At 67.7% G+C, this 56,489-nt stretch carries 51 protein-coding genes and 1 tRNA gene (2 of these 52 running past the window's edge); 33 read left to right on the top strand and 19 right to left on the bottom strand.

Going from position 1 to position 56,489, the window contains the following annotated elements:
* Both P0M04_RS28190 and P0M04_RS32825 read left to right on the top strand, forming a co-directional pair.
* On the top strand, positions 1-1,548 hold the 3' portion of the coding sequence (locus P0M04_RS28190; RefSeq protein WP_307734312.1) for a serine/threonine-protein kinase. Its footprint begins 54 nt before the window's first position; 1,548 of the gene's 1,602 nt are visible here — the last part of the coding sequence; the start codon falls outside the window, past its left edge; it ends in the stop codon at positions 1,546-1,548.
* Positions 1,446-2,150, top strand: coding sequence for a formylglycine-generating enzyme family protein (locus P0M04_RS32825; protein WP_307734428.1), 705 nt, complete (start codon positions 1,446-1,448; stop codon positions 2,148-2,150). Before P0M04_RS28190 ends, P0M04_RS32825 begins: the two co-directional genes overlap by 103 nt.
* A gap of 188 nt (positions 2,151-2,338) precedes the next feature.
* Here the strand turns inward: P0M04_RS32825 and P0M04_RS28185 are convergent, their stop codons facing one another.
* The 3 genes from P0M04_RS28185 to P0M04_RS28175 form a co-directional block, all read right to left on the bottom strand.
* The gene (locus tag P0M04_RS28185; protein ID WP_259451037.1) at positions 2,339-3,817 is read right to left on the bottom strand and encodes an FHA domain-containing protein; all 1,479 of its coding nucleotides are present in this window, start codon (positions 3,815-3,817) and stop codon (positions 2,339-2,341) included.
* Between the two features lie 115 nt (positions 3,818-3,932).
* Positions 3,933-4,892, bottom strand: a complete 960-nt coding sequence (locus tag P0M04_RS28180; protein WP_259451038.1) for a PP2C family protein-serine/threonine phosphatase — start codon at positions 4,890-4,892, stop codon at positions 3,933-3,935.
* Positions 4,893-4,933: 41 nt separating this feature from the next.
* Positions 4,934-6,187, bottom strand: coding sequence for an MFS transporter (locus P0M04_RS28175; RefSeq protein WP_259451039.1), 1,254 nt, complete (start codon positions 6,185-6,187; stop codon positions 4,934-4,936).
* 135 nt (positions 6,188-6,322) lie between these two features.
* On the opposite strand from P0M04_RS28175, the gene P0M04_RS28170 reads away from it, so the two are divergent.
* Positions 6,323-6,778 carry a GNAT family N-acetyltransferase gene (locus P0M04_RS28170; RefSeq protein WP_259451040.1) on the top strand — a complete coding sequence of 152 codons (456 nt, stop codon included), beginning with the start codon at positions 6,323-6,325 and terminating at the stop codon, positions 6,776-6,778.
* Here P0M04_RS28170 and P0M04_RS28165 read toward each other — a convergent pair.
* Genes P0M04_RS28165 through P0M04_RS28150 form a run of 4 tightly spaced genes read right to left on the bottom strand, consistent with a single transcriptional unit; the run spans position 6,752 to position 11,934 of the window.
* Positions 6,752-7,174 carry an SH3 domain-containing protein gene (locus tag P0M04_RS28165; protein WP_259451041.1) on the bottom strand — a complete coding sequence of 141 codons (423 nt, stop codon included), beginning with the start codon at positions 7,172-7,174 and terminating at the stop codon, positions 6,752-6,754. The genes P0M04_RS28170 and P0M04_RS28165 overlap by 27 nt on opposite strands.
* A 1-nt stretch (position 7,175) precedes the next feature.
* Complete coding sequence (locus P0M04_RS28160; RefSeq protein ID WP_259451042.1) at positions 7,176-8,708, bottom strand: hypothetical protein; 1,533 nt, start codon at positions 8,706-8,708, stop codon at positions 7,176-7,178.
* A complete protein-coding gene (locus tag P0M04_RS28155; RefSeq protein WP_259451043.1) occupies positions 8,678-10,996 on the bottom strand; it encodes an FtsW/RodA/SpoVE family cell cycle protein in 2,319 nt (772 codons plus the stop codon). The genes P0M04_RS28160 and P0M04_RS28155 overlap by 31 nt, the downstream gene beginning before the upstream one ends.
* Entirely contained in the window at positions 10,993-11,934 is a 942-nt protein-coding gene (locus P0M04_RS28150) for a serine/threonine-protein kinase (protein WP_259451044.1), read from the bottom strand. The genes P0M04_RS28155 and P0M04_RS28150 overlap by 4 nt, the downstream gene beginning before the upstream one ends.
* A 112-nt stretch (positions 11,935-12,046) precedes the next feature.
* On the opposite strand from P0M04_RS28150, the gene P0M04_RS28145 reads away from it, so the two are divergent.
* Complete coding sequence (locus P0M04_RS28145; protein WP_259451045.1) at positions 12,047-12,442, top strand: hypothetical protein; 396 nt, start codon at positions 12,047-12,049, stop codon at positions 12,440-12,442.
* 41 nt (positions 12,443-12,483) lie between these two features.
* Here the strand turns inward: P0M04_RS28145 and P0M04_RS28140 are convergent, their stop codons facing one another.
* The gene (locus P0M04_RS28140) at positions 12,484-12,972 is read right to left on the bottom strand and encodes a glycine zipper domain-containing protein (RefSeq protein ID WP_259451046.1); all 489 of its coding nucleotides are present in this window, start codon (positions 12,970-12,972) and stop codon (positions 12,484-12,486) included.
* Between the two features lie 206 nt (positions 12,973-13,178).
* On the opposite strand from P0M04_RS28140, the gene P0M04_RS28135 reads away from it, so the two are divergent.
* Entirely contained in the window at positions 13,179-14,321 is a 1,143-nt protein-coding gene (locus P0M04_RS28135) for a metallophosphoesterase (RefSeq protein ID WP_259451047.1), read from the top strand.
* Positions 14,322-14,402: 81 nt separating this feature from the next.
* Positions 14,403-15,848 (top strand): M28 family peptidase, encoded by a 1,446-nt coding sequence (locus P0M04_RS28130; RefSeq protein WP_259451048.1) that lies wholly within the window; start codon positions 14,403-14,405, stop codon positions 15,846-15,848.
* A 578-nt stretch (positions 15,849-16,426) separates the two neighbouring features.
* Here the strand turns inward: P0M04_RS28130 and P0M04_RS28125 are convergent.
* The 3 genes from P0M04_RS28125 to P0M04_RS28115 are packed head-to-tail and all read right to left on the bottom strand — an operon-like array spanning position 16,427 to position 18,524.
* Positions 16,427-17,098: an SOS response-associated peptidase gene (locus tag P0M04_RS28125; protein WP_259451050.1), complete on the bottom strand. Its 672-nt coding sequence runs from the start codon at positions 17,096-17,098 to the stop codon at positions 16,427-16,429.
* A gap of 58 nt (positions 17,099-17,156) precedes the next feature.
* Positions 17,157-17,468 carry a putative quinol monooxygenase gene (locus tag P0M04_RS28120; RefSeq protein ID WP_259451051.1) on the bottom strand — a complete coding sequence of 104 codons (312 nt, stop codon included), beginning with the start codon at positions 17,466-17,468 and terminating at the stop codon, positions 17,157-17,159.
* Between the two features lie 15 nt (positions 17,469-17,483).
* Positions 17,484-18,524 carry an acyltransferase gene (locus P0M04_RS28115; RefSeq protein ID WP_259451052.1) on the bottom strand — a complete coding sequence of 347 codons (1,041 nt, stop codon included), beginning with the start codon at positions 18,522-18,524 and terminating at the stop codon, positions 17,484-17,486.
* A gap of 232 nt (positions 18,525-18,756) precedes the next feature.
* Here P0M04_RS28115 and P0M04_RS28110 point away from each other — a divergent pair, with 232 nt between their 5' ends.
* Positions 18,757-19,884, top strand: a complete 1,128-nt coding sequence (locus tag P0M04_RS28110; protein WP_259451053.1) for a GGDEF domain-containing protein — start codon at positions 18,757-18,759, stop codon at positions 19,882-19,884.
* 36 nt (positions 19,885-19,920) lie between these two features.
* Here the strand turns inward: P0M04_RS28110 and P0M04_RS28105 are convergent.
* Positions 19,921-20,007 (bottom strand) — tRNA-Leu (locus tag P0M04_RS28105).
* A 38-nt stretch (positions 20,008-20,045) separates the two neighbouring features.
* Positions 20,046-20,315, bottom strand: a complete 270-nt coding sequence (locus P0M04_RS28100; RefSeq protein ID WP_259451054.1) for a hypothetical protein — start codon at positions 20,313-20,315, stop codon at positions 20,046-20,048.
* A gap of 163 nt (positions 20,316-20,478) precedes the next feature.
* Between P0M04_RS28100 and P0M04_RS28095 the strand changes: the two genes are divergently transcribed.
* The 10 genes from P0M04_RS28095 (at position 20,479) to P0M04_RS28050 (ending at position 31,590) form a co-directional block, all read left to right on the top strand.
* A complete protein-coding gene (locus P0M04_RS28095; RefSeq protein WP_259451055.1) occupies positions 20,479-21,273 on the top strand; it encodes a hypothetical protein in 795 nt (264 codons plus the stop codon).
* 13 nt (positions 21,274-21,286) lie between these two features.
* On the top strand, positions 21,287-23,527 hold the full coding sequence (locus P0M04_RS28090; RefSeq protein WP_259451056.1) for a penicillin acylase family protein: 2,241 nt from the start codon (positions 21,287-21,289) through the stop codon (positions 23,525-23,527).
* An 86-nt stretch (positions 23,528-23,613) separates the two neighbouring features.
* Positions 23,614-24,165, top strand: coding sequence for a thymidine kinase (locus P0M04_RS28085; protein ID WP_259451057.1), 552 nt, complete (start codon positions 23,614-23,616; stop codon positions 24,163-24,165).
* Between the two features lie 12 nt (positions 24,166-24,177).
* On the top strand, positions 24,178-24,744 hold the full coding sequence (locus P0M04_RS28080; protein WP_259451058.1) for a hypothetical protein: 567 nt from the start codon (positions 24,178-24,180) through the stop codon (positions 24,742-24,744).
* Positions 24,745-24,903: 159 nt separating this feature from the next.
* Positions 24,904-27,168: a carboxy terminal-processing peptidase gene (locus P0M04_RS28075; protein ID WP_259451059.1), complete on the top strand. Its 2,265-nt coding sequence runs from the start codon at positions 24,904-24,906 to the stop codon at positions 27,166-27,168.
* A gap of 190 nt (positions 27,169-27,358) precedes the next feature.
* Positions 27,359-28,153 (top strand): PEP-CTERM sorting domain-containing protein, encoded by a 795-nt coding sequence (locus tag P0M04_RS28070; protein ID WP_259451060.1) that lies wholly within the window; start codon positions 27,359-27,361, stop codon positions 28,151-28,153.
* A 141-nt stretch (positions 28,154-28,294) separates the two neighbouring features.
* Positions 28,295-29,485 (top strand): acyl-CoA dehydrogenase family protein, encoded by a 1,191-nt coding sequence (locus P0M04_RS28065; RefSeq protein ID WP_259451061.1) that lies wholly within the window; start codon positions 28,295-28,297, stop codon positions 29,483-29,485.
* 8 nt (positions 29,486-29,493) lie between these two features.
* Positions 29,494-30,663, top strand: a complete 1,170-nt coding sequence (locus tag P0M04_RS28060) for an acyl-CoA dehydrogenase family protein (RefSeq protein ID WP_259451062.1) — start codon at positions 29,494-29,496, stop codon at positions 30,661-30,663.
* Positions 30,660-31,130: a MaoC family dehydratase gene (locus P0M04_RS28055; protein WP_259451063.1), complete on the top strand. Its 471-nt coding sequence runs from the start codon at positions 30,660-30,662 to the stop codon at positions 31,128-31,130. The genes P0M04_RS28060 and P0M04_RS28055 overlap by 4 nt, the downstream gene beginning before the upstream one ends.
* Positions 31,123-31,590 carry a MaoC family dehydratase gene (locus P0M04_RS28050; RefSeq protein ID WP_259451064.1) on the top strand — a complete coding sequence of 156 codons (468 nt, stop codon included), beginning with the start codon at positions 31,123-31,125 and terminating at the stop codon, positions 31,588-31,590. Before P0M04_RS28055 ends, P0M04_RS28050 begins: the two co-directional genes overlap by 8 nt.
* A gap of 10 nt (positions 31,591-31,600) precedes the next feature.
* On the opposite strand, the gene P0M04_RS28045 is transcribed toward P0M04_RS28050, so the two are convergent.
* Positions 31,601-32,533: a diguanylate cyclase domain-containing protein gene (locus P0M04_RS28045; protein ID WP_259451065.1), complete on the bottom strand. Its 933-nt coding sequence runs from the start codon at positions 32,531-32,533 to the stop codon at positions 31,601-31,603.
* The gene (locus P0M04_RS28040) at positions 32,530-37,029 is read right to left on the bottom strand and encodes a PAS domain-containing protein (protein WP_259451066.1); all 4,500 of its coding nucleotides are present in this window, start codon (positions 37,027-37,029) and stop codon (positions 32,530-32,532) included. Before P0M04_RS28040 ends, P0M04_RS28045 begins: the two co-directional genes overlap by 4 nt.
* 329 nt (positions 37,030-37,358) lie before the next feature.
* On the opposite strand from P0M04_RS28040, the gene P0M04_RS28035 reads away from it, so the two are divergent.
* From P0M04_RS28035 to P0M04_RS27985, 11 genes are all read left to right on the top strand, one after another.
* On the top strand, positions 37,359-39,065 hold the full coding sequence (locus tag P0M04_RS28035; protein ID WP_259451067.1) for a GspE/PulE family protein: 1,707 nt from the start codon (positions 37,359-37,361) through the stop codon (positions 39,063-39,065).
* A 9-nt stretch (positions 39,066-39,074) separates the two neighbouring features.
* Positions 39,075-40,322: a type II secretion system F family protein gene (locus tag P0M04_RS28030; protein ID WP_259451068.1), complete on the top strand. Its 1,248-nt coding sequence runs from the start codon at positions 39,075-39,077 to the stop codon at positions 40,320-40,322.
* Between the two features lie 11 nt (positions 40,323-40,333).
* On the top strand, positions 40,334-40,819 hold the full coding sequence (locus tag P0M04_RS28025) for a hypothetical protein (RefSeq protein WP_259451069.1): 486 nt from the start codon (positions 40,334-40,336) through the stop codon (positions 40,817-40,819).
* A 46-nt stretch (positions 40,820-40,865) separates the two neighbouring features.
* Positions 40,866-41,384 (top strand): type II secretion system protein, encoded by a 519-nt coding sequence (locus P0M04_RS28020; RefSeq protein ID WP_281042119.1) that lies wholly within the window; start codon positions 40,866-40,868, stop codon positions 41,382-41,384.
* Between the two features lie 218 nt (positions 41,385-41,602).
* Entirely contained in the window at positions 41,603-42,550 is a 948-nt protein-coding gene (pilM, locus tag P0M04_RS28015; RefSeq protein ID WP_259451070.1) for a pilus assembly protein PilM, read from the top strand.
* A complete protein-coding gene (locus tag P0M04_RS28010) occupies positions 42,547-43,218 on the top strand; it encodes a PilN domain-containing protein (protein ID WP_259451071.1) in 672 nt (223 codons plus the stop codon). Before pilM ends, P0M04_RS28010 begins: the two co-directional genes overlap by 4 nt.
* A complete protein-coding gene (locus P0M04_RS28005; RefSeq protein WP_259451072.1) occupies positions 43,215-43,940 on the top strand; it encodes a hypothetical protein in 726 nt (241 codons plus the stop codon). Before P0M04_RS28010 ends, P0M04_RS28005 begins: the two co-directional genes overlap by 4 nt.
* Positions 43,925-44,323 (top strand): hypothetical protein, encoded by a 399-nt coding sequence (locus P0M04_RS28000; RefSeq protein ID WP_259451073.1) that lies wholly within the window; start codon positions 43,925-43,927, stop codon positions 44,321-44,323. The genes P0M04_RS28005 and P0M04_RS28000 overlap by 16 nt, the downstream gene beginning before the upstream one ends.
* 12 nt (positions 44,324-44,335) lie before the next feature.
* Entirely contained in the window at positions 44,336-46,174 is a 1,839-nt protein-coding gene (mshL, locus tag P0M04_RS27995; protein WP_259451074.1) for a pilus (MSHA type) biogenesis protein MshL, read from the top strand.
* Positions 46,175-47,068 carry an ExeA family protein gene (locus P0M04_RS27990; protein ID WP_259451075.1) on the top strand — a complete coding sequence of 298 codons (894 nt, stop codon included), beginning with the start codon at positions 46,175-46,177 and terminating at the stop codon, positions 47,066-47,068.
* 12 nt (positions 47,069-47,080) lie between these two features.
* Positions 47,081-48,325, top strand: a complete 1,245-nt coding sequence (locus P0M04_RS27985; protein ID WP_259451076.1) for a tetratricopeptide repeat protein — start codon at positions 47,081-47,083, stop codon at positions 48,323-48,325.
* Positions 48,326-48,332: 7 nt separating this feature from the next.
* Here P0M04_RS27985 and P0M04_RS27980 read toward each other — a convergent pair whose 3' ends face one another.
* On the bottom strand, positions 48,333-49,490 hold the full coding sequence (locus tag P0M04_RS27980) for a pyridoxal phosphate-dependent aminotransferase (protein ID WP_259451077.1): 1,158 nt from the start codon (positions 49,488-49,490) through the stop codon (positions 48,333-48,335).
* Positions 49,491-49,518: 28 nt separating this feature from the next.
* A complete protein-coding gene (locus tag P0M04_RS27975; protein ID WP_259451078.1) occupies positions 49,519-49,974 on the bottom strand; it encodes a putative toxin-antitoxin system toxin component, PIN family in 456 nt (151 codons plus the stop codon).
* A 38-nt stretch (positions 49,975-50,012) separates the two neighbouring features.
* Between P0M04_RS27975 and yaaA the strand changes: the two genes are divergently transcribed.
* Positions 50,013-50,783, top strand: a complete 771-nt coding sequence (gene yaaA / locus P0M04_RS27970) for a peroxide stress protein YaaA (RefSeq protein WP_259451079.1) — start codon at positions 50,013-50,015, stop codon at positions 50,781-50,783.
* A 216-nt stretch (positions 50,784-50,999) separates the two neighbouring features.
* Here yaaA and P0M04_RS27965 read toward each other — a convergent pair whose 3' ends face one another.
* Positions 51,000-51,839 carry an outer membrane protein assembly factor BamD gene (locus P0M04_RS27965; protein ID WP_259451080.1) on the bottom strand — a complete coding sequence of 280 codons (840 nt, stop codon included), beginning with the start codon at positions 51,837-51,839 and terminating at the stop codon, positions 51,000-51,002.
* A gap of 67 nt (positions 51,840-51,906) precedes the next feature.
* Here P0M04_RS27965 and P0M04_RS27960 point away from each other — a divergent pair, with 67 nt between their 5' ends.
* Both P0M04_RS27960 and pgeF read left to right on the top strand, forming a co-directional pair.
* Positions 51,907-52,944, top strand: a complete 1,038-nt coding sequence (locus P0M04_RS27960; protein ID WP_259451081.1) for an RluA family pseudouridine synthase — start codon at positions 51,907-51,909, stop codon at positions 52,942-52,944.
* Entirely contained in the window at positions 52,944-53,738 is a 795-nt protein-coding gene (gene pgeF / locus P0M04_RS27955; RefSeq protein WP_259451082.1) for a peptidoglycan editing factor PgeF, read from the top strand. Before P0M04_RS27960 ends, pgeF begins: the two co-directional genes overlap by 1 nt.
* Positions 53,739-53,747: 9 nt before the next feature.
* Here pgeF and P0M04_RS27950 read toward each other — a convergent pair whose 3' ends face one another.
* On the bottom strand, positions 53,748-54,029 hold the full coding sequence (locus P0M04_RS27950; RefSeq protein ID WP_259451083.1) for a hypothetical protein: 282 nt from the start codon (positions 54,027-54,029) through the stop codon (positions 53,748-53,750).
* Positions 54,030-54,079: 50 nt separating this feature from the next.
* Here P0M04_RS27950 and phaC point away from each other — a divergent pair, with 50 nt between their 5' ends.
* Both phaC and phaR read left to right on the top strand, forming a co-directional pair.
* Positions 54,080-55,834 (top strand): class I poly(R)-hydroxyalkanoic acid synthase, encoded by a 1,755-nt coding sequence (gene phaC, locus P0M04_RS27945; protein WP_259451084.1) that lies wholly within the window; start codon positions 54,080-54,082, stop codon positions 55,832-55,834.
* Positions 55,835-56,030: 196 nt separating this feature from the next.
* Positions 56,031-56,489, top strand: the 5' portion of a protein-coding gene (gene phaR, locus P0M04_RS27940) for a polyhydroxyalkanoate synthesis repressor PhaR (protein WP_056131689.1). Its footprint extends 96 nt past the window's final position; the window shows 459 of its 555 coding nt (coding positions 1-459); the start codon lies at positions 56,031-56,033; its stop codon lies beyond the right edge, outside the window.

Raw genomic sequence — 56,489 nt, 5'->3', positions numbered from 1 at the left:
GGCCTGTTGAGCCGCCAGGAATTCGACAGCCGCAAGAACGCGATTCTCGACGCTGCCTATCCCGCCGACGTCCCGGCGGACGTGCCGGTGCGCGCCGGCACCGAGATCGGCCTGATGGCCACGCAGGAAGTGGGGCCGGCGCACCGCCGCTACCGGCTGGAGCGCCTGATCGCGCAGGGCGGCATGGGCGAGGTGTGGCAGGTGACGGACCTCGCCACGCATGCGGAACTGGGCCACAGCGCGCAGGTCGCGCTGAAGATCCTGCCGCCCCGGCTCACGGAGAATTCCCTGCATGCGAAGCTGCTGATCGAGGAAGCGGCACGCGCGCGCCAGCTCGCGCACCAGCACATCGTGCGCGTGTACGACTGGGCGCAGGACCCGGCCACGGGCAGCTATTTCATCATCATGGAGTGCCTGGACGGCGAGGATCTCGACACGCTGCTGGCGCGCGTCGGCCGGCTCGGTCCCGAGCGCGCGCTGGATGTGCTGGCGCCCGTGGCCGCCGCACTCGATTACGCGTGGGAGCGGCATCACCTCGTCCACCGCGACATCAAGCCCGCCAATGTGTTCCTCGCGCGCGGCGGCGACGTCAAGCTGCTCGACTTCGGCATCGCGGCGCGCGCACGTGCCAGTGGCCTCGCGCTCGAAGCCCCGGCCAGCTCGGGCACGGCGGGCTATCGCGCACCGGAAGCCAGCGGTGCCGGTGGCGTGCCGGAGCGTGGGCTGGACGTGTATGCCGTCGCCGTCATGCTGTACCAGATGCTGACCGGTGCCTTGCCGGCTGGCGCCGATCCGTTCAGGCCGGAGGCGCTGAACGACGCGCAGTGGGCCGTGCTGCGTGCCGGCTTCGCGCAGGATCCGGCCCAGCGTCCGGCCAGCGTGAGCGAACTGCTGGCACGTCTGCGCGCGGCGCCGGACATCGACGAGGCGCGCCGCGCCGAGACCGAGGCGATCGAAAAGGAGCGCGCAGGACAGGCCGCACGCGAGGCCGCACGCGAACTGGCCGCGCGCAAGCTGGCGCAAGCGCAGGCGGAAGCGGCCGCGAAAGCGCAGCTGGACCGCCAGCGGCGTGAACAGGAACGGGCCGCGAAAGTCGCCGCCGAAGCCGCCCGCGCGGCGCGCAAGGAAGCGCTGCGCCAGCAGTTGCTGGAACGGCGCGCGGCGGAAGCGGAAAAGGCGAGACTGGAGCGCGAGGAAGCGCAGCGCAAGCTGGCGCAGGCCAGGGCCGCCGCCGCATACATCGCGGAACAGAAGCGCGCCCGGCTCGAGGAAGCGGCACGCGCGCAGGCCGTGCTGACGCAGCTGATGCCCACGCCGGCCAGCCCTGTCGCCGACACGGAAGGCGTGCTGCGCGACCGCTTCGTCGGCGGCGATGCGAAAGGGCCGGAACTCGTGCTGTTGCCGACGGGCCGGTTCCAGATGGGTTCCCCGAGCACGAACGGAAGATCGCGATCGAGGCCGGCTCGCAACCGGGCTGGCTGGCGCGCGAGCTGCCGCAGCACTGGGTCGGCATCGAGAAACCGATCGCGATGGGCCGCTATCCGGTGACGGTGGGCGAATGGCGCGTGTTCGTGGCCAGCACCGGCTGGCGGCCGAGCGGGGAAACCGATTGGGACGCGCCCGGGTTCGCGCAGACGGACCGCCATCCCGTCGTCGGCGTGAACTGGTTCGACGCCATCCGCTACGTCCGCTGGCTCTCCGAAGCGACGGGTAAATCGTACCGGCTGCCGAGCGAGGCGGAATGGGAATACGCGTGCCGCGCCGGATCGAAGACCGCGTTCTCGTTCGGCGACACGATCACGACGGACCTGGCCAATTACGACGGCAATTTCACGTACAACGGCGGCCCGCGCGGCGAGTACCGGCGCGGCACGACGCCGGTTGGCGCATTCCCCGCCAATCCCTGGGGCCTGTTCGACATGCACGGCAACGTGTGGGAATGGGTGCAGGACGTCGTGCACGACAACTACGACGGCGCGCCGCTGGACGGCAGCGCGTGGGAAGAGGGCGGCGACCAGGCCCGCCGCATCCTGCGCGGCGGCTCCTGGCTGTACAACCCGCGCTACCTGCGCTCGGCGCTGCGCAACGGCTTCTCGGCCGCGTTGTCGAACGATATCGTGGGATTTCGTATCGTACGCGACCTGATGTAGGCAACACGATACGCAGCGGAAATCCGCAGTGTCTTCACCTTGAGCGCATAATCAATCGCACTCTGCAAACGAGGAGGCGATCATGCGAATTCCCAAGGATATCCAGATCCCGTTCATCGTGCTGTCGCTGGAAGCCGTGCTGTTGACCGGCGCCGCGCTGATCTTCCTGATCCTGCGGCCGGGTTAACTCAAGCGTCCAACAGGCGGGCGTGCGCCCGCCGCCGGTCGCCCGTGCGTTCGGCATGGTCTTCCGGACGCGGGCTTGCCGCGAACCGTACGCGGCCCGTGAAGCGGGCAAGGCGGTCCAGCACCGTGGCCGGGCCGATCGGGGTTTCCTGGCCGCTGGACGGGTCGAGGTGCCAGAAACCGCCGTCGCGGTGGAACAGGATCGGCATGCCGGCCGCGCGCGGCAGCGCACCCGTGCTGGCTGCTGCCGGTTCGGGCACGACGCCAGGTGCCAGCAGCACGAAGCATTCCGCCGCGCCGCCCGCATCGACGCGGTGCAGGGTCAGCGCATGCGCGTGCAGCGCCGTCACGACGAACGTCACGACGCCGCGTATGCTGGCCGTCAATTCGATGCGCATCCCGAGGCGCAGGGGGACGGGTACGTGCTTGCCGGGCCAGACGCCGTCCAGCAGCAGGCCGTAGCGCGACACGTCTTCGATCTCGAAGCCGCCGCGCGCAGGCCGGATGACGGCGTGGCGCGCGGACAGCCGGCGCGTAAGGCCGTCCGGTTCGGGCCCATGTTCGCCAACATGTTGCAGCAGCAGGTCGGCCTCGGCGCCGGCGGATTCATGGCGGCCCAGCACGCATTCGTCCAGCGCGAACAGGCGCACGTGGCGCTGGGCGCCGGCGTCCGGTTCCGCGTACACGAGGCAGGCGGTGCTCGCCGGGCACGGATGCGCGGCGCGCTCGGCCGGCAGGTCGATTTCGATCAGGTCCTCGTCCCACGCGATGGTCGGCAGGCCGACGGCCACCTTGCCGCCGGCGCCGGCATCCAGGTTCAGCTGGGCGATGGACGCGTTGCGGGCCTGGATGTCGATGTCCATCGCGCCGCCGCCGGCCAGGCCCTGCACCCGGGCGATGGCGGCATCGTCGGCGCTGATGCGGACGTTTTTATGCGTGGACAGGTAGGTCTGGTGGATCTCGCCCAGCGACGCGTCCGGGCGCGGCACGAGCAGCACGAGCGTCGCGACCCACGTGCGTGCCGGGTGACGGGCGTGGATTTCCAGGTCGACGCGGTACTGGCCGTGTTCCCGCCCGCGCGACGAGAATTCCACGAACACGGGCCGCCAGTCGCCGCGCAGGGTGCGCACGAACTGCAGCTGGCCGGCGCCCATAGGCAGCAGCTTCGATTCGAGCAGCAGCGTCAGTTGCGCCGGCGCGTCGTCCGGCATGCCCCGCAATTCCAGCTTGATCGCCTGGCGGCCGCCGGCCGCGCGCGGATCGAAGCCGCTCACGTGCAGGTGGGGGCGGGGCGGTTGTGCATGAATTGGCGCCGGGCCGCGTACTGGACTTTCCGCACGGACCCGTTTCAGCATCTCGAAGCTGGAGCCGAGCACATCGACCGCCCCGGGCGCCTGGCGGTGGCCGTGCGCGCACTGTGCCTCGCCGGGGGCGACCCAGACGGTGCAATGCGGGTGATCGGGACTGCTGCAACGCTTCATGGGCGGTTTAAATGGTTCGGAGCATGGGTTTCAGCTTACGCGATTGTAGCGTAGCGCGGCGCGCGGATTTCATAGTTGAGCAAGACTTTTTTCCAACATGCATTATTTACCACAGTCAAACACCCGGCAACGCCGTCTCGTCGCGCGCCGCGCCGGGGACGCGCACGAGGATCGCGCTGACGTTGTCCGGATAAAAGAACGCGGCCGGATGCGCGTCGTACGCGGCCAGCAAGGCGTGCAGCATCGTGGCGGCGTCCGTCGTCCCGGCCAGCAGCTGCGGCCATTGCGCGACCCAGCCGTGCGGGTCCGAGCACGACCAGAGGCCGTCCGTCGCCAGCAGGTAGGTGCTGCCTGCGCGCAGCTCGAGCGGACGGCGGTCGGCCAGGTGGGACAGCCAGGACGGCAGGTTCAGCGGCGATAGTTCGAACAGCGGGTCGTTCAGCCGCGCAGGATCGGCGAACGCATTCCCGAGCAGGAAAGCCTGGGCGATCTGAGGCCGGTGTTCGCCATGCACCTGCCGCCACCAGTCGGCGTCGCCCAGCAGGCCGGCCATCGCGTAGGCGGTGGCGGGGACATGGTCGACCGTCAGCGGCGCCGCGCGCGCCGGCGTGATCTCGTACAGCCGCGAATCGCCCACGTGGTACAGCAGCGGGGTGTCGTCCGCGCGCACTTCCAGCAGGGTGAGCGTCGTGCCGGGGCGGGGGCCGGGCGTGTCGGCGAAATGGCGCTGCAGGTCCGCATGCAGCGCGTCGAGGCGGCGCGCCAGTTCGGCGCCGGTCGTGCAGGGCGGCAGCGCGAGCAGGCCGGCGACGACGGCTTCCGCGGCTTCGCGGCCGTGGCCATGGCCGCCCATTCCGTCCAGCACGGCGAGGCGCGCGTGACCGGGGCGCCAGCCGGGCAGCAGCCGGCGCTGCACGGCCTGGTCCTGCAGCCAGGCGGCGTTGCCGTCCACGTCGATCAGGAGCAGGTTATCCTGGTTTTCCGCGCGCAGGCGCGGGCCGGCGCCCAGGCGCGAGCATGCGGCGACGTCCAGGGCGCCGAAGCGCAGCCCGGCAATGAAGGGAGAAATCGGCATCCCGCTACTCTAACCGCAAATGCCATTTCGCCAAGCTTCGATTAGATGGGGTTTTTCCGCCTACCCGTCAGCAACACGGCCGCGTTGACGAGCACGCACGCGCCGGCCGCCGCCATCGCGAACCGCACGCCCCAGGCGTCCGCGACGCGGCCCCAGAACAGGCTGCCGAGCGTGTAGCCGCCCGCCATCACGACGAGATAGATCGCCAGGGTGCGCGCCCGCACGTCCGCGGGGAACGACAGCTGGGCGGCCGCGTTCAGGGTCGAGACGACGGCGGACCAGGCCATGCCGCCGCACACGATCAGCGGGATGAGCAGCGCCAGCGTATGCAGGAAGGGCATGATGGCCAGCATGCAACCATACACGGCCAGCGCGCCGGCCAGGATGTTGGTCTTGTCGACGCGCGCGCGCAGCGCCGGCAGGCAGAACGCCGCCACCACGGCGCCGGCGCCCAGGCTGCCCATCAGGGTGCCGAACACGCTGGCATCCATGCGCAGCACGTCGCGCACGAACACGGGCAACAGGCCTGCGAAGGCGATGGTGGCAAAGAACACGGTGGCCACGTTGCGCAGGATGCGGCGGTAGCGCGGGCACCCGAACGCCGTATGGACGCCTTCGCGCAGGCGCGCGCCATAGCCCGCGCAGGGCTTCACGTGCGAGCGGTCGGCGCGCCACCAGGCGCGGTAGATCGCGAGCAGGCCCACGAACGAGATCGCGTTGAGGAGGAACAGCGGGCCGGGACCGATCCACTTGAACAGGACGCCGCCCAGCGCCGGCCCGATGATCGCCGCCGTGTTGTACGACAGGTTGTTGAGGGTCGCCGCGGCTTCCACTTCGTCCGGCTCGACGAGCCCCGACATCGCGGCCTGCCACGCGGGCCACATGAACGCGGAACCGCAGCCGAGGCAGAACAGCACCATCAGCACGACGACGTGCGGCGCGTGCCCGGACGCGACGAGCGCCGCCAGCGTGCACGCGCAGCCGGCCATGAACAGGTTGCAGAAGAACAGGAACTTGGGACGGTGCACGGCGTCCGCGACGACGCCCGCGAACAGCGCGAACAGGAAGATCGGGATGTACGTGCAGGTCTGCACGAGCGTGGTCGTGGACGCCGAGTGCGAGCTGGACGCGATCAGCCAGGCCGACGCGAACGTCTGGATCCACGTGCCGAGGTTCGAGACCAGGTTGGCGCACCACAAGTGCCGGTAGCGCGCATGGCGCAGCGGTTGCGTCAGCGGGACCTTGCGCCGGGCCGGTGCCGCCGCCTTCGCCGGGGTGAAGCTGGATATCGTCATCAGGCCAGTCTACGGGCACCACCCGGCCGGGTCAACGCGGCAGTCGGGATGACCCCGCCAGTGCGGGTTTTTACCAACGTGACGCTTCGACAAGCAGGCGACCGTGTTATCTTGTCGCTCATGCAGATACGCTTATTGGAACCGACCGACATCCCGGCCGCCGCCGCTGTGCTGCGCCGCGCCGCCGAATCCTTCTTTCTCCATGAATCCGCGCCGGAGGACGCCGCGAACTTCCTCGCCCAGCACGACGCGGCCGGCCTGCAACGCAACCTGGACGCCGGCTACGTCTACCACGTGGCCATCGTCGATGGCGTGCTGGCCGGATTCATCGGCGTGCGCGACGGCACGCACGTCTTCCACCTGTTCGTCGATGCCGCATACCAGCGGCGCGGCATCGCGCGGGCGCTGTGGGAGGCGGGGCGCGCGGCGGCGCTCGTGCCGGCGCATCCCGGATTCTTCACCGTGAACTCGTCGAATTTTGCCGTGCCGTTCTACGAGTCGCTCGGCTTCGAGCGCACGGCGCCCATGCAGGTCGACAAGGTGCGCTACAACCCCATGCGCCTGTCAACGCCGCTCGTCGGTGCGGCGTAGCCACAGGCTGCTCGCCCAGCCTTCGACGCCGCTGCCCTCGACGCGCACGCGCCACCAGTCGCCATCCGTCGCCCCCGTCGTGCTGACGACCGTCCCCGCGCGCAGCACGCGCATCCGGGCGGCGCGCACGCCGCGGTCTTCGCGCAGGTTCAGGTCGTCCACGACGCGGTAGTGCGCGCCGGCCGCGGGACCGATCGCAGCCAGCGTCGCCGGCACGGGCGCGGACGGCAGCAGGGACGTGAACAGCAGGCCGAATCCGAGCGTGCCGCCGGCCACCACCGCGAGCGCACGCAGATTGGGCCGGCGCCACCACGCGCGCGGCGTGTACCACGCGGCCAGCACGAGCGTCGCCGCCAGCGCACCGGCCCACACGAACCACGGCACCATGGTCGCCATCTCACGCATCGAAGCGCAGCACGTAATGACCCGCGACGAGGTGGTGGCCGGCTGGAAGGCGATAAGGCTGCTCCGGCGTGGCCGCATCGATGGCGGCGACGAATGCCAGCTTGTCGTCCAGGTGGTACAAGGCCTGCGTGGGCGACAGGCGCGCGATCAGCCAGCCGTCCGGTCCCGCTTCGAAGCTGAACGCATCACGCGACAGCCCGAGGCGGTCGGCGCTCGACGGCGGCGTGCCGGCCGCATTCCTGATAAAGGCCGGCGAATCGAGCACGCGCAGCGCCGCGAGCATCGGTGCGCCCCGGCCGAACGTGAAGCGGGCGCCCGGCGCCACCGGCAGGGCCGGCGGCTGCGGCAGCATCAGCAGGGCGCAGTAACGGTCGGCCAGCGCGGGCGCGCACGCGGCCAGCTCCACGCGCGTGCCGTCGACGGGACTGAATGTGGCCGGCACGGCGATCCGTTCGCGGCCGGCCTGGGTGATCGCCTGCAGCTGGTCCTGGTCGTCGACGGCGAACCCGATGACAGTCTCCGAACCTTGCGCCGCGGGGACGAACGCGCGGTTCAAGCCGATTTCCAGCGCCTGCGCACCCGTCTCGCGGTAGCGCGACAGCCGCGGCAGCGCCAGCGCGGCGAGCGTCACGCGCTGGCGCGCAACGGGGGCGTACGTCGCGTCGACCGTGAGTGGTGCCGGGGTGCGGGCCACCGGGACGGCCGTGAGCTCGGGATCGGGCACGGCGCGCGGCTTCCAGACCGCCGGGCGCGCGGATGCGGGCTTCGCCGGGGCTGGCGCGCGTGTCGTCCCGGCCGGCGTCACGCGCAGCAGCAGGCGCAGCGCGGCACCGGTGCCATCGACGGCGCCGCGGCGCGACCTGATCGTCCAGTAGCCGGCGGCCGCGTCGTAGCTGCAATCGAAAGCGTCCTTCGGGCGCACCTGCACTTCCAGCGGCGACTCCGGCCCGTCGTTGATCAGAAGGACGGCGCCTTCCGCGCCGAACGGCCAGCCCGGCGCGGCGTAGGTGGCCTCGTGGGCATCGTGGCCGATCAGGGTCAGGCGCTGGTTCGGGTAGATGGGGCAGACGGTTTTCCACACGGCGCTGTCGCGCGACACGCTGACCGTGTACTGCACGGCTTCGTTCGGCGCGGGCAGGTAGACGGCGTGGCCGAATTTCACTTCGACTTCGCCCGGTTCCAGGCGGTCGGCGCCGACGACGTGGTAACGGACGTCGTCGCCCTGCAGCAGGTCGCCGAAATCCTTTTGGTGCAGAGCGGCCAGGCTTTGCGCGAGGTCGCGCACGCGTGCGCCCCGCGTGAGGTGGCGGTCGTCGTCGACCTCTTCCTGCGGCAGCATCAGCGTGATGTGGGAAAAGCAGCGGGTGGCGGCGCGTCCGCGCTGTTCGCGCGGCGAGCGTTCCAGCAGGTCGCGCAGCAGCGGGCGGCGCGCGAACAGCGCCAGCCCGGGCGCCTGCCAGATGGCATGGGCGTCGAAGACGTCGTTGATCTTGCCTAGAGCTTCATGTTGGACGTAGACCGGCATGATTCGTTCTCCTCTAAAGATTGGCTGCTGGCGGCAGCGGCACCTAGCAGGGGGCAGATGAAAAACAGCAGGTGCGAGCCGCCCGCCGACAGAAAGCTCATCGGCTGGCCCATCACCGGGAAGATCGCGAGGTTGGTGCCCCACGACAGCAGGAAGTGGCCGAACGCGAACGCGGCGCCGCCGGCCAGGAAGAAGCAGCGCAGGCGCGCGAGCCACGCCACGCGGAAGTCGCGCGCGTTCGCGCCGGCCAGCCAGCAGCGTACGGCGAGGCGCAGCAGCGCGGCGAGGAACAGCGCCTGCAGCAGCCACAGGCCGACGGCAGCAAGCAGCCCGTGACGCTGCAGGAAGAACGACGCGGCGAAGTCGTCCTGCACGGCCGGGATGCGCAGCGCGAAGCCCGGATCGAGGCCCAGCGCCGCGAGGCCGAACGCGCCGTCCGCGCCGCGCCAGCCGCCCTGCGCGATGGCGCGGGCGCCCAGCAGCAACTGCTGTCCCGTGTGTGGATGCGTGCCGGGGTTGAGCCACACGAGGAAGCGGTCGGCATAGAAATCCCAGCGCGCGATGCCGTCCGCGCCCGCGCCGCGCAGCAGGGCTACCGTCGCCACGGCCGCCAGCGCCACGCCTGCCAACACCAGTGCGGTGCCGCGGCGGCGCGTGGCCAGCGCCTGCGCCAGCATCATCGTGCCGGCCCACAGCGCGAGCAGCACGAGCGGAGAGTAATCGTCGACCTGCACCAGTGCGACGCCGAGCAGCAGCATGAACAGCAGTGCGGGCGCGGCGAGCCGCAGGCCGCGCCGCCACGCGCCGCCCGGCGCCGGGCCGTCCCCGCAGGCCAGCGCGAGGCAGTGAGCGGACAGCGCGGCCAGCGCCAGCTTCGCGAATTCCACGGGCTGCAGGTCGAACACGCCCGTCTCGTCGCCGTACGCGACCTGCAGCAGCAGTGCAAGGAGCGCGGCGCCCGTCAGCAGCAACAGCGCCAGTTCGATGCGCGCCTGCGGCAGCGGCCGCGCGGGACGCAGGAAGCCTGCCAGGGTCGCGGCGCCCGCGCCCAGCGCGAGCAGCGCGGCCGTCTTGTGGAAGTGGCGCAGCCAGGCGGTATCGGGTGCGCCGAGGCCCAGGTCGAGTTGGGCGAGCAGGCCCAGTGCCAGCAGCGGCAGCGCGGCGGCGAGGACGGGTTCGAGACGGCGCGGCGCCAGCAGCGCGAACGCGAGCGCGGCCCAGGCCACGAGCAGCCCGATGCCCGCGCCGGCCGGTGCGCCCGTACGCTGCAGCCAGAACAGGACGGCGCCGCTGCCGGCCAGCAGCAGGGCCGCGCCGGTCGCAGCGCCGGCGCGCACGCTGTCCTTCATTTTGACGAACAGCGCGGCCGCGCACGCGAGGCCGAGGATGGCCAGGAACGGCACGGTCGCCTGCGCGGGCACGTCCCACGCCGCGCGCCGGGTCCACGTCCACGCGACGCCGGCCGGCAGCCGCTTCTGCGTGTCGGCAACCAGCGCGACGTGGCCGCCCGGCTGCATCCGCAGCACGTCGCCGTCGGACGCGAGCAGCAGGCGCGTGCGGCCCGCGACGAGCGTCTGCCCGGCATCCAGGCGCAGCGGACGGCCGGCCAGCAGGGCCACGTCGTCATGTTCTTCGAGCAGCAGCGGCACCGAAGGCGCGGCGCTCATCCGAAAACCTTCTTCGTCGCGCACGATGCCGGCGGCGTGCAGGGACAGGCCGGCGACGGCGATGCGGTTGCCGCAATCGAGGTTGCCGCCGAAGACGAGCGGGCGGCCGAACGCCAGCGCGCGCGGGGCGATCCGGTTCCATGCATCGGCGAGGCGTGTGCCCAGGCGGGCATCCGGGCAGGCCGGTCGCGGCTCGCCGTCGCGCCGCAGCAGGGCGCCGTCGTAGTGCCAGTGCGTGCCGCCCGCCGTGAGGTCGACGGCGTTCGCGTCGGCCGCGTCGACGCGCATGCGCAGCACGCCGAGCTGGAATTGCTGGCCGCGCGCGAGAACGACGCTGCCGCTGCGGTACTGGCGGGTGCCGTCCTGGACGCGCAGCGGGGCGCCCGTGCCGTCGTCCGCCGCCCACCATCTGCCGTCCTTGTCGCGCCCCAGCCGCAGGCGGCCGCCGTCCGCCGCGGGGGCGCCGAGGGCGGCGTGGTCGACGTCCAGCGTCGCGCCGGGCGCGACGGTGACGGCCACCTGCGCGGGCAGCCACGCGGCCGGCGCGCGCAGCAGCGCGAGCATTTGCAGGGCGCACAGGGCGGCGAGCAGCACGCCGGCGTAAACGCGGGCGCGGTTCATGCGGCGCTCCGCAGAGGGTTCACACCGGCCGCGGCGCGGACGATCAGGCGGCTGATCTCGAGCGCATGGCGGGGCCGCGCTTCCGGACGCGGTGCCAGCAGCGCACGGAGCAGCGCCACCGGCGCATCGTCGGCGCGGGCATGGCCGGCGAACAGCGCGATCTCGTCCGGCGCGAGGATCGCGGGTGTGCGCAGCGCGGCGGCGCCCGCAGTGCCATGGGTCCGATAGGCGTCGGCGCACGCGGCGCAAAAGCGCAGCGGGATGCCGGTGACGAGCCAGTAGAGCAGGGCACCGAGGGCGAAGTAATCGCTGCGCGCGTCGGTCCGGTAGCGGCCGGCGTCATCGGGAAAGAATTGTTCCGGCGCCTGCCAGGCCGCAGTGCCGGCGTAAGAGTGCGCGGCGCTGTCCTGCAGGGGGCGATTGGTGCCGAAGTCCGCGAGCTTCAGCGTGCCGCTGCGCGCGTCGACGAGCAGGTTGGCCGGCTTCAGGTCCAGGTAGCGCCAGCCGTATTGGTGGACCTTCGCCAGCGCGGTATTCACCTGGGCCGTCCACGCGAGCGCCTGGTCGATGCCGGGACCGTCGCCACGGCTGCGCAGGGTCGCCAGGTGGGCGGCCAGGTCGCCGTCCAGGAGTTCCAGCGCCAGCGCGGGCTGGCCGTCGTGTTCGCCGCTGTCGAGCAGGCGCACGATGTGGCGCTGGTCCCATGGCTGCAGTCCGCGAAGAAACGCGATCTCGGCTTCGAAGCACGCGCGCCAGACGGTCCTTTGCGGCGGCAGCGCGAGATCCATCTGCGCGCGGTTGACGAGTTTCACCGCGGCTGGCGTGCCGTCCAGCATGGATGTCGCACGCCATACCTGGCCGTAGCTGGACCCGCCCAGCGGCGCCTGCAGGCACCAGGCACCCGCCGTCAATGTGATGATGTCGCCTGCCTCGACCATGTGTCCTCCCGACCGGGCGGCCGGTGCCGCCCCGGGGACGGGTAGCGGGGGGCGGCAGCAAACGTGTTAAAGTCGACAAGATTGTTTTGTACATAACTTATCGGGGGGGGCCATGTCCAAAGCCACATTCAGCGCCCGGGTGTTCGCCGTCTACGTCTTCGTCGTCAGTACCGTGCTCGTCGTGGCGCCGAACGTGCTGTTGTCGGTCTTCGGGATCGCGCCTACGGCCGAGGTGTGGATCCGCGTCGCGGGCGTCCTCGCCTTCAACATCGGCATCTATGCGTGGGTCGGGGCGCGGCACCGGCCGTTCCTGGAAGCGTCGGTCTACACGCGTGCGCTCGTGTGCGCCGCGTTCGTCGTGTTCGCGCTGCTCGGGCTCGCCAGCCCGATGATCGTGCTGTTCGGCCTCGTCGACCTGGCCGGCGGCGTCTGGACGTGGCTTGCGCTCAAGGCCGACGCGCGTGCCGGCGAGCCGGTCCCGGCAGGGCTCCGCGCGAACGCCCAATAAAAAACCGCGCCGAGGCGCGGTTTTGGAGGTTCGTTCGACGATCAGCGGTGCCAGCCGCGGTCGTAGCCACGGTCCCAGTCGCCGCGGTCGCGATCCCGGCCGCGATGCCAGCCACGGTCGTGGTCGTATCCGCGGCCCCGCTCGACGACGACGACGTCCGGACGGGAGTTGTAGTAATAGCGGGGCGATTCCACATACACCGGACGCGGTTGCACATAGACCGGACGGGACTCGACGTAGGCCGGTGCCGACTGGTAATAGCCGCCGGAATAGCCGTTCGAATAACCGCTCGAGTAGGCGTAGCCACGGTTGCGGGAATAATAGTCGTCGTTGGTGCGGACCGAATTGCCGACCGCGGCGCCGATGGCACCGCCGACGAGCGCGCCGTCCCGGCCACCCACGCTGCCGCCGATGGCGGCGCCGGCCAGTGCACCCACGACCGTATTCACACCCCGATCGCCAGCCATTGCCGAGGTGGACACGGCAGCTGCGGCCAGGAGCATGGCACCAATGCATTTTTTCTTCAACATGGTTAGTTCCTTGCGCCTCAACGGGGATCGGGATGATCACAACTACGCCAGGCATGCAATCATCATAGATACACCCGTGTATGCTGCCACGCGTTAATACAGATTATTACATCTGCTTCCGCCCCGGTAACATCGGTTACAGGCTGCCCTTGCAGACGCCGCAGGCCGCCCCATCTTGGAGGGGTTACCGACTGATTGACCCCACCATGGCGCGCCGGCGTTCTTTCGTTTCCATTCTTGCCATTCTCCTGTTGTTGCACGCATACATTGGCCTGCGGCTCTTGCCCGCGATGGACGCCGGTGTCATCGGCATGCTGGCGGGGGCGGTGTTCCTCGCTGCGTCGGCCGCGCTCGTACGCATCGGCCTCGTGGCGCCGAGCCTGCGCCGCACGCGCTGGTCCGAACCCCTCACGTGGGCCGGGCTGCTCGCGATGGGCCTGTTTTCTTCGCTGTTCGTGCTGACCTTGCTGCGCGATCTCGTGCTGGTGGCACTTGCAGTGGGTGGCGCGGGTGGCCCGGCGTTTACGCACGACAGCGCCGTCGCCGTGCCGCTGCTGGCGCTGGCCGTCACGTGCATCGGCTTCATCAACGCCCGCCGGGTGGCGCGCGTCGTCAAGGTCGAGGTGCCGATCGACGGCTTGCCGGAAGACCTGCACGGCTATTCGATCGCACAGATTTCCGACATCCACGTGGGCCCGACGATCCGCCGGCCATACCTGAACGCCATCGTCACGAAGGTCAACGCGCTCAAGCCGGACGCCATCGCGATCACGGGCGACCTCGTCGACGGCAGCGTGCAGCGCCTGGCTATGCACACGGAACCGCTGGCGCGCCTGTCCGCGCCGGACGGCACGTTCTTCGTCACCGGCAACCATGAATATTATTCCGGCGCCGAGCAGTGGATCGCGGAAGTGCGCCGCCTGGGCCTGCGCGTGCTGCTGAACGAGCACGTGATCCGGCGCCGCGGCGGTGCGAAGCTGATGATCGCCGGCGTCACGGATTACACGGCGCAGCATTTCAATCCCGCCCACAAGAGCGACCCGCACCTCGCCGCCGCCGGCGCGCCGGACGACGTCGCCGTGCGCATCCTGCTGGCCCACCAGCCGCGCACCGCGCCGGCCGCGGCCGATGCCGGCTTCGACCTGCAATTGTCCGGCCACACCCACGGCGGCCAGTTTTTCCCGTGGAATCTGTTCGTCCCGCTGCAGCAACCGTTCGTTGCCGGCCTGAACCGCGTGCGCTCGCTGTGGGTGTACACGAGCCGCGGCACCGGGTACTGGGGACCGCCGAAGCGCTTCGGCGCGCCGTCCGAGATCACGCTCGTGCGCCTCGTGCCCGGCCGGGCGTGATTGAGTACGCCAATATATTTCCCCAAAAACAATCGGATGCGTTATCGTTTTGGTTTTTCCACCGACCAAAGGATTGCAAGCATGAATCGCCTCCGTCTCCCCGCCTTGGGCCTGATCGCCGCCTGCCTGCTGGGCAGTACCGCGAACGCCGCCACTCCCGGTAATGACCCGGCCGCGCTCGCCAGGGTGCGCGACACGGCACTGCAAAGCGATTACGCCTACCAGCGCCTGGAAGACCTGACGGACCTCGTCGGCCCGCGCCTCTCGGGTTCGCCCGGCGCCGCTGCCGCCGTGACCCAGGTCGCCGACGAATTGCGCAAGCTGGGCGCCAAGGTCACGCTGCAGCCGATCAAGGTGCCCCATTGGGTGCGCGGCGAAGAGAAGGCGGCGCTCGTCGACTACCAGGGCCGTCCGGCCGGCGTGACGCAAAAGATCGTGCTGACCGCGCTGGGCGGATCGGGTGCGACCCCGGCCGCCGGCATCACGGCGCCGGTGATCGTCGTGCGTACGTTCGAAGAACTGAAGGCGCGCGCGGCCGAAGTGAAAGGCCGCATCGTCCTGTTCGACGTGCCGTTCGACCAGAACATGGCGGACCGCGGCCTGGCCGGTACGGCGTATGGCCAGGCCGTCGCCTTCCGCGGGGTCGGCCCGCGCATGGCGGCTGAAATGGGCGCGGCGGCGGCCCTCGTGCGCGCCGTCGGCGGTGCCGCGTACCGCATCCCGCACACCGGCGCGACCCTCCTCAAAGACGATGCCCGCATCCCGGCGGCGGCCGTGACGATCGAGGATTCGCTGCTGATCGCGCGCCTGTCGAAGCGCGGGCCCGTCACCATGCACCTGACCCTGACGCCGCAGATCCTGCCGGATGCGGACAGCTACAACGTGATCGCCGACTGGCCGGGCACGGACAAGGCCGACGAGATCGTCCTCGTGTCGGGTCACCTCGATTCCTGGGACCTCGCGACGGGCGCCAACGACGACGCATCCGGTGTCGTCAGCGCGATGGAAGTGATCAATACACTGCGCAAGCTGGACTATCACGCGCGCCGCACGATCCGCGTCGTGGCCTGGATGAACGAGGAGAACGGCGGCCGCGGCGGGCACACGTATGACGCCGTCAACAAGAAGCTCGCCGGGAAGCATTTCGCGGCGTACGAGGACGACGGCGGTTCGGGCCGTCCGTTCGGCATCCACGCGGGCATCGGCCTGGCCGGCGCCAAGCTGCTGGCGCCGCTGCAGGCTGCCCTGTATCCGATGGGTGCGGGCGCATTCCGCCGCGATGACGTCGTCGGCGCCGGCGACCTGCACGACCTGGAGGACTCGGGCGTGCCGAGCTTCGAGCCGTTGATCGACTCCTCCGACTATTTCAATTATCACCATACCCCTGCCGATACCTTCGATAAGGTGGATCCGGAAAACCTGCGCCGCCACGCTGCCGTCATGGCGACGACGGCGTGGTTCCTGGCCAACATGGACCAGCCGATCGGCCGCGCCAACGTCTTTACCGAGGCGAAGGCGGCTAAATAAAAGGTAAAAGCTGAAGTTGCCATGCGGCAGGCGGCGCGCCGCCTGCCGTTACCGTCATCCGGCCTCGATGCGCCGGATCGCACGGGCATGCCCGCGGAACGGACGGCCATACACGGTCTGGATGCCGCTGGCAAAGTTCTGCCCCAGACCAGTTGCGGCCGTGTGTCGTGGGCCTCGCTCGACCAGTACCAGACACGGTCGAAACCTTCGCGCATGTTGGCGAACAGCAGGGCAAGTTCGCGCCGTGTCGGCAGCTCGCCCTGCTGCGCGGCAGCCCATTCGCGCGCGGCGGGCCAGCTGACGTCGGACGCTTCGTCCGGCAGCAGCACCAGGTGGTAGTCGGACTCGCCGTTCTTGCCGAGTATCAGGCCGGCATAGGCTTCGCCTTCCTTCAACATTTCTTGGATCCTCAGGTAGTCACCCATTGCGCAACCCTTTCGTCATGTGGTCTCGTATGACCATCGATCGCCGCGCTTGGTTGCGACATTCGATACGACATAGGTCATAACGGCGTTTGCGAAATGGTTCTCAGCCTTCGTTTCGAGGCTGACCAGAGGAAATGTTTGATTGGGGATACGTCAGTCGTCCAGAGGCCGGACGATCTCCGGACCGTCCGCGCCGGCCCGGTTCACGGCCGTGCTGACCTTGTACCACTCGAAGGCGTCCGCAGGCACGGCCGCATGGCGCGCCAGTTCGATGGCCTGCTCGGGCGACAGGCCCGGATCGAGCCAGAGTTTCGCGTCTTCCGCTTCCAGAACGACGGGGCGGCGGTCGTGGATGTCCAGCATGCCGCCGGAGGCGTCGTCCGTGACGATGACGAAGCCGGCCTCGGCGCGGTTCTCCTCGAACGGCCCGAAGTTGGCGACGGCCAGCATGAACAGCGGGGCGTGGTCCTTGCGGTGGATGTGCCACGGTTGCTTGTGGCCTTTTTCTCCCGTCCACTCGTACCAGCCCTCGGCCGGGACGATCCCGCGCCCGTTCTTGACGAGCCGCGACCAGTAGCGGTTGGCCAGCTTTTCCAGCCGGGCGTTGATGACGATGGGCACTTTGCCTTCGGCCCATTTGGCGCGGTAACTCCAGAACACGTCGTCCACGCGGTGCTCGCCGTCCTGCACGTGCATGACGGGGCGATAGGTACCCGGCGCCGCATTCGTCGTCGGTCTCGACTCGCTGTCGAACACGGCATCGGTCCAGCCGATCAGGTTGGCGTAATGGCGCGCGGTCTGGCTTTGGTCAAATCGTCCACACATGGGACGATGGTAGCGCAGATGGGCAACGGCGGTCGTCCGTTAGGGCGCGCCGTGCCGTTCAGTCGGGGAGCCCTGGTGCGGGGAGGCCCGGACCGGCGACGGGCAGCGTCTCGACACGTTCGCCGAAACCGGCGATCAGGGGCCGCGCCTTCGCGATGGCGGCCTGTACCGAGGGCAGTGCCAGCGATGCCTGGTGGCTGTGCTGGCTGTCCCATACCTCGGTCACCCAGATGGCGTCCGAATCGGCAGCGTCGTGTGCGATGACGTAGCTGATGCAACCCGGCATGCCGGTCGTGCCGTGGGCGAGGATGGCCGTCAGCGTATCGCGCTGGCCGGGTGTGCAAAGGATCTTGCCGATCAATCCGTACATGATGAGTTCCTCGGTTCATGCGACGAGGCGGCGCGTGGGCGCGAACCGCCACAACAGCCCCGTCAGCGCCAGCGACAGCGCGAACACGAGGGCGACGACGATGATATCCCAGCCGGGGACGGCGCGCAGCGGCGAATCCGGGCGCGCGAGCAGGTCGACGAACAGGAAGTGCGACGCATAAATGCCCAGCACGAGCGGACCGAGTCCCGCGAGGCGGGGAGCGCGCAGCGGCGCCGGATCGGACAGGGCCAGCATCGTCATGCCCAGCCCGTAGAAATATGTGCCGAGCACGAAATCCTGCGCCATGTTCGTGCCCCAACCTGCGTGCAGCCAGGCGACCTCGGCTACCTGCAGGGCCAGTCCGCCCAGTGCAAGCGCGGGCCCGAGGCGGCGCCAGGACGGTCGGGGGCCCATGCGCCGCAGCCGGGTCCCGGTGACGAACATGATCAGGCTGAAGCACAGGCCATTGCGCATATTCACGTGCGTGTGGAAACCGATGGGCGTGTCGGCATATGCCTTGCCGGCGAGCCCGGCCGCGTACAACGCGATGGCCAGCACGAGGAGCGTGCGTTCGCGCCCGCGCGCGAGCAGGGCGCCGCTGACGAGGGCCGCCAGCGCCAGTGCCGGCAGGAACCACAGATGGACCTTGGTGCCCTGCAGCAGCAGGGTGGGCAGGCCGGGCAGGGGACGCGTGGCCGCTTGCCAACCCGCCGCCGCGACGGTGATGAGGAAATAGATGACGGACCACGCGACGAACACCACGAGGACGCGGCGCGCGAGGGCAATGCCGGCCTTCCAGCACGCGGCGCGGTCCTGGCAGCGGCCGGCCCAGAAATAGCCGGACAACATGAAGAACAGCGGCACCGCGAAGCGCTCCAGCTGGTCGCACACCGTGCGGACGTCGAAGCGCAACCCGACCGCGTCCGGTCCCGTGTGCGGTGCCGTGTGCAGCGCGATGACGGCAGCGATCGCCAGGACCCGGAAGACGTCGACGGACTGGATGCGCTCCGTGGATGCCTGGCTGCCATGCAGTGGTGCCTGTTGTTTCTGGGTCATCGTGCTCGGCTTTTCTTCATCGATTTTGCCAAAAATAGACTGAAAGTTTCTTCGATGGAAATATTTCGGTACTCGAATTTGCTAAACTCATGTTTATTTCCACCGCGCAATGTTGCGCGCCTTTCCAGGATATCGTGCCATTCTCGACAGTGTTGCACGGTCAGCCCATCCAGCCGGTTCCGATTTGAGCGCTTTACTCTTTCTATTTGTCACCATCGCACTGTCGGCGATCATGCTGATGGTCTTGCGTTCGGTCGCGCGGAGCAGCGTGGCTGGTGTGCGTGAGTGGACGTGTGCCAACGTCCTGGCGATCGTGGCGCTGCTGCTGTTCGCCGCCCGCGGGCGGATTCCGGACGTGCTGTCCATCGACGTCGCGAACCTGCTGTTCCTGGGCGCGCCGGCGCTGATGCTTGCCGGTTTCGAACGCCACCTCGGCCGCCGTGCGCCATACCGCGCGCTGGCCGCGCTGGTGACGGCATCGACCGTGGCGCTGGGCATATTCCACTATGGCGTCGACGCGATGGCGGTGCGCGTGGCGCTGTCGTCTTTCTTCCACGGCATCGTGTGCGTGGCCATGGCCTGGGGGCTGCGGCCGTGGGCACATCCGGACCGGGCCCGCTATCCGATCCGCTTCGCGTTCGGGGCCGCGCTGACGCTGGCGGCGGCCCACGCGGTGCGCGCCGTGATGTATGCGTCCCACCATGACGCCCAGGTGACGCTGTTCGATTCATCGCCCGTCAACCTCGTCTGCTTTGCCCTCGGCACGCTGGCGCTGCCCGGCTTGACCCTGGGCGCCGTAATGATGGCGAACGCCGGACTGATCGGCCAGGCCCGGTACGCGGCGGAACACGACCACCTGACGGGCGCCTGGTCGCGTCGCGCCTTTTTCGGCCGCGCCGAGCGCGCCCACGCGGATGCCGTGCGTAGGGGCGGGCCGCTGTCTTTGCTGATCTTCGACGTCGACCACTTCAAGGCCATCAACGACACCCACGGCCACGCGGTCGGCGACCAGGTGCTGGCCGACCTCGTTGCGCGGACGGGCACTGTGCTGCGCGGCGATGTCTGTGCGCGCCTGGGAGGGGAGGAATTCGCGGTCCTGCTGCCGGACACGGATGCGGACGCGGCCGTGCGCCTTGCCGACGAATTGCGGCGGACGCTCGAACGGGCTGACGTGGCTGGAGCTGGTGCCGGGGTTGTGCGCTTTACGGTCAGCGTCGGTGTCGCCAGCCTCGATGAAGGCGAGTCGCTGGAGAGCCTGCTGCAGCGGGCAGATGCGGCATTGTATGCGGCGAAGCGGGGTGGGCGGAACCAGGTCCAGGATGCGCGGGCGACGGAAGACGTCGGCGAGACCTTGGCGTGATCGCTTCGGCGCTGCCGCCGCGTACGGCTTGGGTTGTGGTGCCCGGAGCCGGGATCGAACCGGCACGCCATCGCTGGCACGGGATTTTAAGTCCCGGGTGTCTACCAGTTTCACCATCCGGGCAGCGGGCAGGATTCTAGCACAGCCGGACCCGTTCAGGGTCAAAATTGCAAGGTTGACTTGTCCGGCGCCTCCCACCGATGGGCCGAGCCGAACGGCCTCACGAGCGCCGCCGCTGCCGCCACCAGCACATGCGGCGGACGCGGCCCCTGGCGCCGCCCCACTGGCCGCGTCAGTACGCGCAACGCGACGTCGAACGGCACCCCATCCTCATGCAGCAGGCGCGCGGCGTGTGCGATGCCGTGCTGGGGGCTGCCGTTCAACACGGCATCGATGAACATGGCAGATATGCGGTCATGGCGTCGATTCATCGCTCGCTCCCTGAAGGTTGAGTCCGCTTCATTCTGCGCCGATCCGGGAAAAGTTTCCATTCAACATGCATGACGCGTGCCGGCCGGCGGCGCATGGTGTAGCATGCGGGGCGATACGCCCGCGGCCGTCTGCGTCGCGGCAGGAAACATGCAAGGACACACTTTGAATATCACGATCAACGAGGAACTCCGCTCTTTCATCGATCCCCTCACACCCGTCGAATACGCGGCGCTCGAGCGCAGCCTGCTGGCCGACGGCTGCCGCGACGCCCTCGTGCTGTGGCGCGACGTCCTGATCGACGGGCATAACCGCTACGACATCTGCACGAAGCACGGCATTCCGTTCCGCACCGTCAACAACGACAAGTTCGACTCGCTGGAAGACGTCATGCTGTGGGTCATCGACAATAACCTCGCGCGCCGCAGCGTGTCCGACTTCCAGCGCGGCATGCTGGCGCTGCGCAAGAAGGAAATCGTCGCCGCACGCGCGGCCCAGCGTGCCGCCGAGGCACCGCCGGAGCAGGCGGAACAGGAACCGGTCGACGATCCGGCCGACCCGCCGTGGAGCACGCGCGAGGACGTCGCGAAGGCTGCGCGGGTGTCGGCGAACACGCTGAGCCAGATCGAGCGCATCCGCAAGACGGCGGCGCCGGAACTGGTCGACGCCGTGCGCAGCGGGACGATTTCCGTCAGCGCCGCCGCCAGTGTCGCGTCGCTGCCGCCGGAAGCGCAGGTCGCGGCCGTCGCCGGTGGGCGCAAGGAGCTGCAGCAGGCCGCGCGCCAGGTGCGCGAACAGAAGGCCGGCGCCAAGCCGAAGAAGGAGACCGTCCCCGATTCGCCGGAAGACCAGGTGAAGGCGTTGCGGGCCCAGGTCGGCGAACTGAAGGACCGCGTCGCCACCCTGCTGACGGAAAACGAAGTGCTGCGCCAGAAGCTCGCCGCGCTCGGCGGCGCCTGATCCAGGAGATCCCATGACGATGTCCCGCGCGACCCCGGTCGCCATCGCCTGTGCCGCGCTGCTCGCGCTCGCCCAACCCGTGGCTGTGCAGGCTGCGGCGCCGGCCGCCACGCAGACGCAGGCCGCGTTCACGTCGGCCGAACGCGCGCGCATGCAGGCGATGGCACGGCGCGTGACGATCCTGCGCGACAAGTGGGGCATCCCGCACGTCTTCGGCAAGACGGATGCGGACGCCGTGTTCGGCATGCTGTTCGCGCAGGCCGAGGATGATTTCAACCGCGTCGAACTCAATTACATCAACGCGTTGGGGCGGCTGGCCGAGGTCGAAGGCGAGAAGGAGATCTGGCGCGACCTGCGCATGAAGCTGTACATCGATCCGGTCGAGCTCAAGGCGAAGTACGCAGACAGTCCGGCCTGGCTGAAGAAGCTGATGGATGCGTATGCGGATGGTTTGAACTGGTATCTCGTTACCCGTCCGCAGGTGAAGCCGAAGCTGATCACGCGCTTCGAGCCGTGGATGGCGCTCGCGTTCAGCGAGGGCAGCATCGGCGGCGACATCGAGACCATCGACCTGAAGGCACTGCAAGCGTTTTATGGTGCCGCGCGAGCGCCCGTCGTCGCGCAGGCCGAGAAGGTGGCCGACAAGGGGTTCGACCCCGAGCCGCGCGGCTCGAACGGCTTCGCCATCGCGCCGCGCCTCACGGCCGGTGGCCACGCGCTGCTGATGATCAATCCGCACACGTCGTTCTACTTCCGTCCCGAGATCCACATGGTGAGCGGCGAAGGCCTGAACGCGTACGGCGCCGTCACGTGGGGCCAGTTCTTCATCTACCAGGGCTTCAACGACCGCGTCGGCTGGATGCACACGTCCGGTGGCGGCGATGTCATCGACGAGTACCTGGAAACGGTGGACAGGCGCGACTCCGGCTTCGTCTACAAGTACGGCGCCGGGGAACGGGCCGTGCGCGCGAAGACCATCGCGCTGCCCTATAAAACCGCGAACGGCATGGCGACGCGCACCGTCACCGCGTACTTCACGCACCACGGTCCCGTCATCCGCACGCAGGACGGCAAGTGGGTGGCGGTGCGCATGATGGACGACCCGGTGCACGCACTGATGCAGTCGTACGGCCGCACGAAGGCGCGCGACTACGCGGCGTTCCGCAAGGTGATGGACCTGCGCACGAATTCGTCGAACAACACGGTGTACGCGGATGCGGACGGCAATATCGCCTACTTCCACGGCAATTTCATCCCGCGCCGCGACCCGCGTTTCGACTGGACGAAGCCCGTCAACGGCAGCGATCCGGCCACCGAGTGGAAGGGCCTGCACGACGTCGGCGAGACGATCACGCTGTTCAACCCGGGCAGCGGCTATATCTCCAACACGAACAACTGGCCGTGCACGGGCTTCGGCGCGAGCAGTCCGGATTGCTCGACGTATCCGACGTATATGTGGTCGCTGCCGCAGAATCCGCGCGGCGTGCACGCGGAGCGCGTGCTGCACGATGCGCGCGATCTCACGCTCGACGGCCTCATCGCGAAGGCTTACGACAGCTACCTGACGGCGTTCGAGCCGCTCGTCCCGGCCCTGGCGAAGGATTGGGACGCGTTGCCGGACAGCGATCCGCTGAAGGCGAAGCTCGCCGGCCAGGTGGCGCTGCTGCGCGGCTGGGACCTGCGCTTCTCGACGGCGTCCGTGCCGACGTCGCTCGCCGTGTACTGGGGCCAGGACATGGTTGCGCAGGCATCGAATCGGGCGAAGGCGCAGCGCGTGCCGGTCGTCGATTTCGTGCAGACGCGGTTGACGCCGCAGGAGCGCCTCGATGCGCTGTCCCGCGCGAGCGACCGCTTGCTGTCCGACTTCGGCAGCTGGAAGACGCCGTGGGGCGAGATCAATCGCTTCCAGCGCCTGTCGGGCGCCGTCGACCAGCAGTACGACGACAGCAAGCCGAGCCTGCCCGTCGGTTTCACGTCGGCGAACTGGGGCTCGCTGGCTTCCTTCGGCATGACGGCGAAGCAGACGACGAAGCGGATCTATGGCGACCGCGGCAACAGTTTCGTCGCGGCCGTCGAGTTCGGCCCACGCCTGCGCGCAAAGAGCATCCTGGCCGGCGGCGAGAGCGGGGATCCGGCGTCTCCCCATTTCGCGGACCAGGCCGCGATGTACAGCCGCGGCGAATTCAAGGACGTGCTGTACTACAAGGAAGACATCGAGAAGCAGCTCGAGCGCAAATATCACCCGGGGGATTGACGCAGGCCGGCGGCGCTGGCGCCGCGCCATGCCGGATTGCTATAATCGCCGGATCGAACAACGGTATTCCAGGGCAGGACAGGGCAGTGGCAAAACTCTATTTCAGGTATTCGGCAATGAACGCGGGCAAGTCGACGTCGTTGCTGCAGGTCGCGCACAACTACGAAGAGCAGGGCCAGAAGGTGCAGCTGTACACGGCCGCCATCGACGACCGCTACGGCGTGGGCCAGATCACGTCGCGCCTGGGCCCGCAGCGCCAGACCGACGTGTTCGACAAGGACACCAATTTCCTGGACAAGGCGCCGGCCGTGTCGTGCGTGCTCGTCGACGAAGCCCAGTTCCTGACGAAGGAGCAGGTCGTACAACTGCACCAGCTGGCGCAGGTGCGCGGCGTGCCCGTCATCTGCTACGGCCTGCGCAGCGATTTCCGCGGTGACCCGTTCCCTGGCTCGGCGCACCTGCTGGCGCTGGCCGACGACATCGAGGAAATCAAGAACATCTGCACGTGCGGCAAGAAGGCGACGATGAACATCCGGGTCGATCCGGAAGGCCGTCGCATCCGCGAAGGCGAGCAGGTCAGCATCGGCGGCAACGAGAGCTACCGCCAGGCCTGCGCCCGCTGTTTCTACCTGGGCTGACGCGTCGCGGCCATGTCCTGGCTGGCAGGCTGTACCACCCATCTGCCCGCCTGGGCCTGCGGCCTGGGCGAGATGCTGTTATATCTCGTGCCGTCGCTCGCGCTCGCGTTCCTGATCTGGATGGTGACGCGGGCGCATCCCGTCTTTTTCCTGTTCAGCGCCGTCGGCACGTTCTGCCACGAGCTCGCGCACTTCGCCGTCGGGCTGTTGCTGGGCGCCGAACCTGTCGGCTTTACCATCATTCCGCGCCGCAACGGGCGTACGTGGGAGCTCGGTTCCGTGTCGTTCGCGAACCTGCGCTGGTATAACGCCGCGCCCGCCGCGCTGGCGCCTTTCCTCGTGCTGCTCGTGCCCGTCACCGTGGCATGGTGGCGCACCCGCACGCCATGGCACTTCGGTCCGGCCGACTTGGCGCTGACCCTGCTGCTGGCGCCGCAGTTCCTGTCGTTCTGGCCATCGCCCGTCGACTGGAAACTCAGCTTGCGCAGCTGGCCTTATCTGTTGATTATCGCGGCGGGCGGCCTGGCCTACTGTTGGTTTCAAACCAGTTTGTTTCGATTTGTAAAAGCGCAGGCCTGAGAGCGCCGTGAAGACTTAAGCTCGGCTGAAGACGCGTACAAGCCGGCTCTGCGCCGCCGCGCTATCCTGTAGAATGGGTTGCATCCGCCGCTGCGTCGGCGCGACTGCCGGCCCTCCCGCCAAGCAGTCGCTTGAATATTCCCGTCCGGAGAACCAAGAATGAAGAAGCAGTTGTTGACGGTCGCGCTGGCGTTTGCCATGTCGGCCCATGTGGTCACGGCACAGCCCGAGAAGGTTGCCGCGGTCAAGACCGACACGACACCCGTCGGCCAGCTCAAGCCGGCCGCCGCCCAGACCCAGGCCGCCCTGTGGGCATCGCGCGTGCTTGCGCGCTACCACTACAAGGCGACGCCGCTGGACGACGCGATGTCCGCGAAGATCTTCGATGCCTATTTCAAGGCGCTCGACAGCGAGAAGCTCTACTTCACCCAGGCCGACATCGACAACTTCGCGCCCGTGCGCACCAAGCTGGACGATGCCATCAACAACGAAGACCTGACGGTGCCTTTCCAGATCTACAACATCTACCAGCAGCGCTTCTTCGACCGCATGACGTATGCGCGTGAGCTGTTGAAGGGCAAGTTCGACTTCACCACGGACGAATCGCTGCAGATCGACCGCGAGAAGGCCCCGTGGGCGAAGAACGAGGAAGAGGCGAAGGACCTGTGGCGCAAGCGCGTCAAGAACGACTGGTTGCGCCTGAAGCTGGCCGGCAAGGAAGACAAGGCGATCCGCGAGACGCTGGACAAGCGCTACGAGGGTTACCAGAACCGCCTCAAGAAGCTGAACAACGAAGACGTGTTCCAGATGTTCATGAACGCGTACGCGATGGCCATCGAGCCGCACACGAACTACCTGGGCCCGCGCTCGGCCGAGAACTTCGACATCGCCATGCGCCTGTCGCTGGACGGCATCGGCGCCGTGCTGCAGTCGCGTGAAGACTACACCGTGATCCGCGAGATCGTCCCGGGCGGCCCGGCCGACAAATCCGGCAAGCTGAAGGTGGGCGACCGCATCGTCGGCGTCGCGCAGGGCAACGGCCCGTTCACGGACGTGATGGGCTGGCGCATCGACGACGTCGTGCAGCTCGTGCGCGGCGAACGCAACTCGACGGTCCGCCTGGACGTGCTGCCGGCCGACGCCGGCCAGGACGGCAAGCACACGACGATTTCCATCGTGCGCCAGAAGATCAGCATGGAAGAGCAGTCGGCCAAGAAGAAGATCATCGAGGTCACGGATAACGGCGTGAAGCGCCGCATCGGCGTGATCCAGCTGCCGACCTTCTACCAGGACTTCGAGGCACGCCGCAAGGGCGACAAGGACTTCAAGAGCGCCACGCGCGACGTGAAGCGCATCCTCGGCGAGCTGAAGAAAGAGAAGGTCGACAACGTCCTGATCGACCTGCGCAACAACGGCGGCGGTTCGCTGATCGAGGCCGTCGAACTGACGGGCCTGTTCATCGACAAGGGCCCGGTCGTGCAGCAGCGCAGCGCCGAAGGCCGCGTCGAAGTCGAGAGCGACACGGATGCAGGCCTGGCCTGGGACGGTCCGATGGGCGTGCTGATCAACCGCGGTTCGGCGTCGGCGTCGGAAATCTTCGCCGCCGCGATCCAGGATTACGGCCGCGGCATCATCATCGGCGAGCCGAGCTTCGGCAAGGGCACCGTGCAGACGCTGATCAACCTCGACCGCTTCTCGCAGAACGACAAGTTGAAGTACGGCGAACTCAAGATGACGATCGCCCAGTTCTTCCGCATCAACGGCGGCACCACGCAACTGCGCGGCGTCACCCCGGACATCAGGTTCCCGGTCACGTCGGATGACGACAACTTCGGCGAAGCGTCGTACGACAACGCGCTGCCGTGGGTGCAGATCAAGCCGGCGACGTACATGCCGTCCGGCGACCTGAAGGAGCTGTTCAACCCGCTGCAGAAGAAGCACGACAGCCGCGTTGCCAAGGACCGTGACTTCCTCGATATCGAGCAGGACATCGCCGAGGCCCTGAAGGTCCGCAAGGACAACCTGATCTCGCTGAACGAGACCGTGCGCCGCAAGGAGCGCGAGAACCAGGAAGCCAAGGCACGCCTGCGCGAGTCGCGCCTGGCCGGCAAGGACAATCCGGATGAGCCGGTGTCCGGTCCGGGCAGCAAGGAACAGCGCGGCAAGGTGCCGACGCCGACCAGCCCGAAGAAGACGAACGTCGTGCTGAAAGGCGCGGCGAGCGCGGATGACGGCCTGCAGGGCGACGAGCGCAGCCTGAGCGCCGAACTGGCCGCCGAGAAGGCCGCCAAGAACGCCAAGGACGTGTACCTGCAGGAGGCTGCCCATATCCTGGCCGACGAGGCCGGCATGCTGAAAGCCGACACCCGGATGGCGTCGCGCGCGATGCCGTACATGTCAATGTTGAAACAACCCGGCAACTAATTGGTTGTCAAAAATGAATTAACCGTAAGTTAAGCATACATCCTTACCGGATGGCTGAAGGCGAGGATCCCCTTGGGATCCTCGCCTTTTTTTATGCCGTTCAATTGAAAATTGTATTTTTTTCAGCTGTGCTACATTAGCTCAGCAGTTAAATTAACAATAACTTTATGAACTGAGCAAGGAGTGCAATATGACAACTCGTTACCTCATCGCGGCGGCTCTCCTGGTCGGGAGCGCATGCGGAGCCCAGGCAGAAGTGCTGTCGGCGACCGGTACGGCGGCCCAGTCGGGCTTCCTGTCCGGATGGACCAGCGGTAATGGCTCGGACGTGGTCAGTTCGGGGGTGCTGTCGAACGGCGTGAGCCTGGTCGGCGGTGCCGCTTACGGCAGTGGCAACCTGGCCGAAGCGCTGTACCAGAAGGCCAGCGCCAGCGTCGGCCAGACCGGTACGCAAGTGAAACTGTCTTACTCGCAGGGTATCGAAGGCACCTATCTGCTGAGCACCAGCAATGCCAAACTCGCGGCGATGCTGGGTAACGGCAAGGGCGTCGTGTCCACCGCCGACGGCAAGGTCATCACGACGGAGGCGGCGGGCGCTAACAACAGCAACTACGGCGGTGGCGGCTCCAACGCGAGCGCGCCTTCCGCCAACGCCAATCCGCCGAAGGGCAGCAATTCGTCGAGCAACAGCGACAGCGTCCATGGTGCCCCGTCGGGCAACTACGACAATGGCAATGGCGCGACGGTGATCACGCCGGCCGCCGGCGGCCAGGAGGGCGGTGCCATCGTCCAGCTGCCGATTCCAGCCCAAAACAACGGGAACGGTAATGGCAACGGCAATGGCGGCATCGGCGGCGACATCGGCGCCGGCCTGCCGGACGCGCCGGCCGCACCCGCGGCTGCCGTGCCGGAACCGTCGTCGATCGCCCTGATGATGGCGGGCATGCTGGGCGCGATGGGCATCGTCCGTCGCCGCAAGCGCTGATCGACGCGCCGCGCAGCACCACGAACGCCCCCGCCCGCGCGGGGGCGTTTGCTTTTGCACGCCCCCTTTTCCGCCGGGTGATTTCAGGTACAATCTTTGGAACGGTCGTGCTTTTTTGGCCGGCATAACAAAGGAGACAACATGGACCTGACCTATACCGGCGACGACCTGGCTTTCCGCGACCAGGTACGCGCCTTCCTCGAGGCCGAGCTGCCGGCCGACCTGCGCCACAAGGTTGAAAACCACCTGCGCCTGCACAAGGACGACTACGTGCGCTGGCACCGCATCCTGGCGCGCCAGGGCTGGGTCGCGCCGGGCTGGCCGCGCGAGTACGGCGGGCCGGGCTGGACGCCCGTGCAGCGTCATATCTTCGAGGAGGAATGCGCCCGCGCCGGTACGCCGCCCGTGTTGCCGTTCGGCGTGAACATGGTCGCGCCCGTCATCATGGCGTTCGGCAGCGAGGAACAGAAAGCGTATTACCTGCCTCGCATCCTGGCGTGCGAGGACTGGTGGTGCCAGGGGTATTCCGAGCCGGGGGCCGGGTCCGATCTCGCGTCGCTGAAGACGACCGCCATCCGCGACGGCGATCACTACATCGTCAACGGCCAGAAGACGTGGACGACCCTGGCCCAGCACGCCGACATGATCTTCTGCCTCGTTCGCACCGACCCGACCGTGCGCAAGCAGGAGGGCATCTCGTTCCTGCTGATCGACATGCATGCGCCGGGCGTCACCGTGCGCCCGATCATCATGCTGGACGAAGACCACGAGGTGAACGAAGTCTTCTTCGACAACGTCCGCGTGCCGGCGGCCAATCTCGTCGGCCAGGAAAACCGGGGCTGGACGTATGCCAAATACCTGCTGGGACACGAGCGCACGGGGATCGCGGCCGTCGGCCGGTCGAAGCGCGAACTGGCCCGGCTGAAAGAACTCGCCCGGCGCGAGCAAAAGAATGGCCAGCCGCTGCTGCGCGACCCGCTGTTCGCGGCGAAAGTCGCGGACCTCGAGATCGAACTGATGGCGCTCGAGATGACGGTGCTGCGCGTGCTGGCGCAGGCCGACAAGGCGCCGGGGCCGGAAGCGTCCGTGCTGAAGGTGCGCGGCACGGAAATCCAGCAGCGGCTGTCGGAACTGATGGTCGAGGCGGCCGGCCCGCTGGCGCTGCCGTTCGACCCGGCCTACCTCGAAGGCGAGCACGAACACAGCGCCATCGACGACGACTTCGCGGCGCCGCTGCTTCCGCATTACTTCAATTTCCGCAAGACGTCGATCTACGGCGGCTCGAACGAGATCCAACGCAACATCATCTCCCAGATGATCCTGGGCCTGTGAGGAAAGACATGGACTTCAACTTCAAGGAAGAGCAGCTGCAACTGGCGGACGCGCTCAAGCGCTGGATCGCGCGCGACTACACGTTCGAGGCGCGGCGCGCGATCGTGGGCGCGCCGGCCGGCGTATCGGGGACCGCCTGGGCGACGCTCGCCGAGCTCGGCCTGACCGCGTTGCCGCTGCCGGAAGCGCTTGGCGGCTTCGATGGCGACGCCGTCGACATGTTCGTCGTGATGCAGGAACTGGGCCGCGGCCTCGTGGTCGAACCATATTTCGCGACCATGTTCGGCGCCGAGTTCCTGCGTCGCGGGCGTGCGCACGACGCGCTGCTCGAACGCGTGGCGGTGGGCGAGCTGAAGCTGGCTTGCGCGCTGGGCGAACGCCAGTCGCGCCACGACTTGCGCGATGTTGCAACCCGTGCCACGCCTGCCGCCCCGGATGGCGACGGCTGGCGTTTGAACGGCGAAAAGAAGGTCGTGCTGCACGGCGCGCAGGCGGGCGTGCTCATCGTGTCGGCCAGGACGGCCGGCGCGCAGCGCGACGAGGACGGCATTACGCTGTTCGCCGTCCCGGCGGATGCGGCGGGCGTCGTCACGCGCGACGTGCGCATGCTGGACGGCCAGAGGGCGGCCGACGTGCTGCTGCGCGACGTGAAGGTCGGTGCGGATGCCGTGATCGGCGTAGTGGGCGCAGGATGGACCATCCTGGAAGCGGCGGCCGACTATGGCGCCGGCCTGCTGTGCGCGGAAGCGCTCGGTGCGATGGATGCGCTGTTCGCCGCGACACTCGACTACCTCAAGACGCGCCAGCAGTTCGGTGTGCCGATCGGGAAGTTCCAGGCCTTGCAGCACCGCATGGCCGACATGTACGTGCATCTGGAGCAGGCCCGTTCGATGGCGCTGCTGGCGGCCGTGCGCCTGGCCGGCGACGTCGGCGGAGATCAGGCCGCCGAGCGCCGCCGCGCGGTCGCGGCCGCGAAGTACCGCGTGGGCCAGGCCGCGCGCTTCGTGGGCCAGCAGGCGATCCAGCTGCACGGCGGGATGGGCGTGACGGACGAGTTGCCGGCGTCGCATTACTTCAAGCGCCTGTCGACGATCGAGCTGACCTTGGGCGATTGCGACCACCACCTGGCCCGCTTCATCGCGCAGCCGGGGTTCTACGACGACGAGGAGGCGGCATGAAGGCGTACTGGTATTTCGAGGATTTCGAGCCCGGCCAGGACATCGACCTGGGCACGCGCACCGTCACCGAAGAGGAAATCGTCGCGTTCGCCCGGGACTTCGATCCGCAGCCGTTCCACATCGACCGCGCGGCCGCTGCGGACTCGATCTTCGGCGGCGTGATCGCCAGCGGCTGGCACACGTGCAGCATGATGATGCGCATGGTCGTCGACGGCCTGATGAACCGGTCGGCCAGCATGGGCTCGCCGGGCCTGGACGGCGTGCGCTGGCTCGCGCCCGTGCGCGCGGGCGACACGCTGAACGTGCGCTACCGGACCGTGCAGGTAAAGGCGTCCACGTCGAAGCCGGACCGCGGCGTGGTCTGGTCGAAGTGGGTCGCGCTCAACCAGCATGGCGAGACCGTGTGCACGGTCGAGGGCATGGGCATGTTCGGGCGCCGCCCCGGCGGGGAGAGGGATCATGGCTAGCGCGCTGCACGAAGTGACGGGGCTGGAGACGCTGCGCGCCCTGGTCGGCACGGAGCTGGGCCGGTCGCGCTGGTTCGAGATCGGCCAGGACCGCATCGCCACGTTCGCCGACGCCACCGACGACCACCAGTGGATCCACATCGACCCGGAACGCGCGGCGCGCGAATCGCCGTTTGGCGGGACCGTGGCGCACGGGTTCCTCACCCTGTCGCTGCTGCCGTCGATGTTATCCGACGTGCTCGCGATGGTCGACGCGAAGCTCGTCGTGAACTATGGCTTGAACAAGGTGCGCTTTCCCGCGCCGGTGCCGGCCGGCAGCCGCGTGCGCGCGGCGATCGTGCTGGCGGCGCTGGATGACGAAGCGGGATCGACACAGCTGACGCTGGACGTGACGGTCGAGCGCGAGGGCGGCACGAAACCCGTGTGCGTGGCCGAATTCCTCGTGCGGCGCTACGCCTGATGAGGATGCGTCAGGCGACGCAGTCGGCGCCGCCCAGGCGGTAGCGGTTGCGGCCCTCGGCCTTGGCCTGGTAGAGCAGGGCATCGGCCACCTGGATCAGGTCGGCCGGGATGCTGTGTTCGCCCGGCACCATGCAGGCGATGCCCATGCTGGCCGTCAGGTAGGATGCCGTCGGCGACGCCGCGTGCGGGATGGCCATCTGCGCCAGTTCCGTCATGAGGCGGTGCGCCACGCCGGTGGCGCCGCGCCCGTCCAGCTGCGGCAGCAGGATCGCGAATTCCTCGCCGCCGTAGCGCGCCACGAGATCCTGCGTGCGCGCGGCGGCGCGCCGCATCGCCGTCGCGAACTGCACGAGCGTCGCGTCGCCGGCCTGGTGGCCGTAGTGGTCGTTGTACAGCTTGAAGTGGTCGATGTCGACGAGGATCAGGGCCACCGGCAGGCCCGCGCGTCCGCAGCGGCGCCACTCGGCGTCGAGGCGCTCGTCGAACGCGCGGCGGTTCGCGACGCCGGTGAGCGCATCCGTGAGGATCAGGGCGCGCAGGGCGTCGCGCTGGCGCTTGACGGTCAGTTGCGTGCGCACGCGCGCACGCACGACGGCGGCATTCACCGGCTTGCTGATGAAGTCGGCCGCGCCGGCGCCCAGTGCCCGCGTCTCGTCCTCGGGCGACTTCAGCGCCGTCACGAAGATCACGGGGATGTCGTTCGTCTCGGGCGACGCCAGCAATTCCTTGCAGACGGCATACCCGTCCATGCCGGGCATGACGGCGTCGAGCAGGATCAGGTCGGGCTGCTGGGTACGGGCGATCTCGAGCGCGCGCGGACCATCCATCGCGAACAGCACCTCGTGCTCGTCCTGCAGGGCGCCGTGCAGGATCTGGATGTTTTCCATCGCATCGTCGACCACCAGGATGCGGCCGTTGACGGCCATGTCGGTCCAGCTCATGCATCCTCCTTCGTATCCAGTAGCGTCCGCACCAGCTGCGCCGCCTCCCCGAAGCGCAGCGTCGCCACGGCGTCCGCCAGCGGGGCCACCTGGCATGGTTCGAGGCGGGCGAGGGCGGGGCGCAGCGTCTCGAACTGCGCGATCGCTTTCATGTTGTTATTGTGGAGCAAATCGAGGAGCTGCGCCAACTCGCGCTGCAGGATAGCGCTATCTTCCGGCGCCTCGGCCGGCGCGAGCGGCACCTGCGGCGCGGGGAGGTCGCGCGCGGCTTCCAGCACGACCGACAGCGTGGCGTCGAGACGGGCGAGACGCAGCGCGAGCGCCGCCGCGTCCTCGCTGCGCAGCGCCTGTTCCAGCTCCAGCGCCTGGCTCGCCACGTCCGTCGCGCCCAGGTTCGCAGCCACGCCGCGCAGGCGGTGCGCCGCCTGGCCCGCGCCCGTGCGGTCGCCTGCGGCGAGGAGGGCGCGGATGTCCGCCACGGCGCCGCCCTGCGAGCTTTCGAAACGCTTGAATAACGCGGCGAAGCTGGCGAAATTGCCGCCGAAGCGGGGCAAGGTCGCTTTCAGGTCGATGCCGGGCAGATAGGCCGGCACGGCCTGCCCGGCCGCCAGCGCCGTCCGTGCCCCTTCGGAAGGCACCGTCGCCGGGCGGCCCGTGACGTGGATCAGCATGTCCACCAGCTCATCGACGTCGATGGGCTTGGCGAGGTAGTCGTCCATGCCCGCGGCCAGCGCGCGGCGCCGGTCCTCGTCGAGCGCGTTGGCTGTCATCGCGATGATCGGCAGCCGGTCGAGTCCCATCGCGCGGATCGCGTGGGTCGCCTCGAAACCGTCCATGACGGGCATTTGCAGGTCCATCAACACCGCGTCGTATTGCGCGGCATGCTCGGTCAGCATGCTGACGGCGATACGGCCGTTCGCGGCGAAATCGACGCTGGCGCCCGCGTGCACGAGCACATAGTTCGCCACTTCCTGGTTGAGCAGGTTGTCTTCGACGACGAGCACGCGCATGCCCGCGAGGCGCCCGCTCAGCGGCGTCGGGCGGCCCGGTGCGGGTGTCGGCGCGCCGCTATGCAGTTCCGCCAGCACATCGGCGAGCGCGCCCGGCGTGAACGGTTTCGCGAGCACGGCGTCGATGCGCAGGTCGGCCGCGAGCGCATCGAGCCGCTCGCGCTCCGGGTCGGCCGCCAGCAGGGCGCAGCGGGGCAGGGAAATCGCCTGGTCGGCGCGCGCGAAGGCGATGACGGATGCGCCGTCCAGGTCGCCCAGCACACTGTCGATGAAGGCGATGTCGAACGGAACGGCGGTAGGCCCTGCGGAACGCAGCAGCGCGAGCGTGTCCGCGCCGCTGGCCGCCGTCTCGACATGCCAGCCGCGGCCCGCGAGCAGGGCGGCCAGCGCGGCGCGGCTGCTCGCGTTGTCGTCGGCGACGAGGACGCGCAGCGGCGGCGCATCCGCCTCCGCCTGCGCCAGCGCGGGCGCACCGCCGGTCGCCACGCCGAAGGGGGCCGTGAAGCGGAACGTGGCGCCCCGGCCCGGGACGCTGTCCACGCGCAGGTCGCCGCCCATCAGGCGCACGAGGCGGCGGCTGATCGCGAGCCCCAGGCCCGTGCCGCCGTACTTGCGGCTCGTGGACGTGTCGGCCTGCGAGAAGGCTTCGAACATGCGCTGCTGCTGCTCGGGCGGGATGCCGATGCCGGTGTCGCGCACGGTGAACGCCAGCGCCAGGTGGTCGCCGTCCTGGCCCGCCGGTTCGATGGCCAGCACGACTTCGCCCCGCTCCGTGAACTTGGTGGCGTTGCTGACGAGGTTGAGCAGCACCTGCCCGAGGCGCATCGGGTCGCCCACGAGACGCGCCGGCACGTCCGGGTGGACGGCGAATACGGGTTCGATGCCCTTGTTCCACGCGCTCGTGGCGGACATCGCGGCGATGCTGGCCAGGACGTCGTCCAGCGCGAACGGCGTCTGTTCCAGCACGAGCTGGCCCGCTTCCACCTTCGAGTAATCGAGCACGTCGTTCAGCATCGACAGCAGCGATTTCGCGGCCATCTGCATGCGCGCCACGTAGCCCCGCTCGCGCCGGCCCAGGTCGGCCTCCTCGAGCAGGCGCGCGAGGCCGATGATGGCGTTCATCGGCGTGCGGATTTCGTGGCTCATGTTGGCGAGGAACTCGCCCTTGGCGCTGCTGGCCGCCTGGGCCGCGCGCAGCGCTTCCTCCAGGCGCGACTGCGTGCGCTTCAGTTCCGTGATGTCCGCGTGGAGCATATAAAAACCCTGGACGCGGCCGTCGGCGTCGAAGTCCGGGATGTAGCTGCCCCATGCCTGGATCACCTTGCCGGAGCCCTTGCGGTGCAGCCGGCGCTCGAAGAACTGGCGCTCGCCGCGCAGCACGGCCTCCAGGTGCGGCATCACGTCGCGGATCTGGTCCTCGTCGATGAGTTCGACCAAAGTGTGGCCGATCACGTCGGCGGCGTCGCGTTCGAGCCAGTCGAGGTAGGGCTTGTTGGCGAAGCGGCAGCGCATGTCCGCATCCCAGTAGCCGACGAGCGCGGGCAGGTGGTCCGTCACGGTGCGGATCATGCGTTCGCTCTCTTCCAGCCGGCGGCTCGCGGCGCGCAGTGCGGCGGCCGTTTCCACGCGGGCCGTGATGTCGCGGATGGTGCCCTGGACGATGCCGCGGCCGCCGATGTCCACGCTGTTGAGCAGCACGTCGGCGTGGAACTGGGTGCCGTCGCGGCGGCGATAGATCCACTCGAAGCGGTTGCCGCCCGTGTCGAGCGTGCGGCGCATCGCCTCGTGCCACAACTCGTCCGAGCGGCGGCCGTTCGGCTGGAATTCGGGCGAGCTGCTGGCCGGGGCCATCGCGAGGAATTCGTCGGCGCCCGCGCAGCCGAACAGGTCGACCGCCGCCTGGTTTGCGCTGATGAAGCCGGCGCCGTAGGCGATCAGCACGTGGGCGTCGCCCGAGCCTTCGAACAGTGCGCGGAACATCACCTCGTTGTCGCGGTTGCGCTGTTCCTGGCGCTTGCGCTCCGTGATGTCCAGGACGACGGCGTTGATGCCGACCAGGTCGCGGTCCGGCCCGTACACGGGGTAGTAGCTGCAGATCCAGTGGCGCATGGTGCCCGGTTCCGCCGGCGACTCGCCGCTGTCCTCCACGTCGATCAGCGGGCGGCCCGTCGTCAGCACCTGGCGGTAGGGCCGTTCGATGTGGATGCCGCGCTCGCCCAGCAGGTCGGGCAGGGTGCGGCCGATGTGGGCGGCAGCGGGCAGCGCGTTCACGGCCGCGAGGTAGTCGTTGATCATCACGACCTTCAGGCTGCGGTCGAGGAATGCGAGGCCCACCGGCGCCGTCGCGTACACGGTGGCCAGCATGGCCGAGGAGCGCTGCAGCTCGTTGGTGCGCTCGGCCACGAGCGATTCCAGGCCGGCGCGGTACTGTTGGAGCTCGCCTTCGACCTTGCCGAGCGCGCGCGCGACGGTGGCCGCCTCGCGGATCGCCAGCGGCGGGATCACGAGCGCCTCGCCCCGGCCGAGGGCGGCCGCCGGTTCGGTCAGGGCGCGCACCGAGCGAGCGATCGAGTCGCCGATGCGCCAGGCAAGGCCCAGGCTGATGGCCAGCATGACGGCGATCCAGGCGAGCGTCGTGCCGGGATCGGGACCGAGGATCTCGCGCGCGGCGTGGCGCGGGAAGCCGATCGCCACGGCCCAGTCGTGCCCCAGCGTGCGGGCATAGGCCGAGTACATGGTTTGCGGACCGTGCGCCGTCAGCTCGACGATGCCGACCGGGCGCCGGGCCACCGCCTTGGCCAGCTCCGGATGCATGCTGTCGCCGATCCCGTGCGGCACGTGGCCGCGGTAGGCGACCAGCCGGCGGTTGTTGTCGAACACGATCGCGCTCCAGTGCGGCGGCAGATTCTGGCTGGCCAGCAGTTCCTGCAGGCGGCGCGGGCGCAGTTCGACCGTCACCGCATACGCGACCTTGCCCTCGCGCCAGACCGGCACGGTAATCGAGATCACCCACGGCTGCGTGGTGTCGCCCCGGTGCAGGCCGGACGTGACGGCGTCGCCGCTGGCGAAGACGGTGCGGATATCGGCCTCGTTGCCGCGCGCCGGGAGGACGCTGCCGAGGGCGTGGCGCGTGTCGAGGAGGACTTTGCCGTCCGGCGCGCTGACCGCGACAGCGTAGGCGGGGAATTCGGGCCTGAGCAGCCGGCGCGCGGCCACGTGGAAAGCGGCCAGGTCGCCGTGGGCGAGATTCGCCTGGTTGGCCAGGGTGCGGGCGGCCGTTTCGCCGTTGGCGAGGTCGCGGTCGACGGCCGCTGCCAGCGCGCGCGCGATCATCTCCGCATCCTCGGCGACGTGGGCCCGCTCGCGCTGGTCGGCGTCGGTGGCGAACACGAAGTACCCGATCAGGATCGGCAGGGCGCACGCCAGCACGAGCGTCACGAGCTTGTGCCGGATGGAAGGGAGGGTATGACGTTGTAACAACTGCACTTCAAGCTCCGCGGAGTGTGCGCAGCCGAGGCGCCTTGCGAGCATGGTAGCCCAGCAGCCACCTCGTGTAAATTCGGGGTCAGAGCACATTTTGGCTCGGCCCGGCAATCGCAAGTACCTGTTTTATCGAAGATTTAACGTCGGCGACTGGCGAGAAAATGGACCTGACCCCGAATCTTGGCAACATTTGTTTCTCGGCTGGCATGCAGGAGTGACATGAAGTCGCGCGGACGATACGTTTTGCCTTACGTAAAGTCATTCTCTAGGTTAATTTTTCGTTCCTCTGGCATACAATGAAGGACTAGTCCTACATTGATCGAAGAGGTGGTATGGCCCGGCCCGAAAAAGTCCGACTTGGTGAAATCCTGGTGCAACAAAAGCTGCTGTCGGAAGACCAGCTGAACCAGGCGCTTGCCGACCAGAAGCGCACGGGCCGCAAGCTCGGCCGTGTGTTCGTCGAGAGCGGCTTCGTCACGGAAGAGCAGATCTCGGGCGCCCTCGCGCGCCAGCTGGGCATCCCCTACCTCAACCTCAAGTTCTACAACATCAACCAGGACGTCGTCCGCCTGCTGCCGGAAACGCAGGCGCGCCGCTTCCGCGCGCTGGTGCTGGAAGACCGCGGCGAGACGATGCTGGTCGGTGTCTCCGACCCGACCGACCTCTTTGCCTACGACGAGATCGCGCGCCTTCTGAAGAAGGGCGTCGAGCTGGCCGTCGTCAACGAGACGGAAGTGCTGCAGGCCATCGACCGCATCTACCGCCGCACGGGCGAGATCACGGGCCTGGCGCGCGAGCTCGAACAGGATCTCGGCGACACCAATTCCGTCGACTTCAACGCGCTGTCCGCGAACTCCGGCATCGAAGAAGCGCCGGTGGTGAAACTGCTGCAGTCGGTGTTCGACGACGCGGCCCAGGTGCGCGCGTCCGACATCCACATCGAGCCGCAGGACGGCCGCCTGCAGATCCGCTTCCGCATCGACGGCGTGCTGCACCTGCAGACGGAAGCCGACATCAAGATCGCGACGCCGCTGGCGCTGCGCCTGAAGCTGATGGCGGACCTGGATATCTCGGAAAAGCGCCTTCCGCAGGACGGCCGCTTCGCCGTCAAGGTGCGCGGCCAGCGCATCGACGTCCGTATCTCGACGATGCCGACGCAGTACGGCGAATCCGTCGTCATGCGTCTGCTGAGCCAGGTGGGCATGAACCTGCGCCTGGATGCGATCGGCATGCCGGCCGCATTGGTGGAACGCTTCCGCGCCATCGTCCAGCGTCCGAACGGCCTCGTGCTCGTGACGGGGCCGACGGGTTCCGGCAAGACGACCACGCTGTACAGCGCCCTGGCCGAGCTGAATTCCGTCGAGAAGAAACTCATCACGGTCGAGGACCCGATCGAATACCGGCTGTCCGGCATCAACCAGGTGCAGGTCAACGACAAGATCGAGCTGAATTTCGCGCGCGTGCTGCGTTCCGCCCTGCGCCAGGACCCGGACATCGTGCTCGTCGGCGAGATGCGCGACCAGGAGACGGCGCAGATCGGCCTGCGTGCCGCCATGACTGGCCACCTTGTGTTGTCGACCCTGCACACGAACGATGCCGCCTCCACGCCGCTGCGCCTGATGGACATGGGCGTGCCGCGCTACATGGTGAGCGGGTCGCTGCAGGCCGTGCTGGCGCAGCGTCTCGTACGCGTGATCTGCGAAAGCTGCTCCGAACCGTACCAGCTGCCGGCGCCGGAACGCGCCTGGCTGCGCGCCGAACTGGGCGACCGCGCCGAAACGGTGCCGTTCTTCCACGGGCGTGGCTGCTCGCACTGCAACGGCACGGGCTACCGCGGCCGGACCGGCGTGTATGAACTGCTGGAGATGACGCGCGCCGTGAACGAGGCCGCGAACCACCCGGACCCGTCGCACTTCCTGAAGGTGGCACATGCCGAGATGCGCGGCGAGACGCTGCGCCGCAGCGGCGTACGCCTCGCGATCCAGGGCCGCACGACGGTGGCGGAAGCCATGCGCATCAGCAACCAGATGGAAGACTGATAAGCGTCTATGCCGTTCTTTGCCTACAAAGGCCGCAACGCACGCGGCGAATTGATGCAGGGGGTGCTGGAAGGCGCCGACAGCAGCGCGGTGGCCGACCAGCTGTTCGGCACCGGCGTCACGCCGCTCGACATCACCCCGACCACCCGCAAGGCGACGACGCCGGGCAACGCCGCCGGCGCGAACGACAGCCTGTGGGAACGCCTGACGCGCAAGAAGGTCACGTCGATCGACGTCCAGCTGTTCAGCCGCCAGATCTACACGCTGCTGAAATCCGGCGTGCCGATCATGCGCGGCCTGGCCGGCCTGCAGGAATCGGCGACCAATAAAAGCTTCGCGCGCGTGATCCAGGACCTGCGCGAATCGCTGGACTCGGGCCGCGAACTGTCGACGGCGATGCGCCGCCACACGGAATGCTTCACACCGTTCTACCTGTCGATGGTGCGCGTGGGCGAGATGACAGGCCGCCTGGAAGAAGTCTTCCTGCGCCTGTTCGACCACCTGGAATTCGACCGCGACATGCGCGAGCGCGTCAAGACCGCCATGCGCTACCCCACGTTCGTCATCATCGCGATGATCGCGGCGATGGTCGTCGTGAACGTGTTCGTGATCCCGCAGTTCGAAAAAGTCTTCAACAGCTTCCACGCGGAGCTGCCGCTGATGACGCGCATCCTGATCGCGACGTCGCGTTTTACGGTCGACTACTGGCCCGTGATGCTCGGCGCGGCGGTGGCAGCGTTCTTCGGCTTCCGCGCCTGGACGCGCACGACGTCGGGGCGTCTGACGTGGGACCGCTACAAGCTGCGCTTCCCCGTCGCCGGCAAGATCATCCACAAGGCCACGATGGCCCGCTTCGCGCGCAGCTTCGCGCTGTCGATCCGCAGCGGCGTGCCGATCGTGCAAGCTCTCTCGGTCGTTGCGCAGACGGCCGACAATGCCTATCTGACCATGCGCCTGGACCAGATGCGCGACGGCGTCGAGCGCGGCGAAAGCATCCTGCGTACGGCGACCAACGCCCAGGTGTTCACGCCGATCGTGCTGCAGATGGTCGCCGTGGGCGAGGAATCCGGTTCGCTCGACGACCTGATGGACGAGATCGCGCAAATGTACGAGCGCGAGGTCGATTACGAACTCAAGACGCTGTCCAGCCAGATCGAGCCGATCCTGATCACCTTCCTGGGTGCGATGGTGCTCGTGCTGGCGCTGGGCATCTTCCTGCCGATCTGGGACCTGGGCAAGGCAGCCCTGCATCATTGACGAGGCATCCGATGATTCGTGTCAAAAAAACAGGCGGTTTCACGCGGTACGAATTCGCGATCGTCGTCGCCATCACGGCGGCGCTTTCCACTATCCTGCTGCACCGCATGGACGGCTACCGCCGCGCGGCCGAGGAAGCGGCGGCGCGCCAGACCGTGGCCGCGCTGCGCACGGCACTGCAGGTCGAGGCGGCGCGCCATCCCGAAACAGCCGCGACGCTCGCCGGGCAGAACCCGATGCGCCTGCTCGCCCGGCCGCCGGCCGATTATCTTGGCGAATTCGCACTCGCCGAGCCGGGCCGTGTGGCACGAAACGGGTGGGTGTTTAACTTACGCGACAAAACCCTTGTCTATCTCACCTCAGAACGGGAAAGATTTGCCTCAGGCAAATCCGAATTGCCTACGTTCAAGGTAGAATTAACTCGAACTCCTGCTGACGCAGGGAAACAAATGATGAGCCTTGCATTGAATGAAGTTGGTGTGCAAGGCGGTCGTTAATCAAAACCCACGCGGCCGGGAACGCCGCACCTAAATCGGAGAGAGCATGAAAGTAAGTATCAAGAACAATGCACAGGGCGGCTTCACCTTGATCGAATTGATCGTCGTGATCGTTATTCTGGGCATTCTGGCTGCGACCGCACTGCCGAAGTTTGCGAGCCTCGGCGGCGATGCACGCCTGGCCAGCCTGCAGGCTGCGAAGGGTGCATTGAACGCTACCGCCGCGATGGCGCACGGCAAGTGGCTGGCCAGCCCGACCGTTGCAAGCGCAGGTAAAGTCAAGCTGGAAGACCAGGAGATCAATTTCCAAACGGGTGGATATCCGAAGGCTGAACCTGCGACGGCACTCGCCGCTGGCCTTGCCGCGACCGATTACAAGACTTATGTGAAAGCCGATGCCGGTACGAACGTGCCTACCGTCGCGGACGATGAGATGGCAATTGTGCCCGCAAGTCTTGTTGGCACCGCGAGCGCAGCCAAGTGCTACATCCTTTATAAGGCTGTGGCATCGACGCCGCCGACGTTGACCGTGCCGGGGACTGCGACCGCCGACAACTGCAACTGATCTTTTTCGCTTCATTCCATCGGGACCGTATTCGCGGTCCCGATTGTCGTTTACGGGCCCGATGCGGCGTATTGACCACACCCATTAGTAGTTCCGTACGGAAAACCGAATATATTCTCTCAGAGTAAAAATTTGGTATCGGAATTTCCTACCACTTGAATATAATCAAGCCTCTATCGTACGTATCTCGACCAAGTCACGGATAACCATCGCCACGCATGGGTTTTTTCAGTAAAGCACAGAACAATGCAGCCTGGCTGGCCATGGTGCCGCAGCGCGACGGGATCGCGGCGGCCAGCGTGCGCCGTGGCGCGGGCGAGGGCGCGAAGCCTGCCGTGACGCAGGCCACCTTCTTCCCCGGCACCCCGTCCGCGGACAGCCTCGAAAAGGCCGCGAAGGAAATCCACAGCGCGAGCTACCGCTGCACGACGGTGCTGGCCGGCGGCGATTACCAGTTCATGTCGGTCGAATCGCCGAACGTCCCGCGCGAGGAACTGAAAAGCGCCATGCGCTGGCGCCTCAAGGACATCCTCGATTTTCCCATCGACGACGCGACGTTCGACGTGCTCGACGTCCCCCTCGACCCGAATGCCGTCGTGCGTCCGCAGCAGAGCGTGTTCGCGATCGCGGCACGCAACAGCGTCGTGTCCGCGCGCCAGAAGATGTTCAATGCGGCCAAGGTGAAACTGCGCGTGATCGACATCCCCGAGATGGCCCAGCGTAACGTGTCGGCGCTGCTGGAGCCGGAGGGCCGCGGCATCGCGCTGCTGTCGTTCGGCGAGGACGGCGGCCTGCTGACCGTGTCGTGGCGCGGCGAACTGTATCTGTCGCGCCGTATCGACGTCACGCTGGCCCTGCTGCTGGAGGACGACCACGACCGCAAGCACCAGGCCTTCGACAAGATCACGCTGGAGCTGCAGCGTTCCCTCGACAACTTCGAGCGCCAGTTCTCGTTCATCAGCGTGGCCAAGCTCGTGCTGGCGCCGACCGGCGCCACGGGCCTGGACGAATACCTGTCGAGCAACCTGTACACGCGCGTCGAGACGCTCGACCTGGCCAACGTGCTCGACCTCGAACGCGTGCCGGACCTGGCCGACCCGGGCCGCCAGCAGCGCTTCTTCGTGCCCATCGGCGCCGCGCTGCGCATGGAGGAGGGCGCGGCATGAGCCAGCAGATCAACCTCTTCAATCCGCAATTCCAGCCGCAGAAGAAGATCTTCTCGGTCAATGCGATGGCCGGCGCGCTCGGTGTGCTGGTGTTGTGCGCCGTCGCGACGGGCGTGTACGGAAAGGTGCGCGTGGCGCGCCTCGAGGCGGAGGTCGCGCGCGGCGAGGAGCAGGTGCAGGCCGCGCAGAAGCGCCTGGAAGCCGCCACCGCCGAATTCGCGCCGCGCACGAAGGACGGCCGCCTCGAAGCGGAGCTGGCCGCCGCCCAGGCCGAGCACGATGCCTTGCGGCGCGTGGCCGACGTGATCCAGGGCGGTGACCTGGGCAATACCGAAGGCTATGCCGAATACTTCCGCGCGCTGGCGCGCCAGAGCGTCGACGGCCTGTGGCTGACGGGCGTGACCATCACCGGCGCCGGCACGGAGATCGGCGTGCGCGGCCGCGCGCTCGATCCCGCGCTCGTGCCGGGCTACCTCGCGCGCCTGCGCAATGAGCGCGTCCTGCAGGGCAAGCCGGTGGGCAGCATGCAGATCGGCCAGGCGTCCACCGTCAAGGTGCTCGGCGCCGACGGCAAGGAGACGGACGCGCCCGCGCCGTACGTCGAATTCAGCCTGCAGTCGGCCGCCGCCGGTGCGGCGTCGACGCCTGCCACCGGAGGCCAGCCATGAAGCGCCGCTGGCTCCAGTTCACGGCGCGCGTGGAAGCGCTGCAGCCGCGCGAGCGCATCATGGCGTTCGGCGCCGCCGTCGTCGTGCTCGTGTTCCTCGCGAATGCCTTCGTCTTTGCGCCGCTGTCGCGCAAGCAAGCGGCGCTGCGCTCGACCCTGCAGCAGCAGACCATCACCATCGGCGGCATCGCGGCCGACATCGAGGGCAAGGCGCGCGCCTACGGCAACGACCCGAACGAGCCGCTGCGCCGGCGCCTGGGCGAACTGCGGGCCGAGACGGCGCGCACGAGCGAGGAACTGCGCACGATGCAGAAAGGCCTCGTGCCGCCGGAGCGCATCGCGCCGCTGCTGGAAGCGATCCTGCGCGCGAACGGGCGCCTGAAGCTCGTGTCGCTGAAGACGCTGCCCGTGACGACCCTGACGGACGGCTCGACGCCGGCGGCTCCGTCGGCACCCGCACCAACACCCGCACCTGCCGCGCCCGCAGCCGCACCGGTGCCGCCGCCCGTCCTGAAATCCCCCGACCTGCTGTACCGCCACGGCGTCGAACTGACGGTGCGCGGCAGCTATCTCGACATGGTCGACTACATGCAGGCGCTGGAGACGCTGCCCACCCAGCTGTTCTGGGGCAAGGCGCAGCTGGATGCGGAAGCGTACCCGAACGTGCGCCTGACCCTGACGCTGTACACCTTGAGCCTGGACCCGAAATGGATGAAGCTGTGATTCCGACGACGATGAAGCCGGCCTTCGGCGCCGCACTCCTTGCACTGCTGCTGGCAGGGGGCGCGCACGCGCAGCCGCTGCAGGACCCGACCCGGCCGCCCGCGGCCGCGACGCCGGTCGCCGCCGGGCCGCAGGCCGTGACCAGCGGTCCGCTGCTGCAATCGATCCTGATCGGCCGTGCGGCGGGTGGGCGCCACGTGGCCGTCATCGACGGCGAGACCGTGCGCCAGGGCGAGAGCTTCCGCGGCGCGAAGGTCGTGCGCATCGGCGAGAACGAGGTGGAACTGGTGCGCGGCCGCGAACGCCAGGTGCTGCGCCTGTATGCCGAAGCCGAAGGCGGCATCAGGGGCGACCACGCCGCCACGGTCACCGTGCGGCGCTGACAAAGGATGAGGATGAACGACAAGCGTATTCCGATGCGGACCATGACGGCCTTCAGTGCCGCGCTGCTGGTGCTCATTGCGCTGAGCGGTTGCCAGACGACGCCGAGCCCGGCCACCTATGACAAGATCAAGGGCGAGTTGGCGAGCGGTGCGAGCAAGCGTCCGGCCGCGGCGCCCGCCGTCGACGCGGCCGTGGCCGACGCGCTGCTGCCGCCGGCCGCCGCGCTGGCCACGCAACTGCCCAAGGCACGGCCCGCGCTGGAAGAGCGTTTCAACGTCTCCTTCAACAACGTGCCGGCGCAGCAGTTCTTCCGCTCGATCGTCGCGGGCACGCGCTACAACATCCTCGTGCATCCGGACGTCGCCGGCACCATCACGGCGAACCTGAAGGACGTGACCCTGCCGGAGACGCTCGACGCGATCCGCGAGATGTACGGCTACGATTACAAGATCGACGGCACGCGCATCTCGATCAAGCCGCTGACGATGCAGACCAAGATGTTCCACGTGAACTACCTGGTCGGCAAACGCGCGGGCATGTCGAGCACGCGCGTGACGTCGACGTCGGTCGCGAACGCGGTCAACAACGGGAACGGGGGCGGCAACGGCAACAACAATAACAATAACAGCCAGGGCGGCCAGAACCCGTTCGGCAACAACGGCAACAACCAGAACAACAACGGCAACAATCCGAACGGCCAGAACGGCGGCGGGCAAATGGACAGTACGGACGTCGCCACGATGTCCGCCAACGATTTCTGGGGCGACCTGAAACTGGCCATTGAGGCCATCGTGGGACCGAAGGAGGGCGGCCGCAGCGTCGTCGTCAGCCCGCAGTCGGGCGTGCTCGTGATCCGCGCGATGCCGGACGAGCTGCGCAACGTGGACGCCTACCTGAAAGCCACGCAGCTCGCGGTCGACCGCCAGGTGATCCTGGAAGCGAAGATTCTCGAAGTGGAGCTGAACGACAGCTACCAGAGCGGCGTCAACTGGGCCTCGTTCGCGTCGATCCGCAGCAGCCATGACAACCGTGTCTCCGGCGGCCTGATCGCGCCGGGCGCGACGCTCACGCCGCTGCCGTTCGGCGGCGGGCAGCCGGCCGTGATCAACGACCCGAGCACGGGCCTGTCGGCCAGTACCGGCTTCTCGCTGTCGAATGCGGCGGGTGCCGCCGGCTCGATGTTCGGCCTCGCCGTGCAGACGGCGAACTTCGCGGCGCTGATCTCGTTCCTCGAAACGCAGGGCACCGTGCACGTCCTGTCGAGCCCCCGCGTGGCGGCCGTTAACAACCAGAAGGCGGTGCTGAAGATCGGTACCGACGAATTCTTCGTCACCGGCGTGCAGACGACCACGAACTCCACGACGACCGGCAACACGGTGTCGCCGAGCGTGACGCTGCAGCCGTTCTTCTCCGGCGTCGTCCTCGACGTCACGCCGCAGATCGACGAGAAGGGCAACATCCTGCTGCACGTGCACCCGTCCGTGAGCCAGGTCTCGACGATCAACAAGTCCGTCAACCTGGGCGCGGCCGGCAGCCTGAGCCTGCCGCTCGCGGCATCGGCCACGTCGGAACTGGACAGCATCGTGCGCGGCCAGAACGGCCAGGTCGTCGCCATCGGCGGCTTGATGCGCCAGTCGTCGACGGCGGACGATTCGCAGCTGCCGGGGACCGGCAAGGTGCCCGTGCTGTCGTCGCTGTTCGGCGCCAAGAAGCGCGTGAACCAGAAGCGCGAACTGGTCGTGCTGATCAAGCCGACCATCGTCGAAGGCATCAACAACTGGAACGACGACCTGCTCGACACGAACCGCCGCATGGAGCAGCTCGACCCGCGCACCCGGGGGAACCGGTAAATGTACACGGCCCACTTCGGCCTGCGCGAGCTGCCGTTCGGGATCACGCCCGACACCAGCTTCTTTTTCGGCGCCCCGCATTCGCAGGAAGCCCTGAACACACTGCTCGTCGCGGCGCGCGGCGGCGAGGGCTTCATCAAGATCACCGGGGAGGTCGGCACCGGCAAGACCCTGTTGTGCCGCAAGTTCATGGCGACCCTGGGCCCGGAATTCGTCACCGCGTACATCCCGAACCCGTATCTCGAACCGCGCACCCTGATGCTGGCGCTCGCGGACGAGCTGGAAGTCGCGTACGACAAGGACGTCGACCAGCACCAGGTCCTGAAAGCCATCACGCACCGGCTGCTGCAGCTGGCGGGCGAAGACAAGCGCGTGCTGCTGTGCCTCGACGAGGCGCAGGCGATGCCCGTCGAGACGCTGGAGGCGCTGCGCCTGCTGACGAACCTGGAGACCGAAAAGCGCAAGCTGCTGCAGATTGTCCTGTTCGGCCAGCCGGAACTGAACCGCAAACTGGAATTGCAATCGATCCGCCAGCTCGCCCAGCGCATCACGTTCCATTATCACCTCGGGCCCCTGACGCGCGACGACCTCGATTACTACGTGGCGCACCGCCTGCGCGTGGCCGGGTATGATGGGGCGCGCCTGTTCTCGCGCGGTGCGGTGTCGCGCCTGTACGCCGCCAGCGGCGGCGTGCCGCGCCTCGTCAACATCCTCGCGCACAAGGCCATGATGCTGTGCTATGGCCAGGGACGCCAGCAGGTCGCACGCGCGCACGTGAACCTGGCCGCGCGCGACACCCTCGCGACGAGCAGGCGTCGCGTGTGGCCGTGGGCCGCGGCGGCGCTCGCCCTGGCCGGTGCCGCGGCGGGCCTGGCGTGGGCGCTGAGCCATTGACGGGGAGCCGGAATGAGCCTGATTAACAAGATGCTGCAAGACCTGGACGCGCGCGGCACGCCGAAGGACGGCGAGCTGCCCGGTCAGGTGAAGCCCGTCGAACGGCCGTCGTACCGGCCGAACCGCCGCCTGATCGTGGCCGCCGTCGGCGGTGCCGTCGCCGCCGTCGCGCTGGGTTGGCTCGGCTGGTCGCAGTTGCAGCGCGCGCCCAGGCCGGCACCTGCCGCGCCGGCGCCCGTCGCCGCCGTCCAGGTGGCGCCGGTGGTCACGGGGCCCGTGCAGGCGGCACCCGTGGTGACCGGACCCGTGCAGGCACCTGTCGCCGCACCTGTGGAAGCGCCGCCGGCCGTCCAGTCGACCGCGGGCGAGACCGAAGGCGCGCCGGCGCCGAAACACATGACGCGGGCGGAGCGCCGTGCGGAGCGTAAACGTCTCGCGGAAGAGAAGGCCGCGGCGCGCAAGGCGGAGAAGGCGGCGAAAACGGCGACCGTGCACGCGAAGGACGTCGCGCCGATGGAGCCGGACAGCGCGGAAGCGCGCGAGGCGCGCCGCGCGATGGCGCAGGCGCTGGCCGCGCGCGGCAAGTCCGCGAAGAAGACCTCCGCCGCGATGGTGGCCGCCGCACGCGCGGCCGCGCACGACGACGCCGCGCCGAAGGGCAAGCGCAGCCCACAGGGCCGCCAGGAGACGGGCGCCCAGCGCGCGGAAGGCGAATACCGCCGCGCGCTCGCGAGCCTGCAGGAAGGACGCATGATCGAGACCGTCGCTTCGCTCGAGCAGGCACTGAAATACGAACCCACGCACGAGGCGGCGCGCCAGACGCTGGTCGGCCTGCTGATCGAGGCGAACCGCAACGACGAGGCGATGCGCCAGCTGCAGATGGGCCTCACGCTGGACCCGCGCCAGCCCGCGATGGCGATGCTGCTGGCGCGCTTGCAGATCGAGCGGGGCGGCAACGGCATCGACACCCTGATGCGCACCTTGCCCTATGCGGGCAACGACGCCGACTACCACGCCTTCCTGGCGGCCGCGCTGGCCCGCCAGCAGCGCCACCGCGAAGCGGCCGAGCAGTATCACCAGGCCGTGCGCGCGGTGCCGTCGAACAGCGTGTGGTGGATGGGTCTCGGCATCTCGCTGCAGGCCGAGAAGCGCAACGGCGAGGCGCTCGAGGCATTCCAGCGTGCGCGCGCCGGCGGCGGGTTGTCGCAGGAATTGCAGGGGTTCGTGGAGCGGCGCATCCAGCAGCTCTCACATTGAGAACGCGTCACACGGTCGCCAACCGCTCCAGCGCGCCGTTCAGCGTCTCATCCTTCTTCGCAAAGCAGAACCGCACGATCCCGGACTCCGTCGGCTTGCTGTAGAAGGCCGAGACCGGGATCGCGGCCACCTTGATCTCGCGCGTGAGCCACTGCGCGAATTCCGATTCGGAGAGGTCCGAAATCCCGTCGTAGCGCACGCACTGGAAATACGTGCCGTCCGCCGGCAGCAGGGTAAAGCGCGTGTTGGCCAGCCCGGCGCGGAACAGGTCGCGCTTGCGCTGGTAGAACGAAGGCAGGTCGCGCCACGGCGCCGGGTCGCGCATGAAGCCGGCCAGGCCCGCCTGCATCGGCGTGTTCACGCTGAAGACGTTGTACTGGTGGGCCTTGCGGAATTCCGCCATCAACGGTGCCGGCGCGGCCACATAGCCCACCTTCCAGCCCGTCACGTGGTACGTCTTGCCGAAGCTCGACACGACGAACGCGCGCTCCGCCAGCACGGGATGGCGGCTCACCGACGCATGCGGCTGGCCGTCGTAGACCATGTGCTCGTAGACCTCGTCCGACAAAAGCAGAATGTCCGTCCCCGCCACGATGTCCGCCAGCGCGTCGAGGTCGGCCTGGCGCAGGATCGTGCCCGTCGGGTTGTGCGGCGTGTTCACGACGATCATGCGCGTCCGTGGCGTGACGGCCGCCGCGACAGCGTCCCACGGCACGCTGTAGCCGCCGGCGTCCACGCGCATCGCGACGGGCACCGGCACGCCGCCGGCCATGACGATCGAGGGCTGGTAGCTGTCGTAGCAGGGCTCGATGACGATCACCTCGTCGCCCGGATGCACGGCGCACAGGATCGCCGTGATGATGCCCTGCGTGGCGCCGGCCGTGACCGTGATCTCGGCGTTGGCGTCGTAAGCGTGGCCGTACAGCGCGGCCAGCTTGGCGGCGATGGCCTCGCGCAGCACGGGCAGGCCGGTCATCGGCGCGTACTGGTTGTGGCCCGCGCGCATGGCGGCGTCGACGGCGTCCAGCAGGCGCGGGTCGCAGTCGAAGTCGGGGAAGCCCTGGCCCAGGTTGACGGCGCCGTGCTCGTTCGCGAGCGCGGACATCAGGGTGAACACGGTGGTGCCGACGGCCGGCAGGCGCGATTGCAGGACGGGTGTGGTCATGGTGCGGACGGGTTGGAAAGGGATTGCATCATTCTACCGTGGCCGGGGCCTCGGTCTTGACCCAGGCCTCGGGCGTCATGATGCGGAAGAGGTTCTCGCGCGCGGCGCGGCGGGCCAGCTTGAGCAGGGCCTTGTCCTTGGTGACGAGGACGGCGGCGTCGGCATCGCGCGCGATTTCGAGGAATTTCTGGTCGTCCCGGTCCGTGCAAACGGGCAGGCGCAGCGCGCGCGACGTCGGCGCCACGACCTCGATCAGGGCGTCGAAGGCGGCCTCCGCCTGCGGCCGCGTCGACTCGTCGAGCGGCAGGTGAGAGTAATGCAACACGATCCGGTATTCGTCGCGGCAATCGGCGCGGGTGACGGCGCGCACCTTGCCGGACTCCAGTGCGGCGAGCAGGGGCGCCCAGCGCGGGTCGCGGAAAACGAACAGGTCGAGGCAGACGTTGGTGTCGATGACGATGGGTTTTGCTGGAGCAGGTATCATGTCAGCAATTTTACCCGCTGTACGTGTTTCTTAATTAAATGCTGATCGTTCTCTCGCCCGCCAAGTCCCTCGACCTCGATTCCCCGCCCACCACCCAGGAACGCACGACGCCGCGCTTCATCGACGATGCTGCCGAACTCATCCGCGTTCTCAAGCCGAAGTCGCCGGCCGAGATCGGCGCATTGATGGATATCTCGGACCAGCTATCGGTGCTGAACGTGACCCGCTATGCCGACTGGCACCCGGACCACGGCGGCGCCCGCCAGGCCATCATGTCGTTCGACGGCGATGTCTACACGGGCCTCGCGGCACGCACGCTCGACGCGCAGGCGCTCGGGTACGTGCGCGACCGCGTGCGCATCCTGTCCGGCCTGTACGGCGTGCTGCGTCCGCTCGACGCCATGCATCCCTACCGCCTGGAGATGGGCACGCGCCTCGCGAACCCGCGCGGCAAGGATTTATACGCCTTCTGGGGCGAACGCGTGACGGCCGCGCTGAATGCGGACCTGAAGGACGCGGGCGCGCCGGTCCTCGTGAACCTCGCGTCGGAAGAATACTTCAAGTCCGTCAAGCCGAAACTGCTGGACGTGCCGGTGATCACGCCCGTGTTCGAGGACTGGAAGAACGGCAAGTACAAGATCATCTCGTTTTTCGCCAAGCGGGCCCGCGGGATGATGGCGCGCCATGCGGCCGAGCAGGGCATCACGGACGTCGAGCGCCTGAAGGACTTCGACGTGGACGGATATGCGTACGACGAGGCCGTGTCGACGGACAAATCATGGGTGTTCCGCCGGCGCATCGAAGGCTGACGACTCCGAAAATTCGGGGTCAGAGCACTTTTTTGCGCAAGGTCCTCGAAGTAAGTTTACGCGTGGCGCTGGGCGCGAATGTCCGTAGACGGCGTGCACGTGCGACGATCGTTGCCAGAGCAACTGACCTCCGGATATTGATCGGAAATGTGCTCTGACCCCGAATGTCGGGGCTGGGGTCAAAAAAATGCCCGCTTGGCGCGGGCATTGTCGGGGTTACTGCACGGCGTCTTTCGGCGCCGGTTTCGGGCCGGCCTTGGCCCAGAATTTCCACCACGGCGCATCGCCCGTACCCTTGCCACCCAGGAAGCGGCTGTTCGGATAGTTCATCGTGAAGACGCGTTGCGTGTCGTCGCGCAGGTCGAACATGCCCAGTTTGTCGTAGGCGCGAATCATGATGAACAGCGCTTCCTCGCGCGCGGGGGCTTCGCTGAACTGGCTGACGGCGCCCTGGGCGCGGTTCAGCGCGGCCAGGTAGGCGCCGCGGCGGTAGTAATAGTTCGCCACGTGCACTTCGTACTGCGCCATCGCATTGATCAGGTAGTTCATGCGGGAGATCGAGTCCGGCGCGTATTTGCTGTTCGGGAACTTGTCGACCAGTTCCTTGAACGCGGCAAACGCTTCGCGCGTCGCCTTCGGGTCGCGCTCGGTCGGATCCTGGGCGTAGATGAAGCTGAGGAAGCCGATCTGGTCGTTGAAGTTGATCAGGCCGCGCAGGTAGTACATATAGTCGACCTGCGGATGGTTCGGGTGCAGCTTGATGAAGCGTTCGACGGCGGCCAGGGCCTCCGCCTGGTCCTGCGCCTTATAGTGCGCATAGGCGATTTCCATCTGCGCCTGGGCGGCGTACGTGCCGAACGGATAGTTGGATTCGAGGCGTTCGAACAGCTTGATCGCGGCTTCGTAGTGGCCGCCAGCCATTTCCTCCTGCGCGTCAGCGTATAATTTCGATGCTGACACGTTCTTGTTTTCGTCGGATCTTTCCGGTAACAAACCGCAAGCTGACAAACTTAGCAGAACGCTAGTCACGACTAATACAGACAATTTTTTTTGCATAAGCTCTTAGTGCAAGAAAGTTTTACCGAGATTCAACGAACGGCTGATTATAGCCGATGGGACTGACGTGATATTAACTGCTGCGCCGAATTCGGCGGAAAACCTTTTCGACCCCGACCTGGACGAGGACCTCGACGCCGAGCTCGACGTCGGTCCTGGTGGTCCCGACTACTCCCCGATCACCCTGGGACTGGTGCCCGAACACTGCGGCCAGCGGTTGGACAAGGTCGTGGCCGGGCTGGTGCCCCAGTTCTCGCGCAGCCGCCTGCAGCAATGGTTCGACGAAGGCCACATCCTCGTCGACGGCAAGCCTGCGAAGGGCAAGAGCACGGCCTACGGCGACGAGACGATCGTCGTCGTGCCGCAGCCCGCGCCCGAGGACACGGCCTACACGCCGGAACCGATGGAACTCAATATTGTGCACGAGGACGACGCCATCATCGTCATCAACAAGCCGGCGGGCCTCGTCGTGCATCCGGGCTCGGGCAACTGGTCGGGCACCCTGCTGAATGGCCTGCTGCACCATTGCCCGCAACTCGTGTCCGTGCCGCGCGCGGGCATCGTGCACCGCCTCGACAAGGACACGAGCGGCCTGATGGTCGTCGGCAAGACGCTGGAAGCGCAGACCGACCTCGTGCGCCAGTTGCAGGCCCGCACGGTGAAACGCGAATACCTTGCCCTCGTGTGGGGCACCCCGCGCGCGTTCGGCACCATCGACACGGCAATCGGTCGCGATGCCAAGGACCGCGTCAAGATGGCCGTGTCGAACAGCCCGTCGGCCAAGCCGGCCATCACGCACTACGAGCTGCTGGAGACGGGCGAGCTCGACCGCCGCCCCGTCAGCCTCGTGCAATGCCGCCTGGAGACGGGCCGCACGCACCAGATCCGCGTGCACATGCAATCGCTGGGCTACAGCCTCGTCGGCGATACTGTCTACGGCAAGCAGCACCTGCGCCAGTTCTTCCACCGCCAGGCCCTGCAGGCGCGCCGCCTCGGTCTCACGCATCCGGTCACCGGCGAGCACGTGGAATGGGTCGTGCCGCTGGCCGACGATTTCGCGGAACTTCTGGAACAGGCCGGGATCGAAGAACCGGAAGCGATCTGATGGTGGAATCCGATCTGCAGGACGCCGATCTGATTCATCCCGCGAGCCAGTGGCCCGACCTGCCTGACGCGTTCGGTGCCTTGGCCACGACGCGACGCGGCGGCGTCAGCATGGGGCCGTATGGCGATGGGCTGGACGGTGGCGGCCTGAACCTGGGCCGCCACGTGAACGATAACCCGGAGGCCGTCCAGGCCAACCGGGCGCGTTTGCGCGCGCGCCTGCCGGGCGCGCCGGCGTGGATCGCGCAGGTGCACGGCGCCGCCGTCGTCGATGCGGCGACCGTCCAGCCGGGCGGGCCCGTGCGCACGGGCGACGCGAGCATCGCGACGGTGCCGGGCGTCGTCTGCGCCATCCTCACGGCCGATTGCCTGCCCGTGCTGTTCGCGGACCTGGGCGGCAAGGTCGCGGGCGCGGCGCACGCGGGCTGGCGCGGTCTCGCGGGCGGCGTGCTCGGGCAGACTGTCGCGGCCATGCGTGCGGCCGGCGCGGGCGAGATCACGGCCTGGCTCGGGCCCGCGATCGGCCGGGACGCGTTCGAAGTCGGTGCCGACGTGCTGGCCGCCTTCGAGGCCGCGTTGCCGGGGCAGGTGGACGATGCATTCCGACCATACCCGGGCCGGCCGGGCAAGTACCTGGCGGACATGTACCTGTTGGCACGTCGCATGCTGGCCCGCGACGGGGTCACGCGCGTTCATGGAGGCGACCGTTGCACGGCGACCGAGACCGACTGGTTTTATTCTTACCGCCGCGACGGCGTCACGGGCCGTCAGGCCAGCCTCATCTGGCTGAAATAAGCGGGGAACTCAGTGCCCCGCGCAGCCGCCGCCATCGCAGCCATGCCCGGCCGCACCGGCATCGGCGCCGGGGACATAGCCTGCCACGGGCACGACCGGCGTGCCGTCAGCTGTCTTCAGCGCCGGCTGTGCCGCACGGGCGCGCCGCCGTCTTGATCCCGCAAGGTAAAAAACGATTGAGAATGGCAACACGCCATAGCCGAAAAAAGTCATAATGCCGCCAACCACAGTCGGCTCCGTCGCCGCCATCAGGGTTACGACGTACATCCATCCTATGGCTACGATCCACATGCGATGCTCCGGTTGCTGTCGATAAAACGATTCTACACAATGGACGCCTTATGAATACGCCTGATGCTACCCCGCAGATGCTTGCAGCACCCTGGATGGCCCCGTTCGCGCAATTCACCGATCCCTCCGCCTGGCAGTCCTGGATGAAACTCCCCGATGGTGCCGACGGCTCCGCGGCGTTCGCACCGGTGGCCAAGATGCTGGGCGATATCGGCGCCGGACTGTCGCAGGGCAAGCTGGAAGCACTGCGTAACGATTACCTGCAAAAGGCGATGAAGCTGTGGCAGGACCTTGTCACGGGCAAGTTGCCGTCGTTCAGCGACCGCCGCTTTTCCGCGCCTGAGTGGACGGCGAATCCGATGTCCGCGTACAGCGTCGCGTCTTACCTGCTGAATTCCGAATTCCTCATGGCTCTGGCCGAGGCCGTCGAAGCGCCGGCGCGCGACAAGCAGAAGATCCGCTTTGCCGTCCAGCAGATCGTCGACGCGATGTCGCCCGCGAACTTCCTCGCGACAAATCCGGAAGCCCAGCAAAAAATGATCGAGACCAAGGGCGAGAGTCTCACGAAAGGCCTGCAGAACATGCTGGCTGACCTGCAGAAGGGTCGCATTTCGCAATCGGACGAGTCGGCGTTCGAAGTGGGCCGCAACGTTGGCATCACGTCGGGTACGGTCGTGTTCGAGAATCACCTGTTCCAGCTGATCCAGTACACGCCGACAACGCCGACGGTGCACGAGGTGCCGCTGCTGATGGTGCCGCCGTGCATCAACAAATACTACATCCTCGACCTGCAGCCGGAGAACTCCCTCGTCCGCTACCTGGTGGAGCAGGGCAATACGGTGTTCATGCTGTCGTGGCGTAATCCGGACCAGAGCCTGGCCGGCACGACGTGGGACGACTACGTGGAGCAGGGCGCGATCCGCGCGCTGGACGTCACTCGCGGCATCACGGGCCAGGACAAGGTCAATGTGTTCGGCTTCTGCGTGGGCGGCACGATTGCCGCGACGGCGCTGGCCGTGCTGGCCGCGCGCGGCCAGAAGCCGGCTGCGAGCCTGTCCCTGTTCACGACCTTGCTCGACTTTTCGGACACGGGTGTGCTCGACGTGTTCGTCGACGAAACGCAGGTCAAGCTGCGCGAACAGCATCTGGCGCGCGGCGGCTTGATGCCGGGACGCGACCTGGCGACGACGTTCTCGGCGCTGCGTCCGAACGATCTCGTGTGGAACTATGTCCAGCAGAACTACCTGAAAGGCAAGACCCCGCCCGCGTTCGACCTGCTGTACTGGAATGCCGACAGCACGAACCTGCCGGGCCCGATGTATTGCTGGTACCTGCGTAACACGTATCTCGAAGACAAGCTGAAGGTGCCGGGCGCGCTGACGGTGGCCGGCGTCAAGGTCGACCTGGGCGCCATCGAATGCCCGACCTTCCTGTACGGCTCGAAGGAAGACCACATCGTGCCGTGGGAAGCGGCGTTCGCGTCGATGGGCCTGCTCAACCCGAAAAAGTCGAAGAACAACCGTTTTGTCCTCGGCGCGTCGGGCCACATCGCGGGCGTGATCAACCCGGCGTCGAAGAACAAGCGCAGCTACTGGGTCAACGAGGGCGGCAAGACGCGGCCGAAGACGCCAGCGGACTGGTCTGCCGGTGCCGTCGAGAAAAAGGGCAGCTGGTGGCCGGAATGGGCGAAATTCCTCGTCGAACACGGTGGCAAGGAAGTCGCGCCGCCCGCCCAGCCGGGCAATGCGCAGTATCCGGCGATCGAGCCGGCGCCGGGCCGTTACGTCAAGGCCAGGGCCGATTGAAGGGACCGCTAACACATTGCGAAAAAAATCATTCAGTTGCTCAGCGAATAATTGCTGCACCTGCGTTCGCAACGTGGTATTTTTAGCGGATATCCTCTTGGAATCGGAGACGCCGCGGGAGATCCCCGCGGTCGCCGCATAAAAAAACGCGCCACGGCGCTATAAAATGCGCTACGGCGCTGTACATGGAAATGAGATGAGTAGTGTCAAAAAAAGCACTGAACGCCTGATCAAGAAGTATCCGAACCGCCGGCTGTACGACACCCAGACCAGTTCTTACATCACTTTGTCCGACGTGAAGCAACTCGTGCTCGATTCCGACGAGTTCACGGTCGTGGATGCCAAGACGAACGAAGACCTGACCCGCAGCATCCTCCTGCAGATCATTCTCGAAGAGGAAGCGCATGGCGTGCCGATGTTCTCCAGCGGCGTGCTGTCCCAGATCATCCGCTACTACGGCCACGCGATGCAGGGCATGATGGGCTCGTACCTGGAAAAGAACGTGCAGGCGTTCACCGACATCCAGAACAAATTCGTCGGCTCGGCCACGGGCGCGATGGAAGGCAAGCCGTTCAGCACCGAGATGTGGACCCAGTTCATGAACATCCAGGGTCCGATGATGCAGGGCATGATGAACAACTACATCGACCAGAGC

The organism is Telluria mixta (genome assembly GCF_029223865.1).
GTDB classification, from domain to species: domain Bacteria; phylum Pseudomonadota; class Gammaproteobacteria; order Burkholderiales; family Burkholderiaceae_D; genus Telluria; species Telluria mixta.
Note: the sequence above shows the minus strand (reverse complement) of the source record. Positions and strands in the feature narration are given on the sequence as shown.

Excerpts from the sequence above, each read along its gene's own strand:
- phaC (WP_259451084.1), top strand. The coding sequence starts at position 54,080 with ATGAATACGCCTGATGCTACCCCGCAGATGCTTGCAGCACCCTGGATG.
- P0M04_RS28140 (WP_259451046.1), bottom strand. The coding sequence starts at position 12,972 with ATGTTGAAGAAAAAATGCATTGGTGCCATGCTCCTGGCCGCAGCTGCC.
- pgeF (WP_259451082.1), top strand. The coding sequence starts at position 52,944 with ATGGTGGAATCCGATCTGCAGGACGCCGATCTGATTCATCCCGCGAGC.
- P0M04_RS28035 (WP_259451067.1), top strand. The coding sequence starts at position 37,359 with ATGGCCCGGCCCGAAAAAGTCCGACTTGGTGAAATCCTGGTGCAACAA.
- P0M04_RS28125 (WP_259451050.1), bottom strand. The coding sequence starts at position 17,098 with ATGTGTGGACGATTTGACCAAAGCCAGACCGCGCGCCATTACGCCAAC.
- P0M04_RS27950 (WP_259451083.1), bottom strand. The coding sequence starts at position 54,029 with ATGTGGATCGTAGCCATAGGATGGATGTACGTCGTAACCCTGATGGCG.
- P0M04_RS28045 (WP_259451065.1), bottom strand. The coding sequence starts at position 32,533 with ATGAGCTGGACCGACATGGCCGTCAACGGCCGCATCCTGGTGGTCGAC.
- P0M04_RS28080 (WP_259451058.1), top strand. The coding sequence starts at position 24,178 with ATGTCCTGGCTGGCAGGCTGTACCACCCATCTGCCCGCCTGGGCCTGC.
- P0M04_RS28065 (WP_259451061.1), top strand. The coding sequence starts at position 28,295 with ATGGACCTGACCTATACCGGCGACGACCTGGCTTTCCGCGACCAGGTA.
- P0M04_RS28055 (WP_259451063.1), top strand. The coding sequence starts at position 30,660 with ATGAAGGCGTACTGGTATTTCGAGGATTTCGAGCCCGGCCAGGACATC.
- P0M04_RS28120 (WP_259451051.1), bottom strand. The coding sequence starts at position 17,468 with ATGTACGGATTGATCGGCAAGATCCTTTGCACACCCGGCCAGCGCGAT.
- P0M04_RS28050 (WP_259451064.1), top strand. The coding sequence starts at position 31,123 with ATGGCTAGCGCGCTGCACGAAGTGACGGGGCTGGAGACGCTGCGCGCC.
- P0M04_RS28030 (WP_259451068.1), top strand. The coding sequence starts at position 39,075 with ATGCCGTTCTTTGCCTACAAAGGCCGCAACGCACGCGGCGAATTGATG.
- mshL (WP_259451074.1), top strand. The coding sequence starts at position 44,336 with ATGAACGACAAGCGTATTCCGATGCGGACCATGACGGCCTTCAGTGCC.
- P0M04_RS28060 (WP_259451062.1), top strand. The coding sequence starts at position 29,494 with ATGGACTTCAACTTCAAGGAAGAGCAGCTGCAACTGGCGGACGCGCTC.
- P0M04_RS28010 (WP_259451071.1), top strand. The coding sequence starts at position 42,547 with ATGAGCCAGCAGATCAACCTCTTCAATCCGCAATTCCAGCCGCAGAAG.
- P0M04_RS27980 (WP_259451077.1), bottom strand. The coding sequence starts at position 49,490 with ATGACCACACCCGTCCTGCAATCGCGCCTGCCGGCCGTCGGCACCACC.
- P0M04_RS28180 (WP_259451038.1), bottom strand. The coding sequence starts at position 4,892 with ATGCCGATTTCTCCCTTCATTGCCGGGCTGCGCTTCGGCGCCCTGGAC.
- P0M04_RS28130 (WP_259451048.1), top strand. The coding sequence starts at position 14,403 with ATGAATCGCCTCCGTCTCCCCGCCTTGGGCCTGATCGCCGCCTGCCTG.
- P0M04_RS28145 (WP_259451045.1), top strand. The coding sequence starts at position 12,047 with ATGTCCAAAGCCACATTCAGCGCCCGGGTGTTCGCCGTCTACGTCTTC.
- P0M04_RS27975 (WP_259451078.1), bottom strand. The coding sequence starts at position 49,974 with ATGATACCTGCTCCAGCAAAACCCATCGTCATCGACACCAACGTCTGC.
- P0M04_RS28075 (WP_259451059.1), top strand. The coding sequence starts at position 24,904 with ATGAAGAAGCAGTTGTTGACGGTCGCGCTGGCGTTTGCCATGTCGGCC.
- P0M04_RS28005 (WP_259451072.1), top strand. The coding sequence starts at position 43,215 with ATGAAGCGCCGCTGGCTCCAGTTCACGGCGCGCGTGGAAGCGCTGCAG.
- P0M04_RS28160 (WP_259451042.1), bottom strand. The coding sequence starts at position 8,708 with ATGCCGGTCTACGTCCAACATGAAGCTCTAGGCAAGATCAACGACGTC.
- P0M04_RS27990 (WP_259451075.1), top strand. The coding sequence starts at position 46,175 with ATGTACACGGCCCACTTCGGCCTGCGCGAGCTGCCGTTCGGGATCACG.
- pilM (WP_259451070.1), top strand. The coding sequence starts at position 41,603 with ATGGGTTTTTTCAGTAAAGCACAGAACAATGCAGCCTGGCTGGCCATG.
- P0M04_RS28165 (WP_259451041.1), bottom strand. The coding sequence starts at position 7,174 with ATGGCGACCATGGTGCCGTGGTTCGTGTGGGCCGGTGCGCTGGCGGCG.
- P0M04_RS28100 (WP_259451054.1), bottom strand. The coding sequence starts at position 20,315 with ATGAATCGACGCCATGACCGCATATCTGCCATGTTCATCGATGCCGTG.
- P0M04_RS28000 (WP_259451073.1), top strand. The coding sequence starts at position 43,925 with ATGGATGAAGCTGTGATTCCGACGACGATGAAGCCGGCCTTCGGCGCC.
- P0M04_RS28175 (WP_259451039.1), bottom strand. The coding sequence starts at position 6,187 with ATGACGATATCCAGCTTCACCCCGGCGAAGGCGGCGGCACCGGCCCGG.
- P0M04_RS28070 (WP_259451060.1), top strand. The coding sequence starts at position 27,359 with ATGACAACTCGTTACCTCATCGCGGCGGCTCTCCTGGTCGGGAGCGCA.
- yaaA (WP_259451079.1), top strand. The coding sequence starts at position 50,013 with ATGCTGATCGTTCTCTCGCCCGCCAAGTCCCTCGACCTCGATTCCCCG.
- P0M04_RS28185 (WP_259451037.1), bottom strand. The coding sequence starts at position 3,817 with ATGAAGCGTTGCAGCAGTCCCGATCACCCGCATTGCACCGTCTGGGTC.
- P0M04_RS28025 (WP_259451069.1), top strand. The coding sequence starts at position 40,334 with ATGATTCGTGTCAAAAAAACAGGCGGTTTCACGCGGTACGAATTCGCG.
- P0M04_RS27985 (WP_259451076.1), top strand. The coding sequence starts at position 47,081 with ATGAGCCTGATTAACAAGATGCTGCAAGACCTGGACGCGCGCGGCACG.
- P0M04_RS28115 (WP_259451052.1), bottom strand. The coding sequence starts at position 18,524 with ATGACCCAGAAACAACAGGCACCACTGCATGGCAGCCAGGCATCCACG.
- P0M04_RS28155 (WP_259451043.1), bottom strand. The coding sequence starts at position 10,996 with ATGAACCGCGCCCGCGTTTACGCCGGCGTGCTGCTCGCCGCCCTGTGC.
- P0M04_RS28135 (WP_259451047.1), top strand. The coding sequence starts at position 13,179 with ATGGCGCGCCGGCGTTCTTTCGTTTCCATTCTTGCCATTCTCCTGTTG.
- P0M04_RS28020 (WP_281042119.1), top strand. The coding sequence starts at position 40,866 with ATGAAAGTAAGTATCAAGAACAATGCACAGGGCGGCTTCACCTTGATC.
- P0M04_RS27965 (WP_259451080.1), bottom strand. The coding sequence starts at position 51,839 with ATGCAAAAAAAATTGTCTGTATTAGTCGTGACTAGCGTTCTGCTAAGT.
- P0M04_RS28110 (WP_259451053.1), top strand. The coding sequence starts at position 18,757 with ATGCTGATGGTCTTGCGTTCGGTCGCGCGGAGCAGCGTGGCTGGTGTG.
- P0M04_RS28090 (WP_259451056.1), top strand. The coding sequence starts at position 21,287 with ATGACGATGTCCCGCGCGACCCCGGTCGCCATCGCCTGTGCCGCGCTG.
- P0M04_RS28150 (WP_259451044.1), bottom strand. The coding sequence starts at position 11,934 with ATGGTCGAGGCAGGCGACATCATCACATTGACGGCGGGTGCCTGGTGC.